The sequence below is a fragment of the Halogeometricum pallidum JCM 14848 genome, assembly GCF_000337095.1.
Lineage (GTDB): Archaea > Halobacteriota > Halobacteria > Halobacteriales > Haloferacaceae > Halogeometricum > Halogeometricum pallidum.
Map to the genome: position 1 here is coordinate 1 of NZ_AOIV01000043.1, position 55846 is coordinate 55846.

The 55846-nt window shown below is 69.4% G+C and carries 54 protein-coding genes; 30 read left to right on the top strand and 24 right to left on the bottom strand.

What is annotated here, in order from left to right:
* Window positions 1–205 precede the first annotated feature (205 nt).
* From C474_RS18770 to C474_RS18780, 3 genes are all read left to right on the top strand, one after another.
* Window positions 206–1360, top strand: a complete 1155-nt coding sequence (locus tag C474_RS18770) for a thiolase family protein (RefSeq protein WP_008389645.1) — start codon at window positions 206–208, stop codon at window positions 1358–1360.
* A complete protein-coding gene (locus C474_RS18775) occupies window positions 1357–1746 on the top strand; it encodes an OB-fold domain-containing protein (protein WP_008389646.1) in 390 nt (129 codons plus the stop codon). Before C474_RS18770 ends, C474_RS18775 begins: the two co-directional genes overlap by 4 nt.
* Window positions 1747–1879: 133 nt before the next feature.
* Window positions 1880–3127: a magnesium transporter gene (locus C474_RS18780; protein ID WP_008389647.1), complete on the top strand. Its 1248-nt coding sequence runs from the start codon at window positions 1880–1882 to the stop codon at window positions 3125–3127.
* A gap of 109 nt (window positions 3128–3236) precedes the next feature.
* On the opposite strand, the gene C474_RS18785 is transcribed toward C474_RS18780, so the two are convergent.
* The 3 genes from C474_RS18785 to C474_RS18795 form a co-directional block, all read right to left on the bottom strand.
* The gene (locus C474_RS18785; protein ID WP_008389648.1) at window positions 3237–3623 is read right to left on the bottom strand and encodes a winged helix-turn-helix transcriptional regulator; all 387 of its coding nucleotides are present in this window, start codon (window positions 3621–3623) and stop codon (window positions 3237–3239) included.
* A 261-nt stretch (window positions 3624–3884) separates the two neighbouring features.
* Entirely contained in the window at window positions 3885–4826 is a 942-nt protein-coding gene (locus tag C474_RS18790; protein ID WP_008389649.1) for a DUF7547 family protein, read from the bottom strand.
* Between the two features lie 57 nt (window positions 4827–4883).
* Window positions 4884–5972 (bottom strand): NADH:flavin oxidoreductase/NADH oxidase, encoded by a 1089-nt coding sequence (locus C474_RS18795; RefSeq protein WP_008389650.1) that lies wholly within the window; start codon window positions 5970–5972, stop codon window positions 4884–4886.
* A gap of 117 nt (window positions 5973–6089) precedes the next feature.
* Between C474_RS18795 and C474_RS22740 the strand changes: the two genes are divergently transcribed.
* Window positions 6090–6251 carry a hypothetical protein gene (locus C474_RS22740; protein WP_008389651.1) on the top strand — a complete coding sequence of 54 codons (162 nt, stop codon included), beginning with the start codon at window positions 6090–6092 and terminating at the stop codon, window positions 6249–6251.
* A gap of 129 nt (window positions 6252–6380) precedes the next feature.
* Here C474_RS22740 and dpsA read toward each other — a convergent pair whose 3' ends face one another.
* Window positions 6381–6935, bottom strand: coding sequence for a DNA starvation/stationary phase protection protein DpsA (gene dpsA, locus C474_RS18800; protein WP_008389653.1), 555 nt, complete (start codon window positions 6933–6935; stop codon window positions 6381–6383).
* A 360-nt stretch (window positions 6936–7295) separates the two neighbouring features.
* On the opposite strand from dpsA, the gene C474_RS18805 reads away from it, so the two are divergent.
* Entirely contained in the window at window positions 7296–8675 is a 1380-nt protein-coding gene (locus tag C474_RS18805; RefSeq protein ID WP_008389655.1) for a HEAT repeat domain-containing protein, read from the top strand.
* 741 nt (window positions 8676–9416) lie between these two features.
* Window positions 9417–10481 (top strand): phospholipase D-like domain-containing protein, encoded by a 1065-nt coding sequence (locus C474_RS23225; RefSeq protein ID WP_239640463.1) that lies wholly within the window; start codon window positions 9417–9419, stop codon window positions 10479–10481.
* Between the two features lie 21 nt (window positions 10482–10502).
* On the opposite strand, the gene C474_RS18815 is transcribed toward C474_RS23225, so the two are convergent.
* On the bottom strand, window positions 10503–12425 hold the full coding sequence (locus C474_RS18815) for a DHH family phosphoesterase (RefSeq protein ID WP_008389658.1): 1923 nt from the start codon (window positions 12423–12425) through the stop codon (window positions 10503–10505).
* Between the two features lie 94 nt (window positions 12426–12519).
* A complete protein-coding gene (locus C474_RS18820) occupies window positions 12520–13398 on the bottom strand; it encodes a fructosamine kinase family protein (RefSeq protein WP_008389661.1) in 879 nt (292 codons plus the stop codon).
* A gap of 119 nt (window positions 13399–13517) precedes the next feature.
* On the opposite strand from C474_RS18820, the gene C474_RS18825 reads away from it, so the two are divergent.
* Together C474_RS18825 and C474_RS18830 are read left to right on the top strand one after the other, a co-directional pair.
* On the top strand, window positions 13518–14012 hold the full coding sequence (locus C474_RS18825; RefSeq protein WP_008389662.1) for a Mov34/MPN/PAD-1 family protein: 495 nt from the start codon (window positions 13518–13520) through the stop codon (window positions 14010–14012).
* A 1-nt stretch (window position 14013) separates the two neighbouring features.
* The gene (locus tag C474_RS18830; protein WP_008389664.1) at window positions 14014–14463 is read left to right on the top strand and encodes an adenylyltransferase/cytidyltransferase family protein; all 450 of its coding nucleotides are present in this window, start codon (window positions 14014–14016) and stop codon (window positions 14461–14463) included.
* A gap of 114 nt (window positions 14464–14577) precedes the next feature.
* Here the strand turns inward: C474_RS18830 and coxB are convergent, their stop codons facing one another.
* Complete coding sequence (coxB, locus tag C474_RS18835) at window positions 14578–15357, bottom strand: cytochrome c oxidase subunit II (RefSeq protein ID WP_049917186.1); 780 nt, start codon at window positions 15355–15357, stop codon at window positions 14578–14580.
* Between the two features lie 177 nt (window positions 15358–15534).
* Here coxB and C474_RS18840 point away from each other — a divergent pair, with 177 nt between their 5' ends.
* The 4 genes from C474_RS18840 to C474_RS18855 are packed head-to-tail and all read left to right on the top strand — an operon-like array spanning window position 15535 to window position 18264.
* Window positions 15535–16887, top strand: a complete 1353-nt coding sequence (locus C474_RS18840) for a heme o synthase (RefSeq protein ID WP_085944963.1) — start codon at window positions 15535–15537, stop codon at window positions 16885–16887.
* 2 nt (window positions 16888–16889) lie between these two features.
* Window positions 16890–17558, top strand: a complete 669-nt coding sequence (locus C474_RS18845) for a DUF7546 family protein (RefSeq protein WP_008389669.1) — start codon at window positions 16890–16892, stop codon at window positions 17556–17558.
* A gap of 55 nt (window positions 17559–17613) precedes the next feature.
* Complete coding sequence (locus C474_RS18850; protein ID WP_008389671.1) at window positions 17614–17844, top strand: SelT/SelW/SelH family protein; 231 nt, start codon at window positions 17614–17616, stop codon at window positions 17842–17844.
* Window positions 17845–17847: 3 nt separating this feature from the next.
* Complete coding sequence (locus C474_RS18855; protein ID WP_008389673.1) at window positions 17848–18264, top strand: metal-dependent hydrolase; 417 nt, start codon at window positions 17848–17850, stop codon at window positions 18262–18264.
* A 33-nt stretch (window positions 18265–18297) separates the two neighbouring features.
* On the opposite strand, the gene C474_RS18860 is transcribed toward C474_RS18855, so the two are convergent.
* Entirely contained in the window at window positions 18298–19317 is a 1020-nt protein-coding gene (locus C474_RS18860) for an aldo/keto reductase (RefSeq protein WP_008389675.1), read from the bottom strand.
* A 131-nt stretch (window positions 19318–19448) separates the two neighbouring features.
* On the opposite strand from C474_RS18860, the gene C474_RS18865 reads away from it, so the two are divergent.
* Window positions 19449–20453: a Gfo/Idh/MocA family protein gene (locus C474_RS18865; protein ID WP_008389677.1), complete on the top strand. Its 1005-nt coding sequence runs from the start codon at window positions 19449–19451 to the stop codon at window positions 20451–20453.
* Between the two features lie 36 nt (window positions 20454–20489).
* On the opposite strand, the gene C474_RS18870 is transcribed toward C474_RS18865, so the two are convergent.
* A complete protein-coding gene (locus tag C474_RS18870; RefSeq protein ID WP_008389678.1) occupies window positions 20490–21887 on the bottom strand; it encodes a PQQ-dependent sugar dehydrogenase in 1398 nt (465 codons plus the stop codon).
* A gap of 127 nt (window positions 21888–22014) precedes the next feature.
* On the opposite strand from C474_RS18870, the gene C474_RS18875 reads away from it, so the two are divergent.
* Window positions 22015–22965 carry an ABC transporter ATP-binding protein gene (locus C474_RS18875; RefSeq protein ID WP_008389680.1) on the top strand — a complete coding sequence of 317 codons (951 nt, stop codon included), beginning with the start codon at window positions 22015–22017 and terminating at the stop codon, window positions 22963–22965.
* Entirely contained in the window at window positions 22962–23717 is a 756-nt protein-coding gene (locus C474_RS18880; protein WP_008389682.1) for an ABC transporter permease, read from the top strand. The genes C474_RS18875 and C474_RS18880 overlap by 4 nt, the downstream gene beginning before the upstream one ends.
* A 22-nt stretch (window positions 23718–23739) precedes the next feature.
* Here the strand turns inward: C474_RS18880 and C474_RS18885 are convergent, their stop codons facing one another.
* From C474_RS18885 to C474_RS18895, 3 genes are all read right to left on the bottom strand, one after another.
* The gene (locus C474_RS18885) at window positions 23740–24183 is read right to left on the bottom strand and encodes a MaoC/PaaZ C-terminal domain-containing protein (protein ID WP_008389685.1); all 444 of its coding nucleotides are present in this window, start codon (window positions 24181–24183) and stop codon (window positions 23740–23742) included.
* On the bottom strand, window positions 24176–26140 hold the full coding sequence (locus C474_RS18890; RefSeq protein ID WP_049917187.1) for a 3-hydroxyacyl-CoA dehydrogenase/enoyl-CoA hydratase family protein: 1965 nt from the start codon (window positions 26138–26140) through the stop codon (window positions 24176–24178). Before C474_RS18890 ends, C474_RS18885 begins: the two co-directional genes overlap by 8 nt.
* Window positions 26141–26354: 214 nt before the next feature.
* Window positions 26355–27440 (bottom strand): S1C family serine protease, encoded by a 1086-nt coding sequence (locus C474_RS18895; RefSeq protein WP_008389688.1) that lies wholly within the window; start codon window positions 27438–27440, stop codon window positions 26355–26357.
* Between the two features lie 159 nt (window positions 27441–27599).
* Between C474_RS18895 and C474_RS18900 the strand changes: the two genes are divergently transcribed.
* Window positions 27600–28259, top strand: coding sequence for a bifunctional 4-hydroxy-2-oxoglutarate aldolase/2-dehydro-3-deoxy-phosphogluconate aldolase (locus C474_RS18900; protein WP_008389690.1), 660 nt, complete (start codon window positions 27600–27602; stop codon window positions 28257–28259).
* An 18-nt stretch (window positions 28260–28277) separates the two neighbouring features.
* On the opposite strand, the gene C474_RS18905 is transcribed toward C474_RS18900, so the two are convergent.
* The 6 genes from C474_RS18905 to C474_RS18925 all read right to left on the bottom strand — a co-directional run bounded on the left by C474_RS18905 (window position 28278) and on the right by C474_RS18925 (window position 33162).
* A complete protein-coding gene (locus C474_RS18905; RefSeq protein ID WP_008389693.1) occupies window positions 28278–28976 on the bottom strand; it encodes a carbonic anhydrase in 699 nt (232 codons plus the stop codon).
* Window positions 28977–29065: 89 nt separating this feature from the next.
* Window positions 29066–29236: a hypothetical protein gene (locus C474_RS22430; protein ID WP_160166849.1), complete on the bottom strand. Its 171-nt coding sequence runs from the start codon at window positions 29234–29236 to the stop codon at window positions 29066–29068.
* Window positions 29237–29345: 109 nt separating this feature from the next.
* Window positions 29346–31031 (bottom strand): PH domain-containing protein, encoded by a 1686-nt coding sequence (locus C474_RS18910; RefSeq protein WP_008389697.1) that lies wholly within the window; start codon window positions 31029–31031, stop codon window positions 29346–29348.
* A complete protein-coding gene (locus tag C474_RS18915) occupies window positions 31031–31498 on the bottom strand; it encodes a PH domain-containing protein (protein WP_008389699.1) in 468 nt (155 codons plus the stop codon). The genes C474_RS18910 and C474_RS18915 overlap by 1 nt, the downstream gene beginning before the upstream one ends.
* A gap of 188 nt (window positions 31499–31686) precedes the next feature.
* The gene (locus C474_RS18920; protein ID WP_049917190.1) at window positions 31687–32145 is read right to left on the bottom strand and encodes a CopD family protein; all 459 of its coding nucleotides are present in this window, start codon (window positions 32143–32145) and stop codon (window positions 31687–31689) included.
* Between the two features lie 201 nt (window positions 32146–32346).
* A complete protein-coding gene (locus tag C474_RS18925) occupies window positions 32347–33162 on the bottom strand; it encodes a YqjF family protein (RefSeq protein ID WP_008389703.1) in 816 nt (271 codons plus the stop codon).
* A gap of 200 nt (window positions 33163–33362) precedes the next feature.
* Between C474_RS18925 and C474_RS18930 the strand changes: the two genes are divergently transcribed.
* The 4 genes from C474_RS18930 to C474_RS18945 are packed head-to-tail and all read left to right on the top strand — an operon-like array spanning window position 33363 to window position 37772.
* On the top strand, window positions 33363–35534 hold the full coding sequence (locus C474_RS18930; protein ID WP_008389705.1) for a S9 family peptidase: 2172 nt from the start codon (window positions 33363–33365) through the stop codon (window positions 35532–35534).
* A 46-nt stretch (window positions 35535–35580) separates the two neighbouring features.
* Complete coding sequence (locus C474_RS18935) at window positions 35581–36111, top strand: macro domain-containing protein (RefSeq protein WP_008389707.1); 531 nt, start codon at window positions 35581–35583, stop codon at window positions 36109–36111.
* 41 nt (window positions 36112–36152) lie between these two features.
* A complete protein-coding gene (locus C474_RS18940) occupies window positions 36153–36368 on the top strand; it encodes a hypothetical protein (protein WP_008389708.1) in 216 nt (71 codons plus the stop codon).
* A gap of 51 nt (window positions 36369–36419) precedes the next feature.
* Window positions 36420–37772 carry an acyl-CoA thioesterase/bile acid-CoA:amino acid N-acyltransferase family protein gene (locus C474_RS18945; RefSeq protein ID WP_008389710.1) on the top strand — a complete coding sequence of 451 codons (1353 nt, stop codon included), beginning with the start codon at window positions 36420–36422 and terminating at the stop codon, window positions 37770–37772.
* A gap of 121 nt (window positions 37773–37893) precedes the next feature.
* On the opposite strand, the gene C474_RS18950 is transcribed toward C474_RS18945, so the two are convergent.
* The gene (locus tag C474_RS18950) at window positions 37894–38922 is read right to left on the bottom strand and encodes a succinylglutamate desuccinylase/aspartoacylase family protein (protein WP_008389713.1); all 1029 of its coding nucleotides are present in this window, start codon (window positions 38920–38922) and stop codon (window positions 37894–37896) included.
* Between the two features lie 116 nt (window positions 38923–39038).
* Here C474_RS18950 and C474_RS18955 point away from each other — a divergent pair, with 116 nt between their 5' ends.
* The 4 genes from C474_RS18955 (at window position 39039) to C474_RS18970 (ending at window position 41811) form a co-directional block, all read left to right on the top strand.
* Entirely contained in the window at window positions 39039–40337 is a 1299-nt protein-coding gene (locus C474_RS18955; protein WP_008389714.1) for an oxidoreductase, read from the top strand.
* A gap of 139 nt (window positions 40338–40476) precedes the next feature.
* Complete coding sequence (locus C474_RS18960; RefSeq protein WP_008389715.1) at window positions 40477–41031, top strand: YbhB/YbcL family Raf kinase inhibitor-like protein; 555 nt, start codon at window positions 40477–40479, stop codon at window positions 41029–41031.
* Between the two features lie 112 nt (window positions 41032–41143).
* Window positions 41144–41521 (top strand): winged helix-turn-helix domain-containing protein, encoded by a 378-nt coding sequence (locus C474_RS18965; RefSeq protein ID WP_008389717.1) that lies wholly within the window; start codon window positions 41144–41146, stop codon window positions 41519–41521.
* Window positions 41518–41811 (top strand): DUF7521 family protein, encoded by a 294-nt coding sequence (locus C474_RS18970; protein ID WP_008389719.1) that lies wholly within the window; start codon window positions 41518–41520, stop codon window positions 41809–41811. The genes C474_RS18965 and C474_RS18970 overlap by 4 nt, the downstream gene beginning before the upstream one ends.
* Before the next feature lie 303 nt (window positions 41812–42114).
* Here the strand turns inward: C474_RS18970 and C474_RS18975 are convergent, their stop codons facing one another.
* Window positions 42115–42681, bottom strand: coding sequence for a DoxX family protein (locus tag C474_RS18975; RefSeq protein WP_008389721.1), 567 nt, complete (start codon window positions 42679–42681; stop codon window positions 42115–42117).
* Between the two features lie 962 nt (window positions 42682–43643).
* Entirely contained in the window at window positions 43644–45581 is a 1938-nt protein-coding gene (locus tag C474_RS18985; protein ID WP_008389724.1) for a DEAD/DEAH box helicase, read from the bottom strand.
* Window positions 45582–45744: 163 nt separating this feature from the next.
* On the opposite strand from C474_RS18985, the gene C474_RS18990 reads away from it, so the two are divergent.
* From C474_RS18990 to C474_RS19000, 3 genes are read left to right on the top strand one after another with little or no spacing between them, the layout of a single operon-like run.
* Window positions 45745–47193, top strand: coding sequence for a COG1361 family protein (locus tag C474_RS18990; protein WP_008389726.1), 1449 nt, complete (start codon window positions 45745–45747; stop codon window positions 47191–47193).
* The gene (locus C474_RS18995; RefSeq protein WP_008389728.1) at window positions 47190–47903 is read left to right on the top strand and encodes an ABC transporter ATP-binding protein; all 714 of its coding nucleotides are present in this window, start codon (window positions 47190–47192) and stop codon (window positions 47901–47903) included. Before C474_RS18990 ends, C474_RS18995 begins: the two co-directional genes overlap by 4 nt.
* A complete protein-coding gene (locus tag C474_RS19000; RefSeq protein WP_008389730.1) occupies window positions 47900–49045 on the top strand; it encodes an ABC transporter permease in 1146 nt (381 codons plus the stop codon). Before C474_RS18995 ends, C474_RS19000 begins: the two co-directional genes overlap by 4 nt.
* A gap of 53 nt (window positions 49046–49098) precedes the next feature.
* Here the strand turns inward: C474_RS19000 and C474_RS19005 are convergent, their stop codons facing one another.
* Together C474_RS19005 and ribH are read right to left on the bottom strand one after the other, a co-directional pair.
* Entirely contained in the window at window positions 49099–50247 is a 1149-nt protein-coding gene (locus C474_RS19005; protein WP_008389732.1) for a pyridoxal phosphate-dependent aminotransferase, read from the bottom strand.
* Window positions 50244–50648, bottom strand: a complete 405-nt coding sequence (gene ribH / locus C474_RS19010; protein WP_008389733.1) for a 6,7-dimethyl-8-ribityllumazine synthase — start codon at window positions 50646–50648, stop codon at window positions 50244–50246. The genes C474_RS19005 and ribH overlap by 4 nt, the downstream gene beginning before the upstream one ends.
* Before the next feature lie 160 nt (window positions 50649–50808).
* Here ribH and C474_RS19015 point away from each other — a divergent pair, with 160 nt between their 5' ends.
* From C474_RS19015 to purE, 3 genes are all read left to right on the top strand, one after another.
* The gene (locus C474_RS19015) at window positions 50809–52683 is read left to right on the top strand and encodes a flippase activity-associated protein Agl23 (protein ID WP_008389736.1); all 1875 of its coding nucleotides are present in this window, start codon (window positions 50809–50811) and stop codon (window positions 52681–52683) included.
* 106 nt (window positions 52684–52789) lie between these two features.
* On the top strand, window positions 52790–53956 hold the full coding sequence (locus C474_RS19020) for a 5-(carboxyamino)imidazole ribonucleotide synthase (protein WP_008389737.1): 1167 nt from the start codon (window positions 52790–52792) through the stop codon (window positions 53954–53956).
* Between the two features lie 19 nt (window positions 53957–53975).
* Window positions 53976–54611, top strand: a complete 636-nt coding sequence (gene purE, locus C474_RS19025; protein ID WP_049917192.1) for a 5-(carboxyamino)imidazole ribonucleotide mutase — start codon at window positions 53976–53978, stop codon at window positions 54609–54611.
* A 15-nt stretch (window positions 54612–54626) separates the two neighbouring features.
* Here the strand turns inward: purE and C474_RS19030 are convergent, their stop codons facing one another.
* Complete coding sequence (locus C474_RS19030; RefSeq protein ID WP_049917188.1) at window positions 54627–55616, bottom strand: TackOD1 domain-containing metal-binding protein; 990 nt, start codon at window positions 55614–55616, stop codon at window positions 54627–54629.
* Window positions 55617–55846 lie beyond the last annotated feature (230 nt).

Below are 55846 nucleotides of genomic sequence, written 5' to 3' on the forward strand. Positions count from 1 at the left end.
AGAGATGTGTATAAGAGACAGCCATATCGGGCGTCCGCGCGCCCGCGGGGTAAAACATTCGAGACGGCGGGAGCGCACTCCGCTCCGGTCACCCGGTCGCTCAGCCAATGAACCGGACGGTCGCTCGTTCCGCGCCTCCGTCTCGTCGTGGACCCCGGCCGCGGGGAAGGGAAACGAGTAAGCGGCCGGCCCCGAGTCGGTAGGCATGGACAGCGTAGCAGTCATCGGCGCGTCGATGACCCGGTTCGGGCAGCGCGACGCGTGGATACGCGAGTTGCTCGCGGAGGCCGGACAGGCCTGTCTCGACGACGCCGGCGTCGAACCCGACGCCGTCGACCACCTGTACGTCTCGAACATGGCCAGCGGCGAGTTGGAGGGACAGACGGGCGTCCCGAACGCCTTGGCGCAGGACCTCTCGGCGGTTCCCGCCTACACCGCTCGGATCGACCAGACGTCCTCGTCGGGCGGCGCGGGCATCTACGCCGCGTGGCAGTCGGTCGCCTCGGAGGCGTCGGAGATGACGCTCCTCGTCGGCGGCGAGAAGATGACCCACCGCTCGACGGCCGAGGCGACGGACGTCATCGCGTCGCTGACGCACCCCGTCGAGTACAAACACGGCGTCACGCTCCCGAGTTTCGCCGGTCTCACGGCGCGACTCTACCTCGACACCTACGACGCCCCGCGGGAGTCGCTCGGCAAGGTGGCGGTGAAGAACCACAGAAACGGCGTCGACAACCCGCACGCGCAGTTCCGCAAGGAGGTGGACTTGGAGACGGTCCTCGACTCTCCCATCGTCGCGGACCCTCTCCGCCTGTACGACTTCTGTCCCATCACCGACGGGTCGGCGGCCCTCCTCTTTTGCCCCGAGTCGGTCGCCCGCGAGTACGCCGACGAGTACGTCGTCATCTCGGGCATCGGCGGCGCGACGGATACCCACGTCGTCCACGAACGCGCCGACCCGACGACGATGGGCGGCGTCGTCAACTCCTCCGAACAGGCCTACGAGATGGCCGACATCGGCCCCGACGACGTGGACGTAGCGGAACTCCACGACATGTTCACCATCCTCGAGTTCCTCCAGTCCGAAGACCTCGGCTTCTTCGAGAAGGGGGAGGGCTGGAAGGCGGTGGAGGAGGGGGTCACGGACCGCGACGGGGACCTGCCGATAAACACCTCGGGCGGTCTGAAGTCGAAGGGCCACCCCCTCGGCGCGTCGGGCGTAGCGCAGGCGTACGAGATATACTCGCAGTTGACCGGACAGGCGGGCGATAGACAGGTCGAGGCCGAGACGGGTCTGGCCTGCAACGTCGGCGGGTTTGGCAACTGCGTAACGACGACTATCATGGAGGCGCGACGATGAGCGACGAGAGCCGAGACAACGACGAGCACGCGATGGAGGCGTACCGATACCCCGACGGGAGCATCACCTACCCCGGCCACCTCATCGGTCCCGGCGGCGAGGAGGCGGTCGGAACGGTCGACCTGAGCGAGTACACCGCCGAAGTCGTCACGTGGACCACATCGACGGCGCCGCCGCCGGGCGTCCGCGAACCGAACTCCCTCGCCATCGTGGAGTTCGACGTGGACGGCGAACCCGTCCGCGCCATCGGCCAACTGACGACCGGCGAGGTGGAGATAGGCGACGAGGTGCGGCCCGTCTACTGCGAGGAACTCCGCGACCCCGAGGCCGGCATCCGCGAACCCGAGAGCCAGGAGTGGGACGGGTTCCGCTTCGAACCGGTCTGAGTTCGGGTCGGCGAAGTCTCTCGGTTCGGAGCGGAGATTCGAACCGGTCTGAGTTCGGGTCGGCGAGGCCGGTGCGTCGCCGGAGCGGTTCCGAGAGCGTAACCGTTTTTCGAGGACCGTGAGAGTTCGACTCATGACAGAGGACACGGCGGACGTCCAACAGGCTATCGCCGCGTCGTCGACGCCGGCCGCGGAGTTCGCACAGCTCTCGCGGCGCCGGCAGGTGGAGGTGTTCTTCTCGCTCCCGCAGACGGTCCAACAGTCGCTCCTCGCCGACATGGACGTCGGGCAGGTGCGACGATTCGTGCGTCGACTCGACCCGGACGAGGGGGCGGACGTCCTCGGACTCGCCGACGAGGAGACGCGGACGGAGGTGCTCCGCCGACTCGACCAGGACCGAAGCGACGCGCTGTCGTACCTCCTGGAGTTCGACCCGGAGACCGCCGCGGGGTTGATGCACATCGACTACGTCACCGTCGACGTCGAACGGAGTCTCGCCGACGCCGCGCGCCGCGTCGAACGGTTCGAGGCGCGCAACGACGTCGTACCCATCATCTTCGTCGTCGACGACGAGGAGTTCGTGGGCGAACTCCCGGGACGGGCGCTGGCGATGGCCGACGACGGGTCCGAGCGTCTCCGCGACCACGTCGAGAAGACGCCCGTGGTGACGTACGACACGCCCGACACGGAGGTGGTCGAGGTATTCCGGCGCGCCCCGGAGCGCTCCGTCGCCGTGTTGGACGACGACGGGACCATCCTCGGCGTCATCTACGCCGGCGACCTCCTGCGCGTCGTCGAGGAGGAGGCGAGCGAGACGCTGTACGAGTTCACCGGCGTCCAAGAGGAAGAGAGCATCCTCGACGGTCCGCTGAAGAAGGTCAGATACCGGTACAAATGGCTCATCATCAACCTCGGGACGGCGTTTCTGGCCGCCGCGGCCGTCGGCGTCTTCGAGGAGACGATCGCCGCGTTCACCCTGCTCGCGGTGTACATGCCCGTCGTCGCAGGGATGGGAGGCAACGCCGGGACGCAGTCGATGGCGGTGACGGTCCGCGGCATCGCCCTCGGACAGATCTCGCTGTCGTCGGGGAGTCGCGCCGTCGGCAACGAGGTGGTCGCGGGGGCCGCGAACGGGTTCATCACGGGCGTCCTCGTCGCGGTCATCGCGACGGTGTTCAATCAGAGCCCGCTGTTGGGTCTCGTCCTCGGCGTCTCGATGGTGTTGAACCTCGTCATCGCCGGGTTCTTCGGGACGGCGATCCCGCTGGTCCTCGACCGAATCGGCAAGGACCCGGCGACGTCGGCGACCATCTTCATCACCACCGCGACCGACGTTCTCGGCTTCTTCATCTTCCTCGGACTGGCCCGGAGCGTCCTCTGAACGCGCCGCCGCGAGACTGCCCCCCGTCGAGCGGTCGCCCGTTCGTTTCGTCGTCGTCGGCCGCGTACGCCTGGTTTCTGCCCTCTCGTTGCCGCCCGACCGGTTCCGGCTAACACTCCTCCTCCAAGGCGGCCAGCGTCGCCGCCTCGTCCACGCTCGGTACCGAGCAGTCCGAGTCCTCGCAGGGTTCGCAGGGCACCGATTCGACCATCGACGCCATCTCGCGGAGCGACGCGACGAACCGCCGGCCGCGCGGCGTCAGCGAGTACGTCGTCGACGGCGGTGACGCGGCGGTCACCTCGCGATGGACGACACCGAGACAGCGGAGTTCGCGGAGGCGCGCCGACAGCGTCTTCGCCGTCGCGCCGTCGAGCGACCGCTTCAGTTCGTTGAATCCGGCGTCGCCCTCGTCGAGACGCCGGAGAACGTCGAACGACCACTTCCCCGAGAGCGCGTCGTGCAGTCCGCTCCACGTCTCCGATTCGTCGCCCTTCATGCGTCCGTCTACGCCCTTCTCGGAGGTAAACCGACGGGGACGGTTTCGCCCGCGAAACCACCGTTATATCCGGACACTGACCAGTTTACGGGCGCTCGTCTCGAAGGGCAGATGCATGTCCCAGACAGACTGCTGTGCGACCGAAGCACCGACCGAGAACGAGACCGAACGCGAATCACTGACGGTCCGCGTCGTCTGCTGTTGCTCTGCGGGTACAGGGTGCTGCGGCGCGAGCGGGTTCCGCTCCGGCGCGGACTGCTGTTAGGCCCCGTCGCCGGGGTCCTCGTCCCGCGTCCCGTCCGGTTCCGGCCCGTCGTCGCTCGCTTCCGCGCCGTCGTCGCCGCGGACCTCCTTCCGTATCGACGCCAACTCGGCGTCGACGTCCACCCGCGGCGACTCCTCCTCGTCCTCGTCGGTCACGTCGATAGTTCTCGATTCCTCGCGTCTCCCCCGTCCGTTTTCGCCGTCGCGGTCGCGGTCCCGTCGGTTTCCGTGCTCGCGTCCACTCTCCTCGCGTTCCCGGTAGCCGTACTTCGAGCGCTCCCGTTCGCGTTCGGCCTCGTCGATGCGGGCCTCTATCTCCCCCATCAGGTCACGGGCGTCGGTGACGATGCCACGGGACTCGCCCTCCTCGGGGAGACCCGACAGCGCGTCCCGCAGGTCGTCGATGGCCCGGTCGACGCCCGAGAGCGCCTCGCGTCCCATCGTCGTCGCGGCGAGTCGTTCGGTCGTCGACCGCCGCCGGTCGCCGTCGTCGAACGTCGAGCGCTGCGGGTCGACGAGACGGAGGGCGCTCCGGAGGAGTTCCAGCGACCGGACGGTCGCTTCGAGCATCGAGATGACCGTCGGGATGGTGTACTCCTCGGTGAAGCGGAGCATCTCGCCGAGCGACGGCGGGCGCGGGAGGGGCCGGTCCCGCCCGTCGGCGTTCGAGCGGTCCCCGCGTTCGCGCCGCCGGTAGCCGTAGCGCTCGGCTTGGCGCGCGGTCGGACCGCCGCGTCGGTCGCCCCGGTCCCGTCGCGGCCGCGCGGGCCGGTCGTCCGCGCCCTCGCTTCGGTCGCCGTCGCGGTCGTCGCCCCGGCCGTTCCGGTTCCGTCCGCCCGATTCCCGCTCTTCGAGTTCGTCCCTGAGGTCGCCGAGCGTCCGGTCGAGATCGGCGAGGAGGGCCGCCAGGTCGTCGTCGGGGTCGCGTGGGTCGCTCATACCCGTCCTTCGTGGCCCGGAGAGAAAAGCTGTCGCCGTCGCGGGACGATGCCCGTGCTACTCGAACGTCCCGCGCTGGTACTGCACCGGCCACTCGACGTCCTCGTCGAGTTCGTGAGCGGCCTCCAAGGAGAAGTACGGGTTTCGGAGGTGCTCGCGGGCGAGGATGGCGAGGTCGGCCCGGTCGTTTCGGACTATCTGGTCGGCCTGTTCGGCCTCGGTTATCCCCCCGACGGCGCCGACGGCGATGTCGGTGTTCTCCTTGACGCGTTCGGCGTAGGTCACCTGGTAACCCGGACCGGGTTCGGGCACCTGCTGGTCGGGGTGGATGCCGCCCGCGCTCACGTCGATGAGGTCCGCGCCGGCGTCAGCGAGGAGGGGTCCGAGGCGGGCGGACTGCTCGACGTCCCACGACTCGCGGTCCGGGAGCCAGTCGGTCGCCGAGATGCGGACGAACACGGGCTTGTCGTCGGGCCACACCTCGCGCACCGCGGCGGTCACCTCGCGGACGAGGCGCGTCCGGTTCTCGAAGGACCCGCCGTAGTCGTCGTCGCGGCGGTTCGTCACCGGCGAGAGGAACTCGTGGAGGAGGTAGCCGTGGGCGGCGTGCACCTCGGCTATCTCGAACCCGGCGTCCAGCGCTCGCTCGGCGGCCGCGCGGAAGTCGTCGATGACCGTCTCGACGTCGTCGGCCGTCATCTCTCGCGTCGCCGCCGTCTCCTCGCTCTCGTAGGGGTACGGCTCGGACCCCGGTGCGACGGTCTCCCACCCGCCGTCGTCCGCGCCGATGGGCAGGGAGTCCTCCCACGGGACGGTCTTGCTCGCCTTCCGCCCGGCGTGAGCCAGTTGGATGGCGGGGACGCTCCCCTGCCCGCGGACGAACGCGGCGATGTCGGAGAGGGCGTCCGCGTGCTCGTCCGACCAGATGCCGAGGTCGCCCGGCGTGATTCGGCCCTCGGGCGAGACGGCCGTCGCCTCCGTCATGACGACGCCGGCGCCGCCGACGGCGCGACTGCCGAGGTGGACGAGATGCCAGTCGTTCGGCATCCCGTCCTCGGAGGAGTACTGACACATCGGCGAGACCATCACGCGGTTCGGGAGTTCCGTCCCTCGGAGGGCGAGGGAACTGAACAACGAGTCCGTCATCACCGCCTCGTAGCGTCGGGACGGAAAAACCCCTGCCGACCCCGGAACGCGACGGGGGGTACCTCGAAGTTTAGGGAGACCAAAACTGTCTTATCCTCCCGCCCGTCACGGGTAGGTATGGAAGGTCTCGACGACGCGGAACTGAACGGTCCCGACGCCCCCGAATCGACGGTCGACGCACACCGGTCCTCGCCCGACCGAACGGTCTTCACGGAGTCCGGCAACCCCGACGCGTGGATCGCGGTCGACACCGACGCGACGCTTGACCTCGAACGGTAACCGACGTGCTCTCCGTTCTCGACTCCCCGCTCCCGACGGCTGCGGCGCTCGGCGGTTTCCGCGGTTCTTCTAAAAAAGCGGTCGTCCGGTCTCGGCGACGCGACGAATCGGAGCAGTGCGGCCGCGCGCTTACTCGTGGTGGACGGCGTCCTCGGTGACGAGCGTGTCGTCCTCGAGGTAGTGCTCGATGTGGTGGGCGTCGCCCTCGACGTGCTCCAGGTTCTCGCGCAGGAGGTGCGCCGTGGTGTGGTCGCCGAGGTTCTCGGCGAGTTCGACGTGCTCGCGGAGCGTCTCGATGATGTCGCCGTACATCTCCATGTCGTTGCGCAGCGAGGTTCGGATGTCGTAGACGTCCTGTCCCTCGTGGGAGACGGGGGCGTGCTCTTCGAGCGCCTTGCCGCCCGAGACGGGGACGCCGCCGAGAGCCTGTGCGCGCTCGGCGAGTTCGTCGGCGAACACCTCGGCGTGCTCGTACGCCTCCTCTAAGAAGACGTGGAGGTCGAGGAACTCCGCGCCCTCGACGACCCAGTGGTGCTTCTTCAGCTGGTGGTACAGCACGTACGTCGCGGCGAGGTCCGTGTTCAGCGCGTCGACGAGCTGCTCCGCGCGGTCGGCGTCCATCCGGAGGGCTTCGCTTCCTTCGACGACATCCGCGGGCTGGCGAACGTTCTTTTGGGTACTCATGTGTACTCGTTTCTTGACGTGCCACCGACTTAGTCCTTCCCCTTCTCAGAAGATTTTTTGGCTAATCGGAAATGATAGCATTGCTTTTTGGCAAGCCAAACTTCCGAAAAGAGTGCGACGGCTGACCAACTCCCGCGCGCTTTTACGCTTCAGTCCCGGTGAAAGGAACTGTGCGCGTCGTTTCGCTCCTCCCGTCGGCCACGAACTCCTGTACCGTCTCGACGTCGAACGGTCGGCGTCTCACACAGTTGCAACTACCCGCCCGTGGTGGACACCGACGTGCGCTCTCCCGGTTTTCTCGAAGCCGTCGCGCAGACCGAAGGGAAACGCTCTTTTCGTGCACGCGCGGACTGTTGGTATATGAGCGACGGGGACGACGAGACGCCGGCGGAGACGCCAGAGGAGACAAACGAGACGCCCGAACAGACTGAGGAGGCGTCCGCCGATACGTCCGAGGAGACGGCGGAGACGACGGACGCCTCCGCCGAATCCGAGGAGATAACGGCCGAGAGCCTGAACGAACGCCTCGATTCCGCCGAGGAGGATCTCGAAGCGGCCGAGACCGAAGACGACCTCGACGCGGTCGAGGCGGAACTCGACGACATCGAGTCGGATATCGAGGCCGCCGACCTGCCGGAACCGGACGAAGAGGAGGACGACGAGGACGCCGACGACCCGCGCGCGGACCTCGAAGCCCGTCTCTCCGACCTCCGCGAGGACCTCGAATCCCAGCGCGGCCCGTACGCCGAGGACGTGGTCGACGACATCGAGTCGTCGAAGACGAAGATCACCGACACGCGCTGGACCGAACGCGGGCAAGAAGAGATCGTCGAGGTGGTCGAGTCGTTCGCGGTCGACGTGAACGAGATTCTCGACGCTTCCGTCTCCGTCGACGGCGAGTCCGAGGAGAACCTAACCGCCGCCCTCGACGAAGCCGTCGAGGCCGTCGAGTCGGCCGGACTGGACGCCGACGACGACGAGGAGACCATCGCCGCGCTTATCGAAGCGACCGACGAGTTGGAGGCCGGCCTCGAAGACGCACAGGAGTGGGACGACCTACAGACGAATGAGAAGCTCCGGGCCGAGGGCTTCTTCGACGTGCTCGGTCACTACAAGGATTACCCGCCGGAGCTCTCGGCGATACAGGAGTGGGAGCAGCGCGGCCGGGCGGACATGATCATGCTGGCGAAAGACAGCCTCCAGTCGGAGTTCATGCAGGCCCACTGCATGGACGCGTTCGTCCGGATGGGCGACCCCGCGGTGTTCGACGAGATGCACCAACTCGCAGAGCGACGGAACAAGAAGGCCATCCGGGCGCTCGGAACGATGGGGTCGGCCGCCGATGACGCCGTCGAGGCGCTGACCGAATACGTCGACACCGACTCCGACCCGGCGCTCCAGAAGGTGACGTTCAAGGCGCTCGGCGAAATCGGCTCACCCGCGGCGACGCAGGCCGTCGCCGACAAACTCGTGATGGACAACGACAACGTGCGGCCGTACGCCGCCCGGTCGCTCGGCCTCATCGGCGACACGCGCGCCGTGAAGCCGCTGAAGGACACGCTTGCGAACGACGACAGCGACACCGTCCGGGCCGCCGCGGCCTGGGCGCTCCGTCAGATCGGTACGAAGGAGGCGCTCGAAGCCGCCGCCGACTACTCGGACGAGCGCTCGTTCCTCGTCCAGCACGAGGCCGAACTCGCCGACGACAGCCTCGGCGACACCGACGCGCCGCGGGCGTAACTCCCGGCTCGACTCCTCGTCTTTTCTCCCCCGAGCGACTGCTCCCGACCGAACCCGGTCGGGGGTTCAAGTAGGATGACGGGGCCACCCTCCCCGTGTCGAACGCTCGCCGCCTCGCTCGCGTCTTCCTGGTCTGCGCGCTTCTCTGGCAGTCCGCCGGTACCGGCGTCGCCGTCGGTCTCACGGCCGCCGCGGAGAGCGACGGCGCCGGCGGTCCGGCCGTCCTCGGAGCCCACCCGAACCCCGTCGCGGCGGACGACGCCGGCGAGTACGTCGCCGTCCGCGTCGCCGGCGCCGGGAACCTCACGCTCTCGGACGGCGAGGACACGGCGCCGGTTCCGCGCCGCGCGGGCGCCGTCGCCCTCTCTCCGGACCCGGACGCCGCGCGCGCGGTGACGGCGCTCCCCGTCGTCCGCGCGAACCTCTCGCTGTCGAACGCGGGCGAACGCCTCGTTCTGCGCCGCGGCGGGACGGTCGTCGACCGGGTCGAGTACGGGGACGCTCCCGAGGGCGAACGCTGGAACGCCTCCGCCGACCGGTGGACGCCCGTCGGACTGGACCTGCGCGCCCCCGCGACGACCGGGCCCGCGGACGCGACGGCGTTCGTCCTCCCCGACGCGCCCGACCTCGCGGCGGAGACGCTCCGCTCGGCCGACGACCGACTCCTGCTCGCGGGCTACACANCTCCCCGACGCGCCCGACCTCGCGGCGGAGACGCTCCGCTCGGCCGACGACCGACTCCTGCTCGCGGGCTACACGCTCTCTTCGGACCGCGTCGCGGACGCCCTCCTCGCCGCCCATCGGCGGGGCGTCCGCGTGCGCGTTCTCGTCGAAGGGTCGCCCGTCGGCGGCGTCTCCCGCGCGCAGGCGGCGACGCTGGACCGACTCGCGGCGGCCGGCGTGCCGGTCGCCATCGTCTCCGGTCCGAAGGTGAAGTTCTCGTATCACCACGCGAAGTACGCCGTCGTCGACGACCGGTCGTTGGTGCTCACGGAGAACTGGAAGCCGGCGGGCACCGGCGGTCGAGACAGTCGCGGGTGGGGCGTCCGCGTCGCCTCGAACCGAACCGCGGACGAACTCGCTGCGGTGTTCGCGGCGGACTCGACGGGCCGCGGCGTCGTCGACTGGGAGTCCTTCCGCGACGGACGGGAGTTCGTCGACGACGCGCCCGCGACGGCGACGTACCCCGCGCGCTTCGCGCCCGAATCGGTCTGCGCGACGGAGGTGCGCGTCCTCACCACGCCCGGCAACGCGGGCGAGGCGGTGATTCGACGGGTGGACGGCGCCGAGGAGCGAATCGCGGTCGTGAACCCCCGCATCGACCCCGACAGCCGGTTCTTCGCCGCCCTCGTCCGCGCGGCGCGGCGCGGCGTCTCGGTGCGGATACTCCTCTCGAACGCGTGGTACGACGAGGCGGAGAACGAGGCGGTGGTCGCCCGAGTCGAGGAACTTCGGAAGTCGGGCCTCCCTATCGAGGCGCGCATCGCCGACCCGCGGGGCCGGTTCGGCAAGGTGCACGCGAAGGGCGCCGTCGTCGACGGGGAGTTCGCCCTCGTGGGGAGTCTCAACTGGAACGACCACGCCGCGACGGAGAACCGGGAGGTGGTGCTCGAACTGAGCGGGGACGGCCCGGCGGGCTACTACCGGCGGGCGTTCGACGCGGACTGGAACGCCGCGGGCGGGGGTGCCGGCGCACTCGGCGTCGCCGACGCCGACCGGACGACGTGGCTCCTCGTCGCCGGCGCACTCGCCTCCGCGGCGCTGGCCGGACTGATACTGAAAAAGGCGGTTCGGTTCGAGGGGTGAGTCGACGCGACGACGAGTGCGCTACTCGGCGTCGACGGTCGCCTGCGTAGACAGTTCCGCGTCGAGTTCGGCGTCGGCCATCTTCTCGACGAGGCTGTCGATGACCTCGCTGCGCATCCCCTTCACGAACTTGATGGACCCGACGACGAGGTGGCCGCCGCCGGAGACGCCGCCGCCGACGACTTCCTCGTTGAGTTCGGCGACCATCTGCGGGATGTCGAGGCGGACGCCATCCGAGCGGAGGACAGCGAAGTCCGGCCCGTAGCCGATGGTGATGACGGGTTCCTGCATCTCCTGGACCTTCCGGTCGTGAATCTTCCCGGTCGTCTTCCCCGGCGCCGGGTAGGTGAAGCGGTGCGCCCACTCGTCTAAGTCGATGGTGTACAGGTGCGCGTCGGAACTGAGCGTCTCGTGGTCGACGTGCGACTCGGCGGCTTCGAGTTGGCGGTCCACGTCGCGTTCGGCGCGGGTGGCGAGGAACTCGATCAGTTCCTCGTGGCGCGCCTCGTCGTCGCACCCGACGTTGAGCACGTCGTTGACGATGGACTGCCCGTCGCTGTAGCGGAGCCAGTGGGCCGCATAGTCGAGAGCCTCACCGATATCGAGCAGTTCCTCGCGGTCGTACCCCTCCGCCGCGGCGAGTTCGACGAAGTCGTCCATCGCCTCGGCCTTCGAGCGGTCCGAGAGGCCGGCGACGGCGGGGACGTGCTTCAACTCGTCCGTGAGCGAGGGGTCGATCATCCGCGCGAGTTCGACGCACATCATGCCCGTCGTGATGCGGTAGTCCTCGTCGTACAGGTAGGGGTTGACGTGGGCGTCCAGCAGGGGTTCGACCGCCTCGGGGTCGGGGTGGTGGTGGTCGACGACGGCGATGGGCACGTCGTAGTGCGCGAGGTTCTCGTAGGCGGGCACGTCCTCCTCCGTCGACCCGTTGTCGAGCATGAGGAGGAAGGGGAGACGTTGGCCGTGTCGCGCGCGGCCCTCCAAGGCGAAGTTCAGGTCGCGGGTCACGTCCTCCATCTCGTAGAACGGCGCCTTCGAGGGGAGGCGCTTGATGAGATGTCGCGGTGCGTCGTCGTCGTCGTGCACGTCCGCGATGAAGTTCTCCAGGGCCAGTTGTACCGGGACGGACGCGCACATCCCGTCGCCGTCGGCGTGGTGGCGGACGCGGATGGGGCGGCCCTCGAGGACGGTCCGGCGCAGGAGGCGGGCCACGTCGCGCAGGTCCTCGCGGAGTTTCTCGAACTCGGGCCACTCGACGAGCGGTTCGACCTCGTTCGGTTCGGCGCGTTCTTCGAGGGCGGCGTCGAGGCGTTCGCGGGTCTCCGTGGCCGCCTCGTCGTCGAGTTTCATCATCGACTCGACCTCCAGTTGGAGGGCGTCCTCGTGGTTCTCGGCGGTGCCGCTGACGCGGACCACGTCGTCCAGTTCCACTTCGGGGTGCGCGCGGACGCCGGCGTCCTCGAAGGCGGCGGCCGAGACGATGCCGGTGTCGTCGGTGATGCGGAAGATGGTGGGGCCGCCGGTCTGTTTTATCTGCGCGACGACGCCCTCGACGAACGCCTCGTCACCCGGTTCGAGGTCCTCGATGGACGTGATGTCGGGTTCGTAGTCGACGGTGACTGTGCGGTAGTCGTCGAAACTCACCGTGTCGAACGCCACGTCGCCGTTCTCGCGGACCTCTTCGAGGGCGACGACGAGGCGGTCGCCGACCTCGTAGGTGCGGTCGAGGTTCGACTCGTGGACGAGGCCGGACACTTCGTCGGAGATGTCGACGAAGATGCCGTACTCGACGACGCCGTTGACGACGGCGTGGTAGTTGGCGCCGACTTCGGTATCGTCGAGCGTGCAGTTCGGTGCGAGGTCGTAGACGACAGGTCGCGAGTCCGCGTCCGAATTCGAACCGGACTCGCCGCCGGAATCCCCGGCGTTTTCGACAGTCATAGTGGGAAGAAATCGTGGCCGCCGGTTAAGACTTTACATGCGCGTCCGGGGCCGACGCGCCCGAATCCGTCCTGCCTGTCGGCCGCCGCGCGCCTCAGTATCCCAGTTCGCGAAGCGACCTGCGGAGGCGCGGAAGGTAGGCGTCGCCGAAGTGTCTGACGTGTTCGATGAGGGGGTGGACGCCGTAGACGGCGGCCCGCGTCTCGAAGAACCCCTCCTCGATTCCGCGACGTTCGTCGTACCGGTCGAAGAAGTCGTCGCCGAACGACCCGAACAGGGCGACGTACGCGAGTTCTATCTCGGGGTGTCCGTAGTACGTCGCGGGGTCGATGAACGCCCGCACCTCGCCGTCGCGGACGATAACGTTCTCCCGCCACACGTCGCCGTGGACGAGGGCGGGGGCGTCGGGTTCGGTCAGGAGCGAATCGAGGTCCGAGGCGAGAGCGCCCACCCGCTCTCTGTCCGAAGTCGGGAGCTTTCCCTCGGCGACGCAGGCGTCGGCGCAATCGAGCAGGCGGTGTTCGCGGAAGAACTCGACCCACGAGTCGGTCCACGGGTTCGGGAGGGCGAACGCGCCGCTGAGCGTGTCGAACGGGAACCCCGACCGGTCGGCGGTCACGCCGTGAAGCGCGGCGAGGTGGTCCGCCGCGTCGCGTTCGACCGACCGGGTGACGCGGCCGTCCCCCTCGACGTACGCCATGAACAGCAGGTCGTCGGACGCGTCGTACACCTCGGGGACCGGCAGCGACGACTCCGCGGCGAGGTAGCGGAGCATCCGGGCTTCGACCGATAGCGGCGTGTCGCCGACTTTCGCCACGACCGGGTCGCGGTCGGCGAAGTCGACTCGGTAGACCGTTCCCACCTCGCCGCCGTCGAGTTCGGTGAGCGTCGAGACGGGCGATTCGAACCGCGATTCGGCGCGGGCGCGGATCGCTTCCGGTTCGGGGGGCGTCTCGTCCGTCGCGTCGGTCATGCCTCCGCGTTCGCGGCCCGCATCCCTGAGCGTGACGCTTCGGCCATCGTACCGCAGTCGTGCGGTTTCCTCGGTTCCCGGACCGGAACTCTTAGATGCCGACGCGCCGGACGTTGCGTATGCGCCTCTTCCGGTCGAAGGAGATTCTCGGAATCGCCGAGGAGGCACTCGACTTCGCGTTGGAAGCGTCGAAGGAGACCCACCCGAACGAGTACATGGGCTTTCTCCGCGGGGAGGACGCCCGCCGCGTCGGCCTCGACGAGTCGGGCACCGTCATCACGGACGTGCTCATCATCCCCGGGACGACGTCCGACCCCGTCAGCGCCACCGTGCGCTCGGATATGATTCCGAACGACATGCAGGCGGTGGGGTCGATTCACTCGCACCCCAACGGCGTCCTCCGCCCGAGCGACGCCGACCTCGACACGTTCGGGCAGGGCCGGGTGCACATCATCGTCGGTCACCCCTATCGGCGCAGCGACTGGCGCGTGTTCGACCAGGAGGGCAAGCCGACGACTCTCGACGTCCTCGACGTCGACCTCCCCGACCCCGAATCGTTCTTCGACTTCGACGAGGCGGACCTCGGTCTGGACCTCGACGACGAGGACGCCTGACGTGACGCGACGCGTCATCGCGCAGGGGACGTTCGACATCCTCCACCCCGGTCACGTCCATTACCTGCGCGACGCCGCCGCCCTCGGCGACGAACTGCACGTTATCGTCGCCCGCCGGGAGAACGTCACTCACAAGCGAAAACCCGTCCTGCCGGACCGCCAGCGCCGCGACATGGTCGACGCCCTCTCGATGGTCACCGAAGCGCATCTCGGTCACCGCGAGGACATCTTCGTCCCCATCGAGCGCATCCGCCCGGACGTCATCGTCCTCGGCCACGACCAACACCACGACGCCGACGGCATCCGCGAGGCCCTCGCCGGCCGCGGCATCGACTGCGAGGTGACGCGCGCCTCCGCGCGCGAACCCGGCTACGAGGACGAACTGCTCTCGACCGGCCGCATCATCGACCGCGTCCTCGAAGAACGCGGGGACGCCGCCTCCGAGAACTGAGCTCTCGTCGCCTGTCGGAGAGAGAACGCCGAGAGCGACGCGGCCGACGGACCGGGCGCTCGAGGGGAGACGAAGAGAACGAACCGCGGAGAAGGACCGACGAGCGTTAATCGCTTACTGCGCCAGTGCGGGGGCGGACGCCGACGCGGGTGCCTCGACGCTACCGCTGTTGCCGCCGCCGCTACTGCTGTTCTGCTGTTCTGCGACCCAGTTTTGGTACTCCTGTTGGGAGACGACTTCGACCGTGAAGTACATCTGCGAGTGGGAGACGCCGCAGAACTCCGAACAGTAGCCCTGGTACTCCCCTTCCTCGTAGGGCACCGTCTTCACCGTATTTATCTGCCCCGGGAAGGCGTCGATCTTCATCGCCAACTCGGGGACGTGGAAGCCGTGTATCACGTCCCTGGAGGTGACGTGAACCACCACCGGTCTGTCCTTCGGCACCACTATCTGCGTGCCCGTGCTGAAGTTACCCTCCTCGGGGTAGGACATCTCCCAGCCCCACTGGTACGCCTCGGCGTGGACGACGACCGGTTCCTCCTGCATGTCGGCCGCGTCGGACCCGGGATAGGTGACGTTCTCGTTCGCCAGCACGCCGTAGGAGGCGACGCCGACGAACAGGAGGATGATGGCCGTGGCGATGGTCCAGGTGATTTCGAGCCGCCGGTTCTCCTTCGTCGGGAGCGGGTTGTCGTTCTTCCGGAACTTCACCACCGCGTAGAGGAGGATGACCTCGACGAGGACGGTGATGGGAATGGCGATGTACAGAAGCTTGCTGTTCAGCTCGTTGATGAGTTCGGCGCTCGCCGACGCCTGCGCCGCGGCGGGGTCCGCGAACGCCGCCAGAACGAGCACTGAGAACGCGGAAACGAGCGCTAAACGCGTCTTTCGCATCTTATCGCACGGTTGGGAACAAGCGCCTAAATAGTTGCTGTCTTTTCGTCGCGCGGTCGTCCGGAACCGCGAAAGCGCGGGTCCTAAATACGCCGCCTCCGAACGGACCGTAGGTGACTACTCGTGGAATCGAACCGAACGCACGACCGTTTTCACGGCCTCCTGGCGGCGACCGCCATGGGGGTCTATCTCCTGCTCCTCGTCGGCGCGACGACGGCGCTCACCGACGCCGCGGCGGCCTGCACCGCGTGGCCCGTCTGCGGTGACGGCTTCACCGCGCCGACCACCGCCGACGGGTGGCTCGCGGTCGGCCACCGACTCGCGGCCGTCCTCGTCGGCGTCCTCGGCGTCGTCACGCTGGTCGTCGGCGTCCGCGCCGACGTGAGCCGACGCGTCCTCGGCGCGATGGTCGTCGCCGGCCTCCTCTATCCCGTACAGGCCGCCCTCGGCGCGTTCGTCGCCGTCGCGGGGCCGTCGACGACGCTATCGACCGCCCACCTCACGGTGGGGATGGGCATCTTCGGCGGCCTCGTCGCCGCCCTCGCGTGGACGCTGGAGGCCGACACCGGCGACCCGACCGACCGCCCCGAGAGCGCGCCCGAACCGGACCTCCCGCCGGAGCGAACCCACGACCCGACCGTGCCGACCGACCCCGTCGAACGCGCGAAGGCGACCGCCTACGCGTACTTCCGGCTGATGAAGCCGCGGCTGATGTGGCTGCTCTGTCTCGTCGCCTCGGCGGGCATGGCGCTGGCGACGACGACGAACGTGGGCCTCACGCCCGAAATCGTCCTCGCCACCCTCGGCGGCGGCGTCCTCTCCATCGGCGCCTCGGGCACGTTCAACCACGTCCTCGAACGCGACATCGACCGCCGGATGGAGCGGACCAGCGACCGACCGCTCGCCGTGGACCTCGTCCCCGTCCGGCACGCCGTCGCGTTCGGCCTCCTCCTGGCGGCCGCCTCGGTGGCGCTGTTCGCGTGGGTGAACGCCCTCGCGGCCGTCCTCGGCGTCGGCGCCATCCTCTTTTACAGCGTCGTCTACACGCTCATCCTGAAACCGAACACGGTGCAGAACACCGTCATCGGCGGCGCGGCGGGCGCGCTCCCGGCGCTCATCGGCTGGGTGGCCGTCACCGGCTCCGTCGGCCTCGGCGGCCTCGCGCTCGCGGCGGTCATCTTCCTGTGGACCCCCGCGCACTTCTACAACCTCGCCCTGGCCTACAAGGACGACTACGCCCGCGGCGGCTTCCCGATGATGCCCGTCGTCCGCGGCGAGACGGCGACCAGAAAGCACACGCTGTGGTACCTCGGTGCGACGCTCGTCGCCGCCGGCGCGCTGGCGGCGATGGAGGGCCTCGGTCTCCTCTACGCGCTGACAAGCATCGTCTTCGGCGGCGTCTTCCTCTACTTCGTCGTCCGCCTGCACTACGAACAGACCCAGTCGGCGGCGCTCAGGTCGTTCCACGCGTCGAACGCCTACCTCGGCACGCTGCTCCTCGCCGTCGTCGTCGACACGCTGGCCCTCTGACCGTGACGGTAACCGAATCGCTCGGCCGAGCCATCGCCGACCGCGACGTGCTGTACGCCGGCCTGCTGGCGAACACGCTCGGAATCCTCGCGCTGGCGTACGTCCTCCTCGCCGAAATCACGGTCACGCAGCCCCGCTACGCGTTCTACGGGCTGCTCTGGATAGCCGTCGGCGTCCTCGCCGTCTGGAAGACGACGCCCGCGCCGACGGACGCGACGACCCGTCGGCGGGCCGCGCTCGTCGCCGCCGGCTACGTCGCCGTTCTCGCCGTCGTCGGCGGCGTCGTCGTCTCGACGATGGGCGACCTCTCGTGGGGCGCCCGCCTCTCCACGCTCGCGCCCGGGTGGGGGCCGGCGCCCGTCGTCACGACGCCGTGGTTCACGGTGGTGCTGATGCCCGCCCGCGTCGTCGGCTACCTCGCGCTCGGCTACCTCGTGTACGCCACGGTCATCGACGCTTCCGGGTCGGCCGTCTCGGGCGTCCTCGGCCTGCTCTCCTGTGTCTCCTGTTCGTGGCCCATTCTCGCCTCGGTCCTCTCCGGCGCGTTCGGGGGCGGGTCGGCCTTGGTCGCCGCGACGTTCGACCTCTCCTACGACCTCTCGACGCTCGTCTTCCTCGTCACCGTCGCGCTGCTGTACTGGCGGCCGTTCGGCTTCGGCCGCGAAGACTGAGCGGACGGGCGGGTCCACGTTCAGGTTTAACTCCCCGGCGGGCGGACACTCCCCTATGAGCGAGGTAGAAATAGAGTACTGCGTGCCGTGCGGGTTCCTGGAGCGAGCCGAGGAGATGCAGCACGCCGTCCTCGAACAGTTCGGCGAACGCGTCGACCGCGTCGCCCTGGTGACGGGCGACCACGGCGTCCTCACCGTCGCCGTCGACGGCGAACTCGTGTGGGACAAAAGCGAGGACGAGTACGACGTGGACGAGGTCGTCCGCCGCGTCCGGACGGCGCTCTGAGCGGTGAAGTCAGTCGAACACGCCGTCGTCGGCGCCGTCGTCTCGGCGGCCGCGGCGATGCTCCTGTTTCCCACTTCGAACGGCGTCGCGTTCGGGGGACTCGTCGCCGTCGGCGTCCTCCTGAGCGTCTTCGTCGACCTGGACCACTTTCTCATCGCCCGCGCGATGGTCGGCGACTGGCGGAATCTCGAACGCGCGGTGACGAACCCGCGCGTCGGACTCGTCGAACAGGAGAAGGTGTTCGCCGACTTGGACGAGGAGGGTCTCGTCCAGCGTCGACTGCTCAGCCACCACCTCGTCGGCGGCGCACTCTCTCTCGTCCTCGTTCTCCTCGGCTTCTGGAGCCTCGCCGCCTTCGTCGCCGTCGTCCTCTACGCGCACGTCCTCTGTGACTACCTCAGGGACATCGGCTACGCCTGAGAGAAGTCGGCCAGTCGGGCGCTGACGCCCGACTCAGTGCCAGAGCCGACCGTCCTCGTCGTAGCGCGCGTCCATGATCCGCTCCCACTGCTCCTCGGAGAGGTCCACGTCCGCCGCGCCGATATTCTCGTCCAGTTGCTCCTCGGTGCGCGCGCCGACGATGGGCACCACCGTCGCGTCGGGGTAATCCATCAGCCAGCGGAGCGCCACCTGTGCGGGCGAGGCGTCCGCTTCGTCGGCCACCTCGCGTACCGCGTCGAGCACCTTCCACCCGCGTTCGGAGAGGTAGAACTGGTCGAACCGCTCGTCGAACGACGCGCGGGAGCCGTCGGGCGCGACGACCTGTTTCGGGTCTTCGGGGTCGGTGCGCTCGTACTTGCCCGTGAGGAAGCCGCCCGCCAGCGGCGAGTACGGGCACACGGCGAGTTCCTGGTCCCCGCAGACGTCGAGGTACTCCTCGACGTCCTCGTAGTAGCCCGCGTGGAACAGCGGTTGGGTCACCTCGAAGCGCTCCCAGTCGTGGAGTTCGGACTTCCACAGCGCCTTCGTGAGTTGCCAGGACGCCATCGTCGAAGCGCCGAGGTAGCTCACCTTCCCCTTCTCGACGAGGCCGTTCAGCGTCGACAACGTCTCCTCGACGTCCGTCTCCTCGTCCCAGCGGTGGATGTAGTAGAGGTCGAGGTAGTCCGTGCCGAGTCGGTCCAGCGTCCCCTCTATCTGATTTCGGATGTGCGTGCGCGAGAGGCCCGAGCCGTTGGGGTCGTCCTCGTCGAACGGGAAGTACACCTTCGAGGCGAGGACGTACTCCTCCCTGTCGCGTCCTTCGAGCCAATCGCCGATCCACGACTCCGACCGGCCGTTCGGGTTGCCGTAGACGTTCGCGGTGTCGATGAAGTTGCCCCCTCGGTCGGCGAACGCGTCCAAGAGGTCGTGGGCGTCCTCCTTCGACGTCTCCAACACGCCGTTCGTCTCGCGGCCGAAGCGCCACGTCCCGAAGCAGAGTTCGGACACGCTCGTGCCCGTGCTCCCGAGTCGCCGGTAGTCCAGACTCATGCAGGGGGGACGCGAGGGCGGTGCAAAAGTGTGACACTACCGGTGAATCCGCTCCCTTTCGTTCAGCAATACCAATTCGCCTATAACTCTCAGGCGGAGAACTTTTGCTCGCCACCCGTATCGTTCGCTCCATGTCGAAACTCACGGTCGTCGCCATCGGCCTCGGTGACCTCGGCCGCCTGGAGTGTCGGAGCATCGGTTCGATGGACGGCGTCTCCCTCGTCGCCGGCGCGGACCCCTCGCCGGACGCGCGCGACGCCTTCCAGTACGAACTCGGCCGCCACACGTACGACTCCCACGAGGCGATGCTGGACGACGTGGACGCCGACGCGGCCATCGTCTCGACGCCGCACACGCTCCATTACGACCACGCGGAGGCCTGCCTGGACCGCGGCGTCCACGTCCACCTCGAGAAGCCGATGGTGACGGACCTCGGCGACGCCCGAGCGCTCGTCGAACGCGCGCGCGAGTCGGACCTCGTCCTCGCCGTGGGGTACCAGCGCCACTTCGACGACCGCTTCCGGGAGATTCGCCGTCTGCTCGACGAGGGACGCATCGGCACCCCGCACATGGCGACGTGTCACCTCGAACAGGACTGGGTGCGGTGGAACCGCGACCGCTGGCGCGGGAACCCCGCCCTCTCCGGCGGCGGCCAACTGTACGACTCCGGGTCGCACCTGCTGGACGCCCTCCTGTGGACGACGCGGAGCACGCCCGTCGACGTGGCAGCGACGGTCGACGACCGCGACGCCGACGTGGACGTGAACGCCGCGCTGGCGGTCACGCTGGACCGCAACGGCGACCGACTCACCGCGAGCGTCGGCGTCTCCGGCGACGGGCCGAGCGGACCCGACCCGAGCGAGGCGCTCCACGTCTGGGGTACCGATGGCTCCCTCTCGTTCGACGGCGAGACCCTCCGCCTCGTCGAGGGTGGGACCGAGTACGAGGCGACGCCGTACGAACCGACCTTCGAGGAACTCACCGCGCGGAAGTTAGAGAACTTCGTCGAGGCGGTGCGGGACGGCGCCGAACTGGCGATTCCGCCGTCCGACGCCGTGAAGGTGACCGCGCTGACGGAGGCGGCGTACGAGTCCGCCGAATCCGGCCGCCGGGTCTCCGTCGACGCCGAGGTCTGAGGCTGTCTGAGACGACTTCGGGGCGGCGCCCGCCCGTCAGGGGGCGACCAGTCGGTGCAGCGCGCCGGTCCGGTCGTTCAGACCGCGCGCGCCGGTCGAGAGCACGAACAGGTCCTCGCCCGCCCGACCGAAGGCGGTGACGAACGGCCCCGGCCGAGCGTCGCCGACCACGGGTACCTCCGCTATCGGCCACGGCGTCGTCTCCGACGCGGGGTCCGCCGCGAACAGGCGACCGTTGGACCGCCAGTCGGCGAACAGGTACGCGCCCGCGAGTTCGGCGAGGGGCCCGCCGCGGACGACGTAGCCGCCGATGACCGAGATGCCGGTCACGCCGTCGCCCGAGTGCGGGTACTCGACCACTGGGTCGACGAGGGGGTCGCCGTCGGGCGTCGTCGTCGGGCACTCGCCCGAACTGTAGCAGTGCGTCCCCTCGCGCACGTTCCAGCCGTAGTTGCCGCCTCGTTTCACGACGCTCACCTCCTCGTACCGGTTTTGCCCCACGTCGGCGACGTAGAGGTCCCGGTCGTCGGGCCCGCGGGCGTCGAAGGAGAACCGCCACGGGTTGCGGAAGCCCCACGCGTACTGTTCGTCCAGGCCCTCGCGCCCGACGAGCGGGTTGTCCTCGGGAATCCCGTACGGTTTGTCCCCGTCTCGGGCGTCCACGTCGAGGCGGAGGACGCTGCCGAGGAGATTTTCGGTCAGGTCCTGTCCGTTGCCGCCGTCGACGGCGTCGTACCAGTCGGAGACGTGGCCGGTTCCCCTGTCGCCGCCGCCCCCGCCGTCGCCGGTGCCGACGTAGAGGCGGCCGTCCGGGCCGAACCCGACCGACCCGGCGTTGTGGTTCGACTGCGGTTCGGGCAGTTCCAGGAGCGTCCGCTCTCGGCTTCCGTCGACGCTCCGCGCGTCCGGGTCGACGGTGAACTCGCTGAGGACGAACGTGTGGCTGTAGTTCCGCGGCGTCCCCCGTCGCCGGGGCGCGCTGTACCGGACGTACAGGCGACCGTTGTCCGCGAACTCGGGGTGCGGGGCGACGCCGAGCAGTCCTCGCTCGTCGTAGCCGCCGATGTCGACCACGCGGTCCCGAACGTCGAGGTACGGCGCGTCGCGACGGCCGTTCGCTGTCACCTCGTAGACGACGCCGGGTTGGTCGACGACGAACCGGCGGTCGGTGCCCGCCGGCGCGAAGAAGTCGACGGGCGAGACGAACCCGCCGGCGACGCGTTCGGCGGCGACACGCGCGTCGTTCAGGTCGGGACCGCTGTCACCGCCCGTTCCCGTTCTCGTTTCGCTCCCGTCGCGGGTCGAATCGGTCGGTGCCGGGGGCGACCCCTCGGCGTCGGTTCCGTTCGCCGGGGCCGAGTTGCACCCGGCGACGCCGGCGAGGAGAGCAGAGAGACCGGTCGCGAGGGCGCGGCGGCGAGAGACGGGTGGCATCGTCGGACCTCGGGGGGCGCCGAAAATAAGCGTGTCGTCGTGTCGAACGGGAGATAGGAGTGGAAGCCGGTTCGAAACCCGTCCCCGAATCCGAATCCTTACCAGCGAACCGCGCCGAATCCGTCGCATGGACGAGGTACTCGTCGCCGAGAACCTTCGGAAATCCTACGGCGACAAGGAGGCCCTCTCCGACGTCTCGCTCTCGGTCGCGGCGGGCGAGGTGTTCGGACTCATCGGACCGAACGGCGCGGGCAAGACGACGCTCGTTCGCGCTCTCACCGGAACCACTCCCGTCGACGGCGCGGTGTCCGTCCTCGGCGCGTCGCCGACGGCGGTCGAACGCTCCCGCATCGGACTGCTGCCGCAGTCGTTCTCGCCGGCGTCGCGGCTCACCGCGCGCGAACTCGTCTCCTACTACGCGGGCCTGTACGACGAGGCGCGCGACCCCGAGTCCGTGCTCGCGGACGTGGGGCTGACGGGCGACGACGCGACGACGTGGTACGAGGACCTCTCGGGCGGCCAGCAACGGCGCGCGTGCGTCGCCGCCGCGTTGGTGAACGACCCCGACGTGCTCTTTCTCGACGAACCGACGACCGGTATCGACCCGGCGGGCCGGCGGGACCTGTGGGCCCTCCTCGATGACCTGGCCGCGGGGGGGACGACGGTGTTTCTGACCAGCCACTCGATGCCGGAGGTCGAACGCCTCGCGGACCGCGTCGGCCTGCTGAACGCGGGGGAACTCGTCGCCGTGGGCTCGCCCGGCGAACTCGTCGCCGCGCACGGCGGCGACAGCCGACTCGAAGTCGAGACGGAGGCGCCGCCGGAGACGGTGGCGGGGTCGTTCGACAGCGGCTTCCGCGTCGGCACCCGCGGCGACCGTCTCGTCTTCGAGGGCCTGACGCCGCGCGACATCGGCGACGCCGTCCGCGAACTCGACGACGCGGGCGTCGCCTACGGCACGCTGACGTGGACCCAACCCGACCTCGAAGACGTCTACCTGACGCTCACGGGCGAGTCGTTCGAGGGGAAATCGAGCGTCGCGGACGCGGTGGCAGCCGACGGGGGTGACCGCCGGTGAGTTCGCTCGGTCGCATCCGCGCAGAGTTTACCGCCTCGTGGCACTCGTTCCTGCGGCGGCGCACGGCGGTGTTCTTCACGTTCTTCTTCCCGGTCATCATCGTGCTCATCTTCGGGGCGTTGGTACAGACGCAACCGACGGGCGGCGGCCTGTTCGCCGAGGACCCCGCCTACTACGTGCCGGGCTACCTCGCCGTCGTCGTCCTGTTCACCCCGCTCTCGCGCGTCGGGTCGACCATCGCCCGCCACAGAGAGGGCAACCGCTTCGAGAAACTTGCGACGACGCCGCTCTCTCGTTCCGAATGGCTGCTCGGCCAGACGCTCGTGAACGTCGTCGTCATCGGACTGGCGGCGCTGGTGCTCCTCGCTCTCACCGTCGTCGTGACGGGCGCGTCGCTTCCCCTCCGACCGGCGACGCTGAGCATCGTGCTGTTCGTCGCCCTCGGCGTCGCGCTGTTCTGCGGACTCGGGGCCGTCATCGGCCGCGTGGCCGACTCGCAGGACGGCGTCATCGCGGCGTCTAACGCCATCGCCCTCCCCCTCCTCTTCCTCTCGGAGACGTTCGTGACGCCCGACCTCCTGCCCGGGTGGTTCCGCCCGGCGCTGAACCTCTCGCCTTTGACCTACTTCGCCCGCGGTGTCCGCGCGGTGACGACGGGGACGGGACACCCGTGGACGAACCTCGCGGTTCTCGCCGTCCTCTCGGCGCTGTTCTTCGCGGCCGGCGCGTACGCCATCCCGCGGACGGACTAGCGGCGGCGGGTACTCCCCCTCGTCAGCGGACCAGCGTCAGCAGTTCGCAGGACAGCACTACCTCGTCTCGCTGGTTCAGCACGTCCGTCTCGTGCCGGACGACGCCGTTGCCCGTCGGGTGGTCTCTCGGCTCCCTTCCGATCAGTTCCAACTCGGCGCGGACGGTGTCGCCGACGCGGACCGGCGCGGTGAAGCGGAGTCGGTCCGTACCGTAGAGGGCGACGACGTCGGCCCGGTCCCCCTCGGCCCGCCCGACGAGTCCGGTCAGCATCGAGAACACGAGGGCGCCGTGGGCGACGCGTTCGCCGACGGCCGTCTCGGCGGCGGCCGTCTCGCTGGTGTGCATCTCGGCGAAGTCGCCGCTGACGCCCGCGAAGTTCACCACGTCCGCCTCGGTGACCGTCCGCGACGGCGTTCGGGTCCGGCGGCCGACGCTCAGGTCCTCGAACGCGACGGACTCACTCACCGGTGAACTCCGGGTCGCGCTTCTCGCGGAACGCGGCGGTCCCCTCGCGCAGGTCGTCGGTGCTGAAGAGGAGGCCGAAGCCCTGACTCTCCATCGCGAGGGCCGCGTCGAGGCTCGCGTCGGCGCCCTCGTTCATCACCTTCTTCGCGACTTCGAGCGCGAGGGGCGGGCCGTGCAACAGGTCGTCGACGAACTCCCTGACCACCTCATCGAACTCCTCGGCCGGGACGGCGCGGTTTATCAGCCCCCACTCCTCGGCGCGTTCGGCGCCGATGCGGTTCCCACGGAACACGAGCTCCTTCGCTCGCGTCTCGCCGAGCATCCGAAGCAGTTTCTGCGTGCCGCCGCCGCCGGGGATGAGCCCGAGATTTATCTCGGGAGAGCCGAACTCGGAGTCCTCGGTGGCGACTCTGAGGTCGCAGGCGAGGGCGAGTTCGAGACCGCCGCCGAGGCAGTAACCCTCGATTTTCGCGAGCGTCGGCCGCGGGAACTCCTCGACCGTCTCGAAGGCGGGCGTCACGTCCATCGCGTCGGTCGGCGAACGGTCGGCGAAGCCCCCGATGTCGGCGCCGGCGGAGAACGCCCGGTCGCCCGCGCCCTCGAACGTGACGCACCGAACCGCCTCGGCGTCCACCGACGAGAGTAGGTCGTCTATCTCTCCGAGGAGGTCCGTCGAGAGGGCGTTCATGCGCTCCGGGCGGTCCAACTCGACTTCGAGCAGTCCCTCCTCGGAGAGGTCGTAGTTCAGAAGCCGGTAGTCGCCGGGGCCGTCGCCGTCGGAGTCGTACTCGTAGAACCCCTCGCCCGCTTCGCGCCCCGTTCTCCCCGACTCGACGAGTTCGACGAGGTGGTCGTCGGGGGGGAACCGCTCCTCGTCCGTCTCCCCGTGGAGGGTTTCCAGTTTCTCCAGAATCGCGTCGAGTCCGATGTCGTCCGCGCGGCGGCAGATGCCCTCGGGGAAGCCGAGTCCGAGGCGGACGCCGGTGTCGACCGCTTCGGGCGTCGCCACGCCGTCGCCGACGAGTCGCGCCGCCTCGTTGGCCATCCGCGCCTCGACGCGCAGGGTGTCGAACTCGCCGGAGTCGTCGCTCGCCCCGTAGTTCGCTCCCTCGCCCGACTCGTAGTCGTAGTAGCCCGCTCCGGTCTTCCGGCCGAGTTCGTCGCTCTCGACTTTTTCGGCCATCACCGGCGGAATCGGTCGCCCCGCCTCCTCGCGGACGTGATAGCCCACGTCGATGCCGGTGAGATCGGAGAGTTCGAACGGCCCCATCGGGTAGCCGCGCCGGTGGACCATCGCGGCGTCGGCCTCCCGAACCGTCGCCTCGCCCCCGGAAACCATCCACGCGGGTTCGGCGATGTAGGGCCCGAGCACGGTGTTGACGACGAACCCGGAGACGTCCTTTCGGACGTAGATGGGCGTCTTGCCGAGCGACTCGACGAACTCGTAGGCCGCCTCGGCCGTCTCGTCGCTCGTCTCCGTGCCGTAGATGACCTCGACCAGCGCCATCTTCACCGGCGGGTTGAAAAAGTGCATCCCAACGACGGACTCGGGGCGCGAGGTGGCCGAGGCTATCTCCGTGATGGAGAGGCTGGACGTGTTCGACGCCAGGATGGCGTCGTCCGGGGCGTGTTCGTCCAGTTCGCCGAATATCTCCTTCTTGAGGTCCATCCGCTCGGGCGCCGCCTCGATGACCAAATCGGCGTCCGCGACGGCCGACTCCAGTTCGACCGCGGTGTCGATGCGCGAGAGGACCTCCTCAACGGATTCGTCCAGTCTGTCCTTCTCGGCCAGTTTCTCTAGACTCCACTCGATGCTCTCGTACCCCTCCGAGACGAGGTCCGACTCCACGTCGCGCATCACCACGTCGTACCCGGCGATGGCGACGACTTCCGCGATGCCGTGACCCATGTTGCCCGCGCCGAGAACGGTCACCCGTCGTACGTCAGCGTCCGTCATACGGTGGCCGGTTCCGCCGCCGGCGGCTTAACTCCACCGAGGATAATTAACAATGTAAATCCAGTCGACCGATAACAGAACAGCGTTCGAGGCAATATCTGTCCGTCGTCGGGTGGTAACGTCCCCTCGGGGAGCGGGATGCATCCCGGTGGGCGAGAGGGGGTCGTTCGACCGGCGGAGTGGAGCGAGGTAATCGTCGACGACCGAGGGCCGACTATCGAACCGGGATGTCGACGCCGCCGCGTCCGTCGCCTCCGTCGCGTTCGCCGCGGCGGCGTTTGCGGCGCCGACCGCGACGTTGCTTGCTCTCGACGGGCGGGCGTTCGTCGAGGACGACGGTGAGCGTCTCGGGCGACCCCTCGCGTATCACCTCGATGTCGACGGGTTCGTCGGGGCGCGTCTCCGTGATGAGATAGCGCATCAGTTCCTCGTGCGAGCGGACCTCTCCGTCGCCGATGCCCACGACCACGTCGCCGCCGATGGGGACGCGTTGCCCGCGGACGGTGCGCCTGTCGCGGCACCCGCGGAGGGCGTCGCCGTCGCGCGGTCCCTCCGTCACCTCCACGACGAGGACGCCGCGCGGGTCGTCCAGACCGTTCGCCTCGGCGACGGCGGGGGTCACGTCGAGCATCCGCGCCCGGAGGTACGAGTGCGGGTAGCGCCCGGCGGAGACGAGACTGGGGACGATGCGGTTCACGATGGTCGGCGAGACGGCGAAGCCGATGTTGTCGCCCTGCTTCGCGCGGTTGACGCCGACCACCTCGTATCGCTGGGAGGGCGCCCCGTCGTCGTCCGCCTCGTCCCCGTCGACGTACACCGCCACGAGGGGGCCGCCGGAGTTCCCCGGGTTGATGGGCGCGTCGGTCTGCACCACGTCCGGGATGGAGAACCCGCCGGAGGTGGGCATCGACCGGTTCGCGCCGGAGACGATGCCGGCGGTGATGGAGCCGTCGAGTCCGAGGGGGTTGCCGAGGGCGGCGACGGGGCGACCCGGCAGGGGGTTCTCGGGAGCGACGGGCAGCGGTGTCGCCGATTCGGGAAGTCCATCGACGGCGACGACGGCTAAGTCCGTGTAAGCGTCCGTGCCGACGACTTCGCCGACGGCCCACGACCCGTCGGCGAAGCGGAGTTCTACCTCCTCGACGTTCCCGACGACGTGTTCGTTCGTCACGACGTGGCGGTCGTCGTAGACGAACCCCGACCCGGCGCCGACGCCGGGGGCGCGGCGCCCGACGTACAGGGAGACGACGGACGGAATCACGTCGCGGTACAACTGCTCGAAGTCTTCGTCTGCGTGCATGGTGCGCGGCCCGAGGGGTCGCTAACCCGAGGTAAGCGTCGAGCGTATTTGACCGTGCCGCATGGTGTCACGGCACGGACAAGCCGGGGAGCGGGGACGACACCGCCGTCGACGCCGTCTCGGGTGTTTATTAGGCGCCGCGGCGGAGTCGGAGACGAAATGGTCGCGCTCGACTCATCCGAGGACATGAACCGACTGGCCGAGAGCGGCGTCGTCGCGGTGATGCGCGGCGCCGACGCGGACACTATCATCGACGTGGCGCAGGCGCTCAACGACGGCGGCGTCACGGCCTACGAGATAACGGCGGACCACCCCGACGCGATGGACCTCATCGCCGAGGTGTCGGCCTCCTTCACGGAGGAGGAGGCCATCGTCGGCGCGGGGACGGTGCTCGACGGCGAGACGGCCCGCGCCGCCATCATGAACGGCGCGGAGTTCGTCGTCGGCCCGAACTTCGACCGGGACGTCGTCGAGACCTGTAACAGGTACGGCACCCTCGTCGCGCCGGGCATCCTCACGCCGACGGAGGCGGTGAACGCCTACGAAGCGGGCGCGGACATGGTGAAAGTGTTCCCGGCGTCGGTGATGGGACCGGACCACCTCTCCAGTCTCAAGGGACCGCTACCGCAGATTCCGCTGATGCCGACGGGCGGCATCGACATCGACAACGTCGCCGACTACATCCGGGCCGGCGCCGTCGTCGTCGGCGCGGGCAGCGCCATCATGGACGGCGACGCCATCTCGGCGGGCGACTTCGACGCCATCACCGAGACGGCCCGCGAGTTCACGCGGGTCATCGAGGACGCGCGCGAGTCGTAACGAGAGAACGAGGACCGGTCAGCGGAGCGAACCCACTCTGTCGCGGTGCGCCTCCGAAACGCGCTCTCGAAGCGCCTCCGAATCGGTCTCGCCGTCCAGCGAGACGAGGTACGCCGCGCCGTCGTCGTCGCCGTACGCCTTCTGGAAGTCGTAGACGAGGCCGGCGACGGCCACGTCGTCCGGCACCGCGTCGTTCCGGACGAGAAACTCCACCTGCGTCTGCACCGCACCCTCCACGAGTCGGTTGACAGCCTCGCCGTCGGGCGTGTCCGCGTCGAAGACGCCGTCCTCGCGGGCCGACTTCACGATGGGCTTCAACCTCCCGACGGCCGCTTCGACCGAGGGCGGGAGCGACTTTCCGCCGCCGTCTCCGTCGCCGGTCACGGCCTCGTAGGCGGCGGTGACGGCCCCGCATCCGGTGTGACCGAGCACCGCGATGAGGTCCACGTCCAGCGCCGACACCGCGTAGCCGACGGCGTCGTTGACGACGAGTTCGCCGTCCACCTCGGCCCACGCCTGGTTGCCGACGTTGACGCTCGTGAACAGGTCGCCGTCCGCGCGGGCGTCCCAGACGCTCTCGGCGGGGACGCGCGAGTCCGAACACGACACCGAGACGACGGGCGGGTCCTGTCCGTCGCGCACGCCTTCGAAGTGGTCGTCCGAGACGCTCGCCACGTGTTCGTCGTTGCCGTCGAGGAGTCTGTCGAGTGCTTCCATACCTCCGACGAGGGGCGTCGGGGCTATCAATCGGCTGGAACGCGACAGTTCTTTCTCCCGGCACGGAGTCGGCCGTCGAGACGCCGTTCTCAGCGGCTTTTCGATACCAGTACGGAAGCGACCACGGCGCACGCGGCGAATCCGGCGGCCCCGAGAAGGAGCTGTCCGGCGACGAGAACCGCGTACCCGAACGCTCCGAATCCAACGAGCGCGAACAGGCCCGCCAGGAGGAGTAAGCCGACGAACCGATAGTCTGTCATACGGATTATCTATCAGAATCAGTGATAAACCCACTGCTGAGAACTGAGCGACGCTACGCGCGCACCGTGTGGTCCGGACGGTTCGTGCGGGTCCGACTCGCTCCGAGCGTTATACCGAGTCGTCGTCGACGCCACCGCCACCGTCGTCCGCATCGTCGCCCGCCCGAGCGTCCGAATCGTCCCCGTACGTCTCCCCCCAAACGAACGGGTCCGGTTCCTCGTTTCCGCTCTCGCTCTCCGCCGACTCGTCCTCCGAATCGCGTCCGTCGACCGATTCCGGCGCGTCCCCCTCCTCCTCGACGCCCATCCCGACGCGGCCCCGGCGGTGCGCCGCGACGGCGACGCGGAGGCGCGACTCCAGTTCCTCGCGGAGTCCGTCGGCGTCTCCGGCGTCGATGTCGACGGCCGCGGCGTCCTGCCCGCCGATGGAGAGCGACCCCGCCGTGTCGACGACGACGGACGCGAGGCCGAGGCGGCGCTGGAACACCGTTCTCGTGTCGATGACCGTCTGGATGCGGTAGTACGGTACCACCTTCGTCTCGCGCTTCAGCACGCCGTTCCGGGTGACGATGTGGTTCTCGCCGAGCCAGTAGCCCCGGTGTTTCCACTTGTAGTGCGCCCCGACGGCGGCGACGGGGAGGAGGGCGAGCGGCGCGTACCACGGGAGAACGGGGCCGAAGACGGCGTTCGCGCCGTACAGCGCGGCCGCCGCCGCGCCGATGACGATGCAGTAGCGACCGAAGTAGCGCCGCCGCGTCCGCTTCGGCGGCCGGCGGAAGTCGGGCGTCCCGACGGGTTCGATATCCTCGACGAGCCGCTCGATTCGCTCCCTCCGGGCGACGGGGACGGCCGCCTCGGATCCGCGCGAGGAGGAGTCGCCCTGTCCGGGCGCGTACCCCGCCGTCTCGACCAACAGCGTCGCGTAGCCCGTCCAGCGCTTCAGCGGGTTGTCGGCTATCGTCAGCGTCTGCACCTTGTCGAACGGGATGGAGCCGTCGTACCGCTGGAGCAACCCACGCTGGTACTGGAGTTCGTCGGCCGAGCGCACGAGGCGGAAGTCGTAGTAGTTCACGACGGCGAGGACGGCACCGGCCACCCACGACGCCAGCATCCCGAGGACGAGGAGGACGAACACGCCGACGACGACGAGGAGGGGGCCCAACCCCTCCGGGAGGTAGGAGGTGACGAACGTGAGCGACCCCGAGAAGAACACGAACAGAACGCCCGGCACGCGGAAGTCGAACGAGAGCGCCCCGAGGATGGCGAGTTCGCGCCCGTCGAGCTCGAAGAGCACCCGCGAGTCGGGTTCGCTCAGTTCGCCGTCGGCGTCCAGCGACTCCCCGCGCTTGAGTCGGCCCAGTTCGCGCTGGAGTCGCTTGGCCTCCTCGAAGGAGACGAATCGGAGGCTGGCCTCCGTCTCGCCGCCGCCGGCGGTCTCGAAGGAGACGGCGGCGATGCCCACCGCGCGCTGGACCACGTTGCGCGAGATGTCGACGTTCTGAATGCGGCGGAGCGGAATCTCGCGGTTCCGCCGGGCGAACACGCCCGACTCGATGTCGAGAGTGTCGGCGGCGAGTTCGTAGGCGAACCGCCGGAAGTAGGCGTACTCGTAGGCGACGAAGACGATGGCCACGAGGCTGGCCAGTCCGACGAGGACGAGGGGGCCGGCAAGGCCGATGAACGGGAGGCTGAACCCGCCCGTGGCGAGGGTGAACGCGAGGGCGGCGACGATGCTCCCGCCGCGCTGGAACACCCGATAGGGGACCGACAGCGGGGAGAGGCGTCGGGCTGCCATCAGACCGCGTCGTCGCCCTCCGAGCGGATGGCGAGGCGCTTCAGTCGCTCGCGCAGTTCGTCGGCGTTGTCGGCGGTGAGGCCCGGCACCGCCACGTCCGCACCGCGCGACCCGGCGGTGTAGACGACAGTGCTGGCCAGTCCGATGACGCGCTCTATCGGCCCGCGCGAGGAGTCGACGTGCTGGATGCGGACGAACGGGACGACGGTCCGCACGCGCGTGAACACGCCGCGCTCGAGGTACAGGGAGTCCTCGCGCACCTCGTACCCCCACGAGCGGTAGCGGGCGACGGCCACGAGGGCGCCGAGGAGGAACACGACGGCCGCGGCCGCGTACGGCGTCCACGAGGGGAGAAACGGCGGCGAGAGGAACGTGACGACGGCGAACAGCACCCCACCGACGACCAGTGCGCTGACGGCCGCGCTGGCGACCCAGAGCAGTTGCACGCGCGGGTCGAGCCGGTTCATCGTCGGGGGCGACGGGTGCGGCGGGGGGCGGTGAGCGGAGGCGACGCCGCGGCGGAGGCTGTCGGACTCATGCTAGGGGACGTTCCGCGCCCGTGATACATATCGGTGGCGAGACGACGGCGCCGTCTCGGCGAGGGACCGGGCGCCGGCGAGAGCGTCCCCGCGGAGTCGCGAGAGGTTCGGGGAAATCAGTAGGGGGCGAACCCCGCGGTCAGCAGGCCGCCGTCGACGAGGAGGAGCACCCCCACGACGGCCGCCGCGCGGAAGACGGCGATGCTCTCTCTGACGGGCGTGCGAACGCGTTTCTCCCGGAGGCCAGCGATTAGTCGGCTCCGTCCGACCTCCACGAGGGCGGCGAGCGCCACCCAGAGGACGAGCATGGCGAGGACGAGGTGGCCGCGGCCGGACCCCGCGAGCAGTTCGACCGTGTAACGCGTGCCGGCGAGGTGACCGCCGGTGAGGAACATCACCACCGACGCGGCGCGAGAGCCGTAAACGAGCCTGTCGGCCAGCGTCTCCAGCGGTGCGGCGTCCAGCGACCCGTCGAGGGCGGCGGGGAGCACCGCCCCGGCGACGAAGACGACGCTCCCCACCCAGAGCGCGCCGGTGAGGACGTGCAGCGTGACCATCGCGGTGTCGAGTACCATGTCGTCGCGTTCGTCGCCCGTCGCTTGAACGCCGGTGGTTCGATTCGGGGCGTGAGAACTCGGCACATGGGGACGCGCGGGACCGGCGCCCGCGGGAGTCTCAGGCCCTCCATCGGTCGTTAGCTACTGCGAACGGGACGCGCAGAGGTGAGGCGCGACTGACAGTCCCGGATTGGCTCCGTTGTACGTCGTTCGACCGCTTCAGCCGCGGACGAGGTGGACGCGCCCCGCGGTCGCGGCGACGCCCGGCGAGTAGTGGAACACCGGGTCCGTCGACGGCGCGTCGAGGCCGCAGGCGGGCACCAGCGTGTTCGTCCGGACGTCGGCCTCCGCCTCGTACAACGGCCACGGGTCGTGGTCGATGTCGCCGTAGATGAGGGTGCGTCCCTCGGCGTAGAAGCGGTAGTTCTCGGTCAGGAACGAAGCGCGCGTGCCGGATTTCGCCTCGAACGCCTCGCCGACCGGTCGGTACGTGGCGTCGAACTGCGCCGCGGGCGCGTCGCGGTGCGTGCGGCGACTGGCGAACGCGAACGCCCCGTCGCCCTCTCGGCGCAGTCGCACGTCGGCCCGATAGTAGGGAAGCGAGTAGAGGCCGCGAGCGAGGGGGACGCCGACCCGGTCGTCGGCGTCGAGCGCGAAGAAGTACACCGCTCGCGTCTCGCCCTCGTCTCCGCCGCCGTCGCCGCCATCCTCACCGTCTCCACCGCCCGCGCGTTCGACGTACGTCCGGACGTTGACCTGCGGGAAGGTGAGACCGAAGGGCGCGCCGCGCGGGCGCGCGTCGGACAGTCGGAGGGCGACGACGCTGATCCACGCGCGCCCGTCGAACGTGACCGCGTCGAGCGCCGAGGGGAGGCGGCCGCTCACTTCCTCGGGGTCGACGGGCCAGTGGGCGAACAGCACGTCTCGCAGGCCCATCCGAAGCAGTCCGTCGGCGTCACCGAACTTCGCCCGGTGGGCCGCCAGAACTCTGCGAGCTCCGCCGAGGCCGCCGACGTCGGGGACGGCGCGAACCATACGGGGCGGTACGGACCGCGCGCACTTGCGCCTTTCCGCCGCTATCAGACCCCGTCGAGCGCCGACTCCGCGCCGGCGCGTTCGAGACGTTCGGATGTGGCGCGGTCGGACGCGCTGACTCGGACGCGCCGTCGCCCGACCGCTCGGCTCTCGGCTACCGCTTGCCCAACGTATTTGCGGCGGGACGACGCCGGATGCCTATGGACCCCCTCCCCACCGAGGCGTTCTACGATCTGACCGTCCTCTCGGACGCGGCGCTCTCGCCGTCGGGCGACCGGGCGGCGTTCGTCGCCGCCGAGTCCGACCCCGAAGCGGACGAGCGACTCTCCTCGCTGTTCGTCGTGCCGACCGACGGGTCTCGCGACCCGCACCGACTCACGCGCGTCCCGTCGGCGTCGGCCCCGAAGTGGAGTCCCGACGGCGACCGACTCGCTTTCCTCGCCGCCCGCGAGGAGGACGCGGCGCGGCGGGTCGGGCGCGACCGGGGCGGGGAGGAAGACGGGAGCGACGCCGACGAGGCCGACGGCGCGAACGACGACGAGGAACCGAAGACCCAGGTGTGGGCGTTCGACCTGTCCCTCGGCGGCGACGCCCGGCAGGTGACCGACTTCGAGGAGGGCGCCGCGGAGTTCGACTGGTCGCCCGACAGCGACCGGATGGTCGTCGCCGCGCGCGACCCGACCGACGAGCAACGCGAGTACCTCGACTCGCGGCGCGACGGCGGTCCCGTCGAGACCGAGCGGTTCCAGCACAAACTCGACGGCGTCGGCTACCTCGACGCGGTGACGACGTACCTGTTCGTCGTCGACGCCGAGACGGGCGAGACGGACCGACTCGACGACGCGCGCGGCGGCGGCGCGTTCCACGGGCTGACGGGCATGACGCCCGCGTGGGGGCCGTCGGACCGCATCGCCTACACCGCCTACGAGGGGGACGATGGGGACGACACGTTCGTCCGCGACGTGTACTCGATTCGGCCGGACGGCTCCGGGAAGCGGCGCCACACCGACGGCGCCCTCACGACGACGCTCCCCCGGTGGAGTCCCGGCGGCGACCGACTCGCGTTCGCCGGCGGCGACCCCGAGAACTGGTGCGTTCCGAGGCAGGTGTGCGTCGTCGACGCCGACGACGAGGGCGTCGCCCCCGAGAGCGTCTCGGCGTCGCTGGACCGAACGCTCGCCCGCGGCGCGAAACCCGTCTGGACGGACGACGACACGCTCTACGCCCTCGTCGGCGACGAGGGGAACACGCGCCCCGTTCGACTGACTGCCGACGCGGACGCGCCCGAACGGACGTTCGCCGCGCAGGGCGGGGACCGGTCGTGCCGGGCGCTCGAAATCGCCGGCGGCACCGCCGTCGTCCATCTCTCGCACCCGAGCGAGGGGGCCGACCTGTACGCGTTCGGCCTCGACTCGATAGACGCAGGCACGGGCGACGCCGCGGACGCGGACGACGCGAATCCGACGCGTCTGACCGACCTGAACGCCGAGATTCGGGAGGAGTACGAGATGCCGCGGGTCCGCCGCGTCACCTACGACAGCGACGGCGCGGAGGTTTCGGGTCTCGTCTACGCGCCGCCGTCGTTCGACTTCGACGGGCGCGACGGCGCTGACGGCGACGACGCGGACCCGCTTCCCCTCGTCGTCGCCATCCACGGCGGCCCCGTCTCCTACGACGAACCCGAGTTCCGCTTCGAGCACGCGGCGTTCACCACCCGCGGCTACCTCGTCTTCCGACCGAACTACCGCGGCGGGTCCTCGTTCGGCCGCGAGTTCGCCGAATCGCTCCGCGGCGAGTGGGGAACCGTCGAAGTCGCGGACATCGCCGCCGGCGCGCGGGAACTCGTCTCGCGCGGGTGGGCCGACGGAGAGCGTCTCTTCGGCCACGGCTTCTCCTACGGCGGCATCGCGCAGGGCTACCTCGTGACCCAGTACCCCGACCTCCTCACCGCCGCGGCGCCCGAACACGGTATCTACGACCTCCGGTCGGCCTACGGAACCGACGACAGCCACGTCTGGGCGGAGAACGAGTACGGCGTCCCGTGGGAGAACGCGGAGGCGTACGAGGCGTCCTCGGCCATCACCGACGTCGGCGACCTGCGGACGCCTCTCCTCGTCGTCGCCGGCGGCGAGGACTGGCGCTGCCCGCCCTCGCAGTCCGAGCAGTTGTACGTCAGCGCCAAGCGACGCGGCGTCGAGGCGCGGTTCGTCCTCTACCCCGACGAGCACCACAACATCGGCGACCCGGACCGGGCGGTGCACCGCCTCGACGAGATTCTCTCGTGGTACGAGCGTCACGATCCGGCGTCCGAACGCTCCGGCGACGGCGGGAACGACGCCCCCGAGGACGGCGCCGACGCGAGCGCCGAGTAGCCCGGTCGGCCACAGCGGACTTGAGTGTCGCTCGCAAACCGCCGGTATGGAGTTTCGCGTCGTCCAAGGTGATATCGCACGGCGGTCCGCCGACGCTCTCGTGAACGCCGCCGGCACGAGCCTAGAGATGGGTTCGGGGGTCGCGGGCGCACTCAAACGGCGGGCCGGCCGGGGCCTCAACGACGCGGCGACGGCCCAGGGGTCCGTCGACCTCGGCGCGGTGGCCGTCACGGACGCCTTCGAACTCGACGCCAACTGGGTCATCCACGCCGCCGCGATGCCGCACTACGGCGACGGGCAGGCGACGGACGACAGCATCCGCGAGGCGACGCGGAACGCGCTGGAACGCGCGGACGAACTCGGCTGCGAGTCGCTCGTCATCCCCGCCCTCGGATGCGGGGTCGCCGGGTTCGACCTCGAAGACGGCGCGCGCATCATCTGCGAGACCATCGACGCCTACGACCCGTCGTCGCTCGGCGACGTGCGGTTCGTCGCCTACGACGAGTCGGAGTACGAGACGGTCGAACGCGTCGCCCGTGATGTCCGCGGCGGGACGGACGGCCCCGCCGCCGACTGAACACTGCACCGTTTTTGCGCGTCCGGCCCCTCCCTCCGTCGATGCGCGTTCCGGACGACGCGCCGCCGACGTGTCCCGTCTGCGGCGTCGCCTACGACTCCGTCTCCGAACACGACGCCGGACTGATGGTGAACCTCCTCGACAACGTCGCCTACCGGCGGGTGTGTTTCGACCCCGTGATCCTCGACGGCCGGGCGCACGTCCGCTTCTACCACCACACGCACCGGCGGGTGACGGGCGACGGGAGCGAGGAGTGACCGCACGACTCCGAAGTCACGTTTTTGTGAAACGGCTGCCAACTCGACGGGATGGACGTCGGTCCCGTCCCTGACAGGCGCGCGTACCTCCGCGCGGTCGGCAGCCTCGGCCTCGCCTCGCTGGCAGGATGCGCCGCGGACGGACCCGACCCCGCCGTCACCCTCCCGTCGTCCGCGCTGACCGACGGACCGGTCCGCATCGTCGTCGAGAACCTCGATCCCGGCGCGCCGGTGACGCTCCGCGCCTCCGCCCGCGCCCGCGATGGGGAGGAATGGGCCTCCCACGCGGCGTTCGAACCGAACGCCGACGGCGTCGTCGCCGTCCCGGCGCGGGCGCCTCTCGACGGTACGTACGACCGCGCGGACGCGATGGGTCCCTTCTGGTCGATGCGACCGACGGACGCACCCGCGGACCGTCCGCTCTCGCCGGGTACGCGGTTCACGCCGCCGCAGGGCGCCTACGACGTGACACTCGCCGTCGAACGCGACGGGGAGACGGTCGCAGAGGCGATGACGACTCGACTGCTGTCCGACCCCGACGTCGAATCCCGGCCCATCGGCGACGGACTCGTCGGCCGGTTCTTCGCGCCGCCCGGCGACGACCCCGTCCCGGGCGTCGTCCACCTCCACGGCGCCGGCGGCCGGGCGCACCTCGCCACGGGCCGGCTACTGGCCTCGCGCGGTATCGCGACGCTGACGCTCCGGTACTTCGGCGACCCCGGCCCGATTCCGAACACGCTGGCGGAGGTGCCGGTGGAGTACGTCGAGCGAGCGGTATCGCGGCTCCTCGAATACGACCGGGTGGCCGGTCCGGCCGTCGGCCTGTTCGGGTTCTCTCGCGGCGGATCGCTGGCGCTTCTCGCGGCGAGTCGGAGCGATGCGGTCGGCGCCGTCGTCGGGTGGGTGCCGAGCGGACTCGTCTGGGAGGGACTCGGTTACGGCCGCGGGCCGGCGGGTACCTCGGCGTGGTCCGCCGACGGCGACCCGGTCCCGTATCTCGAACTCGCCGAGGTGGACCCCGGACCCCCGCCGGCGCCCGCGCTTCCGTACTACGAACCGGCGCTGAACGACGCGACCGAGGCGGAACTGGACGCGGCCGCTATCGCCGTCGAGGACGCCGGTGCGCCGGTGTATCTGGTCTCCGCGGCGGACGACCGACGGTGGCCGTCGACGGCGTTCTGCGACCGCGTGATGAGTCGTCTCGACGCCGCGGATTACGCACACGAGTACCGACACGACGGGCACCCGGGTGCGGGACACTACCTCCGACTACCGTACCTCCCGACGCCGGGCATCTCGCGGGACCGCTACAACGTCTACGGCGGGACGCCGGCCGCGAACGCGCGCGCCTCGGCGTCGGCGTGGTCGGAGACGCTGGCGTTCCTGCGGACCGCGCTGGTGTAAGACGGGCGGGAGCGAGCCTCAGGATCACAACCGCTCGGTTCGGAGCGATAAAACGCTCCTTCAGGACCAAGGCCGCTCTCTCCGAACGACCGCGCTCGGTTCGGAGCGATAAAGCGCTCCGTCAGGACCACGGCCGCTCGGAAAACTCCCCGGCCGCTATCTCCCGCTCTATCTCGGTGAGCGTCTTCTTGTCGACGCTCACGAGGTGGCACAGCGGGTGTCCCGGCGCGGCCACGGGGTTCTGGAGGACGCCGATGATGAGCCCCGTGAAAGGGGCGACGACGCTGTGTTCGCGTTTCTTGAAGTGGTCCGAGACGGTGCAGATGGTATCGCCCTCGTAGACGAGGGGCACCTCGCCGTACTGCATCTCCACGAGTCCCCCCGCGTCGGCGCGGAGCCACGCCTTGTCCGAGGCGTTCTCGACGACTCGGGTCCACCCCGGCCATACGACCGGTCGCCCCGGGAGTAGTCCGTACTCCGCGAGGACGCTCTCTACGCCCTCCAAGGCCCGTTCGACGAGCGGAAGCTGAAAGCGGTGCGCCCGGCCCATCTCGACGGTGATGGTCGGGATGCCGTCGCGCGTCGCCACGGTCCGGAGCGACCCCGGGTCCGCCTCCCCGGAGAGGACGAGGTTCGACCCGAACGACCGCGCGAGGCGGTACACCTCGGGTTTCGCGACGTCCGCGCGAACGTGATACATCGTCGTTCGGTTGCGCGTCGACGTGTGGAAGTCGATGCCGACGTCGCACGGGCCGATGAACCGTTCGTATATCTGATTCGCCATCCGCTCGGCCGTGTTCGCGGAGTTCCGCCCCGGGAACGAGCGGTTCAGGTCGAGGTCGTAGATGGGAATGTAACGCTGCTGGGCGAGGTAGCCCGGCACGTTGGCGACGTGGATGCAGACGACGGTGCCGTGCAGAGTCGCCGGGTCGTAGCGCGCGGCCACCTCCTGCAGCACCTTCACGCCGTTCAGTTCGTCGCCGTGGAGAGCGGCGGTCATGAACGCCGTCGGCCCCTCGTGCTCGCCGTTGATGACCGTCACCGGCACCTCGACGGGGTCGCCGAGGTACGTCTCGCTTATCTCGTATCGGAGGTGTCGCTTCTCCCCCGGCGGAACCGAGTCGTACCGGAACGGCTTCGGGTCGCTCATTGAGGCGTCGTCGTCGCGACGGGGTATGAATCTTCACACGATCCGACTAGTCTGTGAGGCGACTCGTCGGTCGCTCCGTCCGCCGTCTCTTTGGTCGTCGCGGGCGAGACGCGGGTATGACTCGGCTCGATTCCCCCTTTCGAATCGGCGACGCGACGGTCCCGAACCGTCTCTACCGCGCACCGCTGTTGGAGTGTGCGGGGAACGGTCCCGGCGCCGTGGACCGCCTCGTCGCCGAGTTGGAACCCGCGGCCGAGGCGGGCGCGGGACTGGTCTGTCAGGGGGCGACCATCGTCCGCGGGGAGGGCGGGTGCGCCGCGCCGGGGATGACCCGCGTCCACGACGACGGGTTCGTCGCGGACCTATCGCGTCTCACCGACGCCGTGCACAACCACGGCGGGCGGATAGCCGTCCAACTCGAACACGGCGGCCTGCGGAGCATGGAGACGTGGCACGCCGGTTTCCGGGAGGACAACCCGGACCTCGAACAACTCGCCGTCTCCGAACCGCCGCGACTCCTCCGCGCGATGGCCGCGACGGGCTTTCTCGACTACGACGCGCGCGTCCTCTCGACCGAGGAGGCGTACGAACTGGCCGCCGACTTCGGGCGCGCGGCGAGGCGGTGCGCCGACGCCGGGTACGACGTGATTCACCTCGCGGGGGCGAACATGGGGATACTCCAGCAGTTCCTCTCGCCGTTCTACAACCGGAGAGCGGACGAGTTCGCCGACGGCGCCCGCTTCCTCGAACTCGTCCACGACGAGATTCGATCGCGGGCGGGCGACGTGCCCCTGATGACGAAGGTACCCGCCGAGACGGCCGCCCCGCCCGTCGTCCGCAGGCGCCTCTCCGCCGACGACGCGGTGGACATCTGCGCCCGCCTCGCAGACCACGGCTACGACGCCGTCGTGCCGGTGACCGCCTCGGTGTTCTGGGACGCGAGCGTCGTCAGGGGCGAGTACCCGGCGCGCGCGTGGTCGGACGACCGGTACCGCGCGGGCTACGAGGCGGCGTTCGGCGGGCGACTCCGCGCCCGACTCGTCGCGTTCGGCAACTGGGTGGAGTCGAAGGCGTACGACTTCGACCCGACGTGGAACGCCGACCTGTGCCGCCGCGTCCGCCGCGCCGTCGACGTGCCGGTGCTCTGCGAGGGCGGGGTTCGCGGCCGGGCGGAGGCGGACCGACTCCTCGGCGGCGCCTGCGACGCCGTCGGGATGGGCCGGCCCTTCTACGCCGAACCGCGCCTGCCGGCGCGACTGCTCGGCGCGGACGATGCGGAGGCGGTCTGCGAGAACTGCAACAACTGCGCCGTCCCGCAGGCGGCGGGCGCGCCCGGCGTCTGCCGAACGCCCCGCGTCCTCCGCGAGGCGGGAAAGTTGCGGCGCGCGGGCGCGTACGAACCCTCAGAGGAGTGATGGCTTCCGCCGACTCGCGTGTCAGTCCCTTGATTTCGGTTCCGTCCCGACCGGCTGACTTATCGAGAGAGGGTAGAGAACGAGCGGTTGACAACTATCCCGTGGCAAACACTTTCGTGTTGGGAAACGTGTTGCCCGTATGGACCGTAGGACCGTCCCTGAGGGGGGACGAACAGTCGTCGCCGACGGGGGAACCGAGCGTCGCCAACTGTCGAACGTCGCGGGTTTGACCGTCGCCTCTCCCGCGTTCGAGCGCGGAGAGGGGCTCCCGGCGCGGTACACCTGCGACGGGGCCGGCGAGTCGCCGCCGCTCTCCATCGCGGGCGTTCCCGAGGAGACCGAATCGCTCGCGCTCGTCGTGGACGACCCCGACGCGCCCGGGCAGAACCCGTTCGTCCACTGGCTCCTGTGGAACGTCCCCGCCGACACGACCGATGTTCCGGCGGGGGTCCCGAAGGACGAAATCGCCCTCGGCGGGGCTCGGCAGGGCCGAAACGACGGCGGCACGCTCGGGTACTTCGCCGCGTGCCCGTCGCGGGGTGACACCCCCCACGAGTACCGAATCACTCTGTACGCGCTGGACCGCGTGCTCGACCTGCACCCCGGCGCCCGGCACGAGCAAGTCTCGCGCGCGATAGACGACGCACTCGTCGAGCGGACGACGCTGACGGCCACGTACCGGCGCGCGGAGTGAGTCGGCGCCGCGACCCCGGTCGGCCGCGTCGACGCCCTGCGCCTGGTTCGTCCCTCGAACGGTGCGGGCGGCATCCGCGAAGGTTATTGTCCCCCACGGACGAGTGCGGCCAATGGCACGCGAACGGTCCGCCGGGGAGTCGGGGGAACTCCTCTCCGTCCTCGACGCCCTAGACGACGCGGACGCCCGAGCCATCATCAGAGCACTAGCAGAACCTATGACGGCAAGCGAACTATCCGACGAGTGTGAAATCCCGCTCTCGACGACGTACCGCAAGTTGGACCTCCTCACCGAGGCCAACCTGCTGACCGAGGGGACGGAGATACGCGCCGACGGGCACCACACGACCACGTACGAGGTGACGTTCGACGAGGTGCGCATCGAACTCTCCGAGGACCGACGACTCCGCGTCGACGTGGTCCAACCCGACCAGTCCCCCGAACGACAGCTCGCCGACATCTGGTCGGCCGTCCGGAGGGAGACGAAGTGAGCCACTTCGCCAACGCGCCGGTGTTGGCCACCGCGCTCATCGCCGTCCAGACGGCCATCCTCGTCCTCGGGGGACTCATCACCTACTTCAGCTTCAAGGCGTACCGCCGGACCGGCGAGTCCTCGCTCCGCGCGCTGACGCTCGGGTTCGGCATCATCACGTTCGGCGCCACCGTCGCGGGCGTCCTCGACGTCGTCTTCGGCCTCGATCTCGTCGTCGGCGTCCTCGTCGACTCGCTGCTCACGCTGTTGGGGTTCGCCATCATCACCTACTCGCTCTACGTCGAGTGACCGGGCTGTGTTCTGATTCCACGAAACCGTCGAACGCGCCGCCGCCCTTTCTCGTCCCCTTCGCACCGCTGTGAACGACGACCGGGCCGCCGGAACGACAGACGAGGACGGACCACGAGCGTCCGACGATAGAAGCGAGGAGCGCTAAAAGCGAGAGTGCGGACTCCGACGCTGAGTACTGCAGGCCGTACAAGAACCTCGAACGGGCGTTCACGGAGTGGACTGCGTTCGCGACGCAGAGACGCTCCGCGGACTATCGAGCGGTACGCCCGAACCGAGGCGAAAAACGAACCCGCCTCGGGTTCACCCGAGGACGTAGTCGAGGGCGGGGTACTTCTCGATGAGGAGCCGTCCGTCGACCTGATAGCGCTCGACGAAGGCGTCGAGGCCGAGGATGCGGCCCGCACCGAAGGCGGCGACGGCGAGGAACACGAGCATGTACGCGAAGTCGCCGTTGATGAGGCCGTGTCCGACCTCCCAGTTTCCGAGGTAGAACATGAACATCATGAGCGCCCCCCAGAACGCCGCGAAGCGGGTCAGGAGGCCGACGATGAGCGCCAGGCCGATGGCGAGTTCACCCCACGGGACGGCGACGTTCACGAACGCCATGAACGCCTCGTTGCCGGCCATGGCGACGAACAGACCCGCCGCGGGCGACCCGTTGGCCACCGTCGCGTTCGCGAGATAGCCCGTCGCGTCGAAGCCGGCGAGAATTTTCGCGACGCCCGAGTAGGCGAAGGCGATACCCATCATGAGGCGAAGCGCGAGGACGAACCAGGCGCTGAGCGAGTGGGCCCGCCCCCTGACGGTCACACCCGCCACCGTGCTCTCGAACGTGTTTGTCGTCCCCGTCTGCGTCGTCGTTGCCATCTTAATTCACCTTACGTTCGGGAAGATGCGACCCGGTCCGATAGATATACCCGCTGGTTCCCACGGCGAAAGAACGACGCACTGCGCCGGGGCCGCGACGAACCGCGCGGACTCCCCGCCCGCGGCGGGAGAGGCCCATTCGAGGTAACACAAGAGATTTATCCGGCGTGAGATTTCGTTTCGATGAGATGTCTGCGCTGCCCCACTCCTCCCCGCGACTCGTCGTCGGCGTCGGGTCGTTGCTCCTCGCGGTCCTCGCCGTCGGCGTCGCCGCGGCGACGCCGGGGTTCCCCGGCGACGTGCTGTCGTGGCCCCGAACGCTCCTCGCCCGACTCCGGGCCGACCTGCCGCGCGGCGACCGGGTGACCGCCGCGTGGGTCGGGATGGCGCTGTGGGCCGTCCTCGTCTCGGCGTTTCACTTCGGCGGCCTCCGGTACGGCGTCTACACGGCGGTGCCGTGGTGGGACCTCCTCACGCACGCGATGGGCGGCCTCGGCGTCGCCGTCCTCCTCGCGTTGACCCACCGCCGGACCGCGGCGGTGACCCGGTCGCCGCTGTGGCTGATTCCGTCGGTCTTCGCCATCGGCGCCGGCTTCGAGGTGTACGAGTTCGTCTTCAAGGACTTCTGGTACGGCTGGTCGGCCGCCTTCTACGTCGAGGATACGGTGATAGACCTCGCGGTGAACACCTCCGGCGCCGTCCTCGTCGCCGCCGCCGTCGCCGGCTATCGGAGTCTCGCCGGGTCGGGGGACGCCAACGCCAACGCGGACGCCGACGACGCCGCGTCGAGCGTCNCCTCCGGCGCCGTCCTCGTCGCCGCCGCCGTCGCCGGCTATCGGAGTCTCGCCGGGTCGGGGGACGCCAACGCCAACGCGGACGCCGACGACGCCGCGTCGAGCGTCGAACCGTCGAAGTAGTTAGTAACCCGAACTCCCGTCGCCGCGGCGTCGCGTCCGACCCCCTCAGAGCCGTTCGCGCACCTCGCGGAACACCGGCAGGTTGGCCTCCACGACGGCGGCGATGGCGTCCGCCGCGCCGAGCAACCACTCGACGCGTTCGAGTCGGGCCTCCAGGTCGCCCGGGCCGATGCGGTAGTTCTCGACGATGGCCTCGACGGACTCTCCCTCGGTCCACTCGCGGACGATGCGCGCGAGTTTCACCGCGCAGAGCCACTCCTCGAAGTCGTCGGTGTCGTTCATCGCCGTCGTGAACTCCGCGGCGTGGCCGCTGGCGAAGCGGTACATCGCCGCTCGCTCCCGGTTGCCGAGGTACGTCCCGTGCATGTCGGGCGTGTCGCAGACGATTTCGAGGGCGGTCAGTTCGGTGACGTTCTCGGGGTCCATCCCCGCCGCCGCCCGCACCCCGTCGACTAACCGGGCGCCCGTCTCCGGCGTGACGTACTGCCGGGAGACGACGCCGCCGAGTTCCGTCGCCGCCAGTTCCGCCTCGCCCTCCCCGTCACCGCCCGCGGCCAGCATCTCCATCCCGACGAGTTCCTCGACGACGCTGCCGACGAGGCGCGTGAGGTCGACGTCGGGCGACTGGTGGGCGAAGAACGTCGCGTCCAGGAGGTCGAGGACGCTCTCTTGGGAATCGGCGAATCCGGAGGCGACGACGCTCAGGACGTGCGTCCGCAGGGCGTCGCGCGCGGCGAGTTTCGACTCGACGGCCTCGGGGCCGGCGGTGACGTAGCGGTCCCACAGTTCGGCGACGGCCGCGTCGTCGTCGCCCTCGGCCAGGAGGACGGCCTCGCCGTAGGGGTCGAGGTGCGGGCGGCCCGCGCGGCCGCACATCTGGTGGACTTCGAGGACGGGGAGCCACGCCATCTCCTCGCCGGTGTAACGCTTCAGGTCGCGGACGACGACGCGGCGCGCGGGGACGTTCACGCCCGCCGCGAGCGTCGGCGTCGCGCAGATGACTTTCAGCGTCCGCTCGCGGAACGCGTTCTCGACGAGGGCGCGGTGGCTGCTTCGGACGCCCGCGTGATGGAACGCGACGCCCGATTCGACGGCGTCGGCGAGGCGCGTCCCCGTCTCCGTCCGCCCGAGTTCCGAGACGGCGTCGGCCAACTCCGGACAGTCGGCGAGCGGTTCCATCGCCAGTCGGCGCGCCAGCGACTCGGCCTCGCGGCGGGAGCGGACGAACGCGAGACACTGCCCGCCGTCGTCGACGGCGTCGGCGACGAGGGCCGCCGTCGCCTCCGTCGCGCCGTCCTCGTTCGGTCCCGGCGCCTCCACGTCGACGGCCAGCGTCGACTCGTCGTCGAACCGCACGTCGCCGTCGGCGTAGACGCCGGTGCGGAGCGAGACGGGCCGCCACGTCGTCTCGACGAGTTCGGCGTCGAGCCAATCGGCGATGTCCTCGGGGTTGTCCACCGTCGCCGAGAGGGCGACTATCTGGAGACCGGGGGCGCGGCGCTGAAGCGTCGCCAGCGTGACTTCGAGCGTCGGCCCGCGGCCGTCCGAGCCGAGGAGGTGCACCTCGTCGACGACGACGCAGGCGAGCGACTCGACCCACGACGCGCCGGTTCGGATGGCCGAATCCACCTTCTCGGCGGTGGCGACGACGATATCGTTCCCCGCGAGGTCCTCGTCCGTCGCGTCGAAGTCGCCCGTCGAGATACCGACGCTCACGCCGGGCAGTTCGGAGAACGTCTCGTACTTCTCGCGCGCGAGGGCGCGGAGCGGAACGATGTACAGGGCGGGTCCGCCGGCCGTGAGCATGGCGAGTTCGGCGATGAAGGTCTTCCCCGAGGCGGTGGGGATGGCGGCGACGAGGCGTGCGCCCTCGGTCACGCCGGCCTCGACGGCGGCGGCCTGCGGCGGATACAACTCCTCGATACCCCCGGACTCGTAGTGCTCCAGTACCGGGCCGGGGAGCGGCAGGTCCCGGACGTGCATTCGTACGGTGCTGGGTCCGTGACCGTATAAAAACTCGCGCCCGCTCGACGGCGTCCCGCCAGCCCCGAACCGGCCATTCGGTCGCGTCCCGGTATCACCGGACGGCGGGACGCTCCGCACGGCACTTTTTTACGCTCCCCGGCGCTCTTTTTACTCAGATTACATGAGCCGAGCAGCCGTCTTCGCTCTCGCCCTCCTCGTGGTGCTGTCGTCGCTCGCCGGAATCGGTCTCGTCGACGCCGAGACGACGGCGTTCATCTCCGAGGCCACGGTGTCGCCCGAGCAACCGGCGCCCGGCGAACAGTTCACCGTCCGGACGACGATTCAGAACAGCCAACAGAGCGACGGCGGGTTCGAGATAACCGACGTGTACGTGCGCCAGCGCGGGTCGACGAAGGACATCGGCCGCGTCGAGGACATCGGGACGCTCCCGCCGGGATCCGACGTCACCGTGCCCCTGACGGCGTCGTTCGACTCCCCCGGCACGCGCGAACTCCGCGTCTACGTCGTCGGTCGAAACCCGGACGACGGAGTCGTCCGCCTGCAGTACCCCGTCGTCGTCACCGTCCGGGAGGGCGGTCCGCAGATAGGTGTCTCCACCGGCGACGCCGTCGTCGGCACGGAGGGGACGGTGCAGGTGACGGCCGCCAACGGGGAGGACGCCGCCGTGCGGAACCTCCGCGTCTCCCTCTCGGGCGACGCCGGCATCGAGGACGACACGCGGGTGCTGGCGACGCTTCCGGGCAACGCGTCGCAGACGTTCAACTTCTCCGTGACGCCGCGGTCGCGGACGACCGAACTGGAGGCGCGGGTCCAGTACACCACCACCTCCGGGAGCACGCGAACCGTCACCGAGACGGTCACGCTCGACGCCGACCCGCTCAGAGAGAGCGTCCAACTGGACGCGAGCGTCGTCGGCGACGGCGCGACCCCCGACGTGGCCGTCGACGTCTCCAATCTCGGGAACGCCCCCCTCGAAGACGCCGTCGTCGAACTCGTTCGCGACGGGAGCGTGCTGTTCCGGCGTCCCGTCGCGGACGTCGCCCCCGACGAGACGCGGACCGCTCGAATCAACGTCTCGAACGTCGAGACGGGTCCGATGGACGTCCGCGTCCGCTACGAAACCGGCGGACGGACCGGCGAGGCGACGACGCGCCTCAACTACTCGGCCAACCCCGGCCGAATCGAACTCACCGGCCTCGACTACGAGACGGAGGAGGGGAAACTCCACGTCTCCGGGACGGCCAGCAACGTCGGACTCGGCGACGTCGACAGCGTCGTCGTCCGCGTCGTCCGCACGGAGAACGTGACGCCCGCCCGCCCCAACCCCGAGTACTTCGTCGGGAGCATCCCGTCGAGCGACTTCTCCTCGTTCGACCTCTACGCCGAGGTGGCTCCGGGGACGGAGACGGTGCCCATCGAGGTGACGTATCTGGCGAACGGCGAGGAGCGGACGACGCGAACCGAACTCGACGTGAGCGACCTGAACGCGCAACCGGCCGAGGGGGACGACGGCGACGGCGGCCTCCCGATGCTTCCGCTCCTCGTCGTGGCCGTGCTGGCGTTCCTCGTTATCGTCGGTATCGCCGGGTACGCGTACTTCCGACGATGACGGCGACGTCCATCATCGAACTCGAAGGCGTCTGGAAGCGGTATCAGAGCGGCACCGAGACGCTCGAAGCCCTGAAGGACGTGAACTTCGCCGCGGAACCGGGGGAGTTCGTCGCCATCATGGGGCCCTCGGGGAGCGGGAAGTCCACGATGCTGAACGTGCTCGGCCTCCTCGACGTCCCCTCCGAGGGCGTCGTCCGCCTCGACGGCAGCGACGTGACCGACCTCTCCGACGAGGAGATGACGACCCAGCGGAAGGACGCCATCGGCTTCATCTTCCAGGACTTCTTTCTCATCCCGACGCTGTCGGCCATCGAGAACGTGGAGGTGCCGACGCTGTTCGGCCGCGACCCGACGGCCCGCGACAGGGGCGTGGAACTGCTCGAACGCGTCGGCCTCGGCGAGCGAATCGAGCACCGACCGGACCAACTCTCCGGCGGGCAGAAACAGCGTGTCGCCATCGCGCGCGCCCTCATCAACGAACCGCGCATCCTCCTGGCGGACGAACCGACGGGGAACCTAGACAGGAAGACGGGCCGGGACGTGCTCGAACTGTTCACCGAACTGAAAGTCGAGGAGGACGTCGCCGTCATCGCCGTCACGCACGACGACCAACTCCGGCAGTACGCCGACCGGGTCGTCAACCTCGTCGACGGCGTGCTGACCGAGGAGGGGAGGCCGGACGAACTGACGGAGGAGTTCGGAACGTGAGCGCTCTCGAACGGCTCTACCGCCGGATACCCGCGCTCCTGATGGCACGCCGGAACCTCTCGCGGAACCGCCTCCGGTCGGGGTTAGCGGCGCTCGGCATCATCATCGGCGTCCTCGCCATCGCCTCGCTCGGCATGTTCGGGACGACGCTGCGGACGGGGGCGACCGAGCAACTCGGCGACATCGGCAACGAGATACAGATCACGCCGAACGCCGAGGAGGGGTTCGAGCGGCTCACCGACCGCGACGTGGCCGACATCAGACGCGTCACCGACGAGGGGACGGTGGTGCCCATCAGGCAGAGGACGGCGACGCTGACGAGGGGGGAAGACAGGACGATAGCCACGGTGTACGGCATCGAGAATCCCGGGGCGCTGTACGAGGCGTCGGACGGGCAGGCGCCCGAACGCCTCCGGCAGGGGGCGCTCGTCGGGTCGTCGCTCGCCGAGCGGTTGGAGCTACAGGTGGGCAACCGCATCACCCTCGACAACGAGTCGTTCCGCGTCGTCGGCATCCTCGAACAGCAGGACGGCATCTCGCTTCTGAACCCGAACGGCGCCGTCATCGTCCCAATCGAGTCGTTCGACGAGTCGGGCTACTCGCAGGTGGTCGTCCGGTCGCCGTCGGGGACGGCGGCGAACGAGACGGCCGTCGCCGTCCGCGAGGAGTTGAACGACCGCGAGGAGAAGGTGACCATCTTCGAGTTGGGCAGCATCACCGAGGGCATCAACCAGTTCTTCGGCATCCTCAACGCCTTCCTCATCGGCATCGGCTCCATCTCCCTGGTCGTCGCGGGCGTGGCCATCCTGAACGTGATGCTGATGAGCACCATCGAGCGCAGACAGGAGATCGGCGTGCTCCGCGCCGTCGGCGTGCAGAAGCTCGACGTGGTGAAGATGATACTCGCCGAGGCGGGACTGCTCGGCTTCGTCGGCGGGTTCTTCGGGGCCATCCTCGCCGTCCTCGCCGGCCTCGTCCTCAATCAGGTGGTGCTGTCGGACCCTCTCCTGACGTTCGCGCCGGTGAACCTGATGTACATCGGACTGGCCGTCGTGTTCGGCATCGTCACCAGCGTCCTGAGCGGGCTCTACCCGGCGTGGAAGGCGGCGTCCGAGCGGCCGGTGGAGTCGCTCAGGAAGTAGCGGCGGCGGGAGGCGAAAGAAAAAGCAAAAAATCGCGTCGAACGGAGACGGTCTCAGATGAGGTCGTGTTCGGCGAGGCGGTCGACGGCCTCGCGCAGTCGCTCCTCGCTGGCGGCGTAGGAGATGCGGGCGTAGCCGGGCGACCCGAACGCCGTACCGGGGACAGTGGCGACGTGGGCCTCCTCGATGGCGCGTTCGCACCACGAGGTGTCGTCGTCGTCCACCGGAATCATCATGTAGAACGCGCCGTCGCCGACGGGCACCTCGACGTCGTGCTCGGCGAACAGGTCCGCGAGCATGTCGCGGCGCTCTCGGAACGCGTCGCGCATCTCCGAGACGGCGTCGTCGGTGTTCGTGATGGCCTCGACGCCCGCGTGCTGGACGAAGTTGACCGCACAGGACACCGAGTGCGAGTGGAGCTTCGCCGCCTGCGAGACGAGGTCCTCGGGCGCGTGCAGGTAGCCGAGGCGCCACCCGGTCATCGAGTACGCCTTCGAGAAGCCGTTTATCGTCACGGTCCGCTCGGCCATCCCCTCCATGGAGGCGAGGCTGGTGAGGTCGGCGTCGTACGTTATCTCCTTGTATATCTCGTCGGAGATGACCGCGATGTCGTGTTCGACCGCCAGGTCGCGGACGCCCTCGAGGGCCGCGTCGGAGTAGACGGCGCCGGTCGGGTTCGACGGCGAGTTGACGACGAGCAGTTCGGTGTCGTCGGAGACGGCCTCGCGCAGGTCGTCCAGCGCGGGTTCGAGTTGGAAGTCGTACGGCGCGAGGTCGACGCGGTTCAGCGAACCGTTCGAGAGCTTCGCCATCGCCTCGTAGGAGACCCACGCGGGGTCGAGGAGGACGACTTCGTCGCCGTCGTCGATGAGCGTCTGGAACGTCTCGAACAGCGCCTGCTTGCCGCCGGGCGTGACGATGACCTCGTCCGCGTCGGCGTCGATGCCGTCGTCTTGAAGCTTCTCCGCGATGGCTTCGCGGAGTTCGCGGATGCCGTTCGAGGAGGTGTACCCGGTGTGGCCGGCGTCCATCGCCTCCTGTCCGGCGTCGACGACGTTCTGCGGCGTCGAGAAGTCCGGTTCGCCGACCGAGAGGTCGACCACGTCGACCCCCTGTTCCTCGAGTTCGCCCGCCTTGTTGCTGATGGCGAGCGTCGCGCTGGGCTCGACCCGCTGTACGCGGGCTGCGAAATCGAAACTCATGCTAGCACCTCCACCATATCGACCGCCGCGTTTACCGCTTCCGCACCTTTCCCGACGCGCTCTCTCGCCTCGGCCCCGCTCTGTCCCGGCCCGCTGACGCCGAACGTGACCGGGGTGTCCCGGTCGAGACTCACGTCCGTCAGCGCCTGCGCCGTCGCGTCGCCGATGACTCGGTCGTGTGCGGTATCGCCGGTGACGATGGCGCCGACGACGACGACGGCGTCGACGCCGTCGCGTCGGGCGAGTCGGTCCGCGGCCAGCGGCGAGTCGTAGACGCCCGGTACGCGGAGAACGTCCGCCACGTCGGCGCCGCGTTCGGCGGCCGCGTCGCGGGCGGCGCCCTCCATCTCGTCGGTGACCGAGGCGTTGAACTCGGTCACCACGAATCCCAGTGCAACCATACCGTTTGGGTTCCACCCTCCGATAAAAGAACTACCGACACGCGCGACCCGAGTTGCCCGTCTCGGCCGCCGATTCGCCGTCGAGCGACCGGACGAGTAAGTGAAACGACCGTATGAGAGACCGTAACCATTCTAACCACGGGGGCGGTTGGGAGTCGTAATGAGTTCGAACGACGCCGCGTCGGGGTCCTCCGCGCCAGCGTCCTCGTCCGAATCCGCGACGGACGGCTCCGTCGCCGCTCGCTCGGAGCAGGACGCGACGCGGACCCCCGCGGACACCGACGCGGCTCACAACCGCGCGCTCCTCGCCGTCCTCGCCGTCTCCGTCCTCGCCCTCGGGATGCGTCTGGTGGCGCTCGGCGGCCGCATCTTCCACTGGGACGAGGGCCGCGTCGGCTACTGGATACTGCGCTATCACGACTCCGGCTACCACGTCTACCGGCCCATCGTCCACGGGCCGTTCCTGCCCATCGTGAACGACTGGCTGCTCACCGTCGCGCCGGCGTCGGACTTCCTCGTCCGCTTGCCGGTGGCCGTCATCGGCGGTCTCCTGCCCCTCGCGGCGTGGCTGTTCCGCGAGCGACTGACGCGGACCGAGATAGTCGCGCTGGCCGGCGTCCTCGCGCTGAACCCGCTTCTCGTCTACTACTCGCGGTTCATGCGCAACGACGTGCTCGTCGCCGCGTTCTCGCTGTTCGCGCTCGGATTCGTCGTCCGCGGCTTCGACACCGGACGGCTCCGCTACGCCTTCCCGGCGGCGGCGTCGCTGGCGCTCGGCTTCACCGCGAAGGAGAACGCGCTCATCTACGTGCTCTGCTTTCTCGGCGCCGGGGTGCTCCTGCTCGACCACCGGCTGCTGAAGGCGACCGCCCGAGGCGACGGCGCGCAGGACGTCGTGTTCGGCCGGTGGCCCGCCGCGGTCCGCGCCCGCGTCCGGGGCCACGGGACGGCGTCGCGGCCGGGGTGGCTCCGCGTCGGCGCGACGCTCGCCGGCGCGTTCGTCGCCTTCTGGGCCGTCTTCGTCTTCTTCTACGCGCCGCGGCCGGACCTCTGGCAGGCGTTCGGCGACCCCTCACGGCTCCCCGGCGTCGTCGAGGCCGGGTCGGTCGGCGCGCTGGAGGAGTTCGCAGACACCTGGGTCGGCAGCAGCCACCAGGACCACGCCTATCTCCCCTACCTCTACGACATCGTCGAGACGCTGGTGTACGGCGCGCCGGTCGTCCTCGGCTTCACGCTCATCGGCGTCGTCGTCGACCGCTACGGCTTCCAGACCGGCGGCACGTACCGCGAACTCGTCGCGTTCGCCACCTACTGGGGACTGGCGTCGCTGGCGGGCTACCCGATCGCCACGGACATTCAGGCCCCGTGGGCGGCCGTCCACATCGTCGTCCCCCTCGCCGTCCCCGCCGCCGTCGGCGTCGCCTTCGTCGCCGAGTCGGCGTGGGAGGCGCTGGCCGCGAACGACGCCGTCAGCGTCGGTCTGGCGACGGTCGTCGTCCTCGCCGCCGTCGGCGGCGTCGCCGTCGCCAACGTCGAGTACTTCAACTCCACGTCGAACGAGGACCGGCAGGTGCTCCAGTGGGCGCAACCGGGCAACGACCTGAAAGAGTCCCTGCAGAAGGTGGAGGCGGTGGCCGCGCAGAACGAGGGGACCGACGTGCTGTTCTTCAGCAGACCGGTGCCGGGCGACGAGGACAGGGAGGTGTTCCACGTCGCCAACGAGTCCGAACTGCTGACGCCGCCGCCGCCGGGCGGAACCCACTGGCACGACCGCCTGCCGCTGCCGTGGTACATGGAGAAGTACGGCGCGAACGTGTCGAGCAGCGACCCCGACGCCTCGGCTGAGGAAGCGCTCGCAGACGCGCCGCCGGTCGTCATCGCCCGCGAGTTCAGCCGCGAGGAGGCGGAGGCGCAACTCGACGGCTACGTCGCCTACGAACACGACTGGCGCCTCCGGAGCGAACACGTGGTCGTGTTCATCGACCGCGACGCCCTCGACGCGGCGGGCGTCCCGGCGAACGAGACGGCCTCCTGACGACCGCTCTCTCCTCTCTCCTCTCTCCTCTCTCCGATACACGTTCGTGGACATTTTCAGCCGTATTCGGTAACGCTTATGCAGCGACGTCCACAATCGGCCGACCGTGACTGTCACCGTTCCCGGCCCCACGCTCGGCGTCGTCGGCGGCGGCCAACTCGGGCGGATGCTCGCCGAGGCGGCCGCGCCCCTCGGCGTCGAGGTGGTCGTCCTCGATCCGACGCCCGACTGCCCCGCCGCGCCCGTCGCGCGCGACCAGATCGTCGGCGGCTTCGACGACCCCGAGGCGTTCCGCGAACTCGCCTCGCGGGCGGACGCACTGACGTTCGAGATAGAACTCGCCGATTCGGAACTGCTCGACGACGTCTCCGAAGCGCACGGCCTCTCGGTACATCCCTCGCCCGAGACGCTGTCGCTCATCGAGGACAAACTCGTCCAGAAGCGGGCGCTCGAAGACGCCGGCGTCCCCGTCCCGCCGTTCCGGCGGGTAGACGACGCCGAAGACCTGCGCGCGGCCCTCGAGGAGTTCGGGTCGGTGATGCTGAAGGCCCGGACCGGCGGCTACGACGGCCGCGGCAACGTCCCCGTCCGCGAGGAGAGCGAAATCGAGGACGCCCTCGACGCCGTCGGCGGCCCCGCGATGGCCGAGACGTTCGTCGACTTCGCGCGCGAACTCTCCGTCATCGCCGCGCAGGGCGACGGCGAGGTGCGGACGTTCCCCGTCGGCGAGAACGTGCACGAAGAGGAGATACTGCGCGAGACGGTCGTTCCGGCCCGGACGGACGAGTCGACGCTCGCACGCGCGGACGAGGTGGCCCGCGGCGTGCTCTCGGTGCTCGACGGCCGCGGCGTCTTCGGCATCGAGATGTTCGAGACCGACGGGGGGGAGATATCGGTCAACGAGATAGCGCCGCGCCCGCACAACTCGGGGCACTGGACCATCGAGGGCGCGCGCACCTCGCAGTTCGAACAGCACGTCCGCGCCGTCCTCGGGTGGCCGCTCGGGTCGCCCGCGCGCCGGTCGCCCACGGCGATGGCGAACGTCCTCGGCACCGTGGAGGAGTCGCAAGAGGCGGAACTCGGCGGCGTGGAGTCGGTTCTCGCCGCCGACGGCGCGTCGCTGCACTGGTACGGAAAAGACGAGGTGCGGCCCCTGCGGAAGATGGGTCACCTCACCCTGACCGGGACTGACGGCGCGAGCGACGACGACGCGGACGTGGACGAGTTGCTCGCGCGTGCGAGAGACCTGCGGGACGGACTGCGGTTCGAGTGAGAGCGAGAGTGAACACATCATGACAGACGACACCGACGACGTGACCGTCGAATCGCTCATCGACCGCTTGAACGAGGAGGCCGACGCGGACGCCGACCCCGAAGCGACCCCCGACGTGGGTATCATCATGGGGTCGGACTCGGACCTAGACGTGATGCGCGGCGCGCACGAGGCCCTCGACGAACTCGGCTTCGCCGAGCAGACCGACTTCCGCGACGCGCCCGAGGCGCGTTTCACCTACGAGACGTACGTCGTCTCCGCGCACCGGACGCCCGAGTTGATGTACGCCTACGGCGAAACGGCCGCCGACAGGGGTCTGGACGTGATCATCGCCGGCGCGGGCGGGAAGTCGGCCGACCTGCCGAACATGACCGCCTCCATCGCGTACCCCCTGCCGGTCGTCGGCGTACCGGTGCAGGAGAAATCCGTCGACTCGGTCATCGGAATGCCGACGGGCGCGCCCATCGTCGCCGTCGACGCGGGCAAGTCGTTCAACGCGGCGCTCTCGGTCGTGCAGATGCTCGCGCGCGAGCACGAGGAACTGGAGACGCGCCTCGTCGAGTACCACGAGTCGCTGACCGGCGGGGTCGCGCGGGACTCGCGGGACCTCCACGACCTGGGCGTAGCCGGCTACGTCGAATCGCGCGAGAAGTAGTCGTCCGCCTCGTCGTCACCGCAGCGAGGACGTGAGTCGCCCGAGGAACGACCGGTCGTCGCTGAGGTTCTCCGACACCTCGTACTCCCGTTCGATGTTCCCCTCGTCCGTCACGGTCACGATGCGAACGTCGGCTTGTTCGGCTCGGTTCACCACCTGCTCGTCGACGATGCCGAGCGTCGGGACGAGAAGCGCCTGCGCGGACAGTTCTTCGGCCGTGGCTTCGAGGCTGTCGACGTCGTTGACGGTCGGTTGCTCGTGGACGGCGGCGATGGCTCCCTTCCCCAGCAGTTCGTCCGTCGCGTGGACGTGGAGGCGGTGTCGAGTTCCGGAGTCGGCGGTGACGGTGGCGTCCTGCTCTACGACGTACCCGCGGTCGGCGAGGGCGTCGGCAATGGTCCGTCTCGCTCGGAGTTGCGTTTCGAGCCACGGTTCGCCGCTCTCACCGAGACGGTACTGAAACAGCGCGTGTTCGATTGCGTCGTGCGGGTCGCAGGCGAAGCCACCGGCCCGGTGCCCCGCGCGGTTCTCACACCGGAGCGCGTGGGCGGGAGTCTCGTGCTGTTCACCGCAGTCGTGACACCGATACCGGCTCGTCCGTTCGAGTTGGTCTATCGACTCCGCCGTCGAACCGCAGCCGTGACAGACGACTTCGCCGCCGTCGCTCTCGAACTCCTCCGGCGGTGCGGTCCGGCCGCATCCGCCGCATTTGAGCAGTTCGGTGTCGACAATGTATAACGACTGGCACTTCGGGCAGGCGGTCGTGTACGTCATCCGCCCCTCGAGGCACTCCGGGCAGGTGTACACTTTCCCCTCGAACGTCCGTTCGAGTATGCCTCGCTCGGTCAGCGATTCGAGCGCTTCCTTCGATTGTCCGCCCTCGTCGATGAGCGTCTCCTCGACGGCGGGATAGGTGACCACCCCGTCGTCGATCGTCGGCTGATAGGAGTCTCTGGACCCCTCGACGAGTTCGGTCACGAGACGTAGTTTCCCGGGAGAGACCACGGTCAGACCCCCTCCGCCGCCCCGACTCTTTTCAAAATTCCGACGGATTGAATTTGTATTGCCTGACTCATGAACGATCCTCTCCAGAGACAATACCTCCAAAATATCATAACCATTGTTGCCACTCGTCCGCACAGTCACTCGTCCGTCTGTTTCTCGTTTCCCAGTCCCTCATTCGAATCGAGAGGTTCATTCGTCGCTACGGCGCGCCACCCGTGATTCGCGTGACA

Bases quoted from the DNA above. Each gene is read 5' to 3' on its own strand.
- C474_RS18770 (WP_008389645.1), top strand. From the start codon at position 206: ATGGACAGCGTAGCAGTCATCGGCGCGTCGATGACCCGGTTCGGGCAG.
- C474_RS18775 (WP_008389646.1), top strand. From the start codon at position 1,357: ATGAGCGACGAGAGCCGAGACAACGACGAGCACGCGATGGAGGCGTAC.
- C474_RS18780 (WP_008389647.1), top strand. From the start codon at position 1,880: ATGACAGAGGACACGGCGGACGTCCAACAGGCTATCGCCGCGTCGTCG.
- C474_RS18785 (WP_008389648.1), bottom strand. From the start codon at position 3,623: ATGAAGGGCGACGAATCGGAGACGTGGAGCGGACTGCACGACGCGCTC.
- C474_RS18790 (WP_008389649.1), bottom strand. From the start codon at position 4,826: ATGAGCGACCCACGCGACCCCGACGACGACCTGGCGGCCCTCCTCGCC.
- C474_RS18795 (WP_008389650.1), bottom strand. From the start codon at position 5,972: ATGACGGACTCGTTGTTCAGTTCCCTCGCCCTCCGAGGGACGGAACTC.
- C474_RS22740 (WP_008389651.1), top strand. From the start codon at position 6,090: ATGGAAGGTCTCGACGACGCGGAACTGAACGGTCCCGACGCCCCCGAA.
- dpsA (WP_008389653.1), bottom strand. From the start codon at position 6,935: ATGAGTACCCAAAAGAACGTTCGCCAGCCCGCGGATGTCGTCGAAGGA.
- C474_RS18805 (WP_008389655.1), top strand. From the start codon at position 7,296: ATGAGCGACGGGGACGACGAGACGCCGGCGGAGACGCCAGAGGAGACA.
- C474_RS18815 (WP_008389658.1), bottom strand. From the start codon at position 12,425: ATGACTGTCGAAAACGCCGGGGATTCCGGCGGCGAGTCCGGTTCGAAT.
- C474_RS18820 (WP_008389661.1), bottom strand. From the start codon at position 13,398: ATGACCGACGCGACGGACGAGACGCCCCCCGAACCGGAAGCGATCCGC.
- C474_RS18825 (WP_008389662.1), top strand. From the start codon at position 13,518: ATGCGCCTCTTCCGGTCGAAGGAGATTCTCGGAATCGCCGAGGAGGCA.
- coxB (WP_049917186.1), bottom strand. From the start codon at position 15,357: ATGCGAAAGACGCGTTTAGCGCTCGTTTCCGCGTTCTCAGTGCTCGTT.
- C474_RS18840 (WP_085944963.1), top strand. From the start codon at position 15,535: ATGGGGGTCTATCTCCTGCTCCTCGTCGGCGCGACGACGGCGCTCACC.
- C474_RS18850 (WP_008389671.1), top strand. From the start codon at position 17,614: ATGAGCGAGGTAGAAATAGAGTACTGCGTGCCGTGCGGGTTCCTGGAG.
- C474_RS18860 (WP_008389675.1), bottom strand. From the start codon at position 19,317: ATGAGTCTGGACTACCGGCGACTCGGGAGCACGGGCACGAGCGTGTCC.
- C474_RS18865 (WP_008389677.1), top strand. From the start codon at position 19,449: ATGTCGAAACTCACGGTCGTCGCCATCGGCCTCGGTGACCTCGGCCGC.
- C474_RS18870 (WP_008389678.1), bottom strand. From the start codon at position 21,887: ATGCCACCCGTCTCTCGCCGCCGCGCCCTCGCGACCGGTCTCTCTGCT.
- C474_RS18875 (WP_008389680.1), top strand. From the start codon at position 22,015: ATGGACGAGGTACTCGTCGCCGAGAACCTTCGGAAATCCTACGGCGAC.
- C474_RS18890 (WP_049917187.1), bottom strand. From the start codon at position 26,140: ATGACGGACGCTGACGTACGACGGGTGACCGTTCTCGGCGCGGGCAAC.
- C474_RS18895 (WP_008389688.1), bottom strand. From the start codon at position 27,440: ATGCACGCAGACGAAGACTTCGAGCAGTTGTACCGCGACGTGATTCCG.
- C474_RS18900 (WP_008389690.1), top strand. From the start codon at position 27,600: ATGGTCGCGCTCGACTCATCCGAGGACATGAACCGACTGGCCGAGAGC.
- C474_RS18905 (WP_008389693.1), bottom strand. From the start codon at position 28,976: ATGGAAGCACTCGACAGACTCCTCGACGGCAACGACGAACACGTGGCG.
- C474_RS22430 (WP_160166849.1), bottom strand. From the start codon at position 29,236: ATGACAGACTATCGGTTCGTCGGCTTACTCCTCCTGGCGGGCCTGTTC.
- C474_RS18910 (WP_008389697.1), bottom strand. From the start codon at position 31,031: ATGGCAGCCCGACGCCTCTCCCCGCTGTCGGTCCCCTATCGGGTGTTC.
- C474_RS18915 (WP_008389699.1), bottom strand. From the start codon at position 31,498: ATGAACCGGCTCGACCCGCGCGTGCAACTGCTCTGGGTCGCCAGCGCG.
- C474_RS18920 (WP_049917190.1), bottom strand. From the start codon at position 32,145: ATGGTACTCGACACCGCGATGGTCACGCTGCACGTCCTCACCGGCGCG.
- C474_RS18925 (WP_008389703.1), bottom strand. From the start codon at position 33,162: ATGGTTCGCGCCGTCCCCGACGTCGGCGGCCTCGGCGGAGCTCGCAGA.
- C474_RS18930 (WP_008389705.1), top strand. From the start codon at position 33,363: ATGGACCCCCTCCCCACCGAGGCGTTCTACGATCTGACCGTCCTCTCG.
- C474_RS18935 (WP_008389707.1), top strand. From the start codon at position 35,581: ATGGAGTTTCGCGTCGTCCAAGGTGATATCGCACGGCGGTCCGCCGAC.
- C474_RS18940 (WP_008389708.1), top strand. From the start codon at position 36,153: ATGCGCGTTCCGGACGACGCGCCGCCGACGTGTCCCGTCTGCGGCGTC.
- C474_RS18945 (WP_008389710.1), top strand. From the start codon at position 36,420: ATGGACGTCGGTCCCGTCCCTGACAGGCGCGCGTACCTCCGCGCGGTC.
- C474_RS18950 (WP_008389713.1), bottom strand. From the start codon at position 38,922: ATGAGCGACCCGAAGCCGTTCCGGTACGACTCGGTTCCGCCGGGGGAG.
- C474_RS18955 (WP_008389714.1), top strand. From the start codon at position 39,039: ATGACTCGGCTCGATTCCCCCTTTCGAATCGGCGACGCGACGGTCCCG.
- C474_RS18960 (WP_008389715.1), top strand. From the start codon at position 40,477: ATGGACCGTAGGACCGTCCCTGAGGGGGGACGAACAGTCGTCGCCGAC.
- C474_RS18965 (WP_008389717.1), top strand. From the start codon at position 41,144: ATGGCACGCGAACGGTCCGCCGGGGAGTCGGGGGAACTCCTCTCCGTC.
- C474_RS18975 (WP_008389721.1), bottom strand. From the start codon at position 42,681: ATGGCAACGACGACGCAGACGGGGACGACAAACACGTTCGAGAGCACG.
- C474_RS18985 (WP_008389724.1), bottom strand. From the start codon at position 45,581: ATGCACGTCCGGGACCTGCCGCTCCCCGGCCCGGTACTGGAGCACTAC.
- C474_RS18990 (WP_008389726.1), top strand. From the start codon at position 45,745: ATGAGCCGAGCAGCCGTCTTCGCTCTCGCCCTCCTCGTGGTGCTGTCG.
- C474_RS18995 (WP_008389728.1), top strand. From the start codon at position 47,190: ATGACGGCGACGTCCATCATCGAACTCGAAGGCGTCTGGAAGCGGTAT.
- C474_RS19005 (WP_008389732.1), bottom strand. From the start codon at position 50,247: ATGAGTTTCGATTTCGCAGCCCGCGTACAGCGGGTCGAGCCCAGCGCG.
- ribH (WP_008389733.1), bottom strand. From the start codon at position 50,648: ATGGTTGCACTGGGATTCGTGGTGACCGAGTTCAACGCCTCGGTCACC.
- C474_RS19015 (WP_008389736.1), top strand. From the start codon at position 50,809: ATGAGTTCGAACGACGCCGCGTCGGGGTCCTCCGCGCCAGCGTCCTCG.
- purE (WP_049917192.1), top strand. From the start codon at position 53,976: ATGACAGACGACACCGACGACGTGACCGTCGAATCGCTCATCGACCGC.